The organism is Acidobacteriota bacterium (assembly GCA_039028635.1).
GTDB lineage: Bacteria > Acidobacteriota > Thermoanaerobaculia > Multivoradales > JBCCEF01 > JBCCEF01.
Genome location: JBCCHV010000024.1, coordinates 1 through 55432, shown reverse-complemented (window position 1 = coordinate 55432; position 55432 = coordinate 1). Strand labels below are relative to the sequence as shown.

The 55432-nt window shown below is 67.2% G+C and carries 61 protein-coding genes (1 of these 61 cut by a window edge); 26 read left to right on the top strand and 35 right to left on the bottom strand.

Features of this window, described 5'->3' with window-relative positions; all coding sequences use genetic code 11:
• Together AAF604_11655 and AAF604_11650 are read right to left on the bottom strand one after the other, a co-directional pair.
• Positions 1 to 78, bottom strand: partial view of a matrixin family metalloprotease gene (locus AAF604_11655; protein ID MEM7050309.1) — the beginning only. It extends 879 nt beyond the left edge of the window; 78 of the gene's 957 nt are visible here — the first part of the coding sequence; the start codon lies at positions 76 to 78; the stop codon falls past the left edge of the window.
• Entirely contained in the window at positions 78 to 671 is a 594-nt protein-coding gene (locus AAF604_11650; GenBank protein MEM7050308.1) for a hypothetical protein, read from the bottom strand. The genes AAF604_11655 and AAF604_11650 overlap by 1 nt, the downstream gene beginning before the upstream one ends.
• A 172-nt stretch (positions 672 to 843) precedes the next feature.
• On the opposite strand from AAF604_11650, the gene AAF604_11645 reads away from it, so the two are divergent.
• Positions 844 to 1275 (top strand): thioesterase family protein, encoded by a 432-nt coding sequence (locus AAF604_11645; GenBank protein ID MEM7050307.1) that lies wholly within the window; start codon positions 844 to 846, stop codon positions 1273 to 1275.
• A gap of 19 nt (positions 1276 to 1294) precedes the next feature.
• Here the strand turns inward: AAF604_11645 and AAF604_11640 are convergent, their stop codons facing one another.
• The 3 genes from AAF604_11640 to AAF604_11630 all read right to left on the bottom strand — a co-directional run bounded on the left by AAF604_11640 (position 1295) and on the right by AAF604_11630 (position 3352).
• Positions 1295 to 1672 carry a hypothetical protein gene (locus tag AAF604_11640; protein ID MEM7050306.1) on the bottom strand — a complete coding sequence of 126 codons (378 nt, stop codon included), beginning with the start codon at positions 1670 to 1672 and terminating at the stop codon, positions 1295 to 1297.
• A 69-nt stretch (positions 1673 to 1741) separates the two neighbouring features.
• A complete protein-coding gene (locus AAF604_11635) occupies positions 1742 to 2719 on the bottom strand; it encodes a malate dehydrogenase (protein MEM7050305.1) in 978 nt (325 codons plus the stop codon).
• An 87-nt stretch (positions 2720 to 2806) separates the two neighbouring features.
• A complete protein-coding gene (locus AAF604_11630; GenBank protein MEM7050304.1) occupies positions 2807 to 3352 on the bottom strand; it encodes a hypothetical protein in 546 nt (181 codons plus the stop codon).
• Positions 3353 to 3664: 312 nt separating this feature from the next.
• Between AAF604_11630 and AAF604_11625 the strand changes: the two genes are divergently transcribed.
• The gene (locus tag AAF604_11625) at positions 3665 to 4591 is read left to right on the top strand and encodes a 2-dehydropantoate 2-reductase (GenBank protein ID MEM7050303.1); all 927 of its coding nucleotides are present in this window, start codon (positions 3665 to 3667) and stop codon (positions 4589 to 4591) included.
• 196 nt (positions 4592 to 4787) lie between these two features.
• On the opposite strand, the gene AAF604_11620 is transcribed toward AAF604_11625, so the two are convergent.
• The 12 genes from AAF604_11620 to AAF604_11565 all read right to left on the bottom strand — a co-directional run bounded on the left by AAF604_11620 (position 4788) and on the right by AAF604_11565 (position 16121).
• Positions 4788 to 5906 (bottom strand): MbnH family di-heme enzyme, encoded by a 1119-nt coding sequence (locus tag AAF604_11620; GenBank protein MEM7050302.1) that lies wholly within the window; start codon positions 5904 to 5906, stop codon positions 4788 to 4790.
• 131 nt (positions 5907 to 6037) lie between these two features.
• Positions 6038 to 6670 (bottom strand): tetratricopeptide repeat protein, encoded by a 633-nt coding sequence (locus tag AAF604_11615; protein MEM7050301.1) that lies wholly within the window; start codon positions 6668 to 6670, stop codon positions 6038 to 6040.
• Between the two features lie 67 nt (positions 6671 to 6737).
• Entirely contained in the window at positions 6738 to 7436 is a 699-nt protein-coding gene (locus AAF604_11610) for an SDR family oxidoreductase (GenBank protein ID MEM7050300.1), read from the bottom strand.
• A gap of 24 nt (positions 7437 to 7460) precedes the next feature.
• The gene (locus tag AAF604_11605) at positions 7461 to 8657 is read right to left on the bottom strand and encodes a flavoprotein (GenBank protein MEM7050299.1); all 1197 of its coding nucleotides are present in this window, start codon (positions 8655 to 8657) and stop codon (positions 7461 to 7463) included.
• A gap of 18 nt (positions 8658 to 8675) precedes the next feature.
• Positions 8676 to 9488 (bottom strand): ATP-binding cassette domain-containing protein, encoded by an 813-nt coding sequence (locus AAF604_11600; GenBank protein MEM7050298.1) that lies wholly within the window; start codon positions 9486 to 9488, stop codon positions 8676 to 8678.
• Positions 9481 to 10332, bottom strand: a complete 852-nt coding sequence (locus AAF604_11595) for an ABC transporter permease subunit (protein MEM7050297.1) — start codon at positions 10330 to 10332, stop codon at positions 9481 to 9483. Before AAF604_11595 ends, AAF604_11600 begins: the two co-directional genes overlap by 8 nt.
• Positions 10329 to 11228, bottom strand: coding sequence for a phosphate ABC transporter permease subunit PstC (pstC, locus tag AAF604_11590; GenBank protein MEM7050296.1), 900 nt, complete (start codon positions 11226 to 11228; stop codon positions 10329 to 10331). The genes AAF604_11595 and pstC overlap by 4 nt, the downstream gene beginning before the upstream one ends.
• Complete coding sequence (locus tag AAF604_11585; protein MEM7050295.1) at positions 11228 to 12067, bottom strand: phosphate ABC transporter substrate-binding protein; 840 nt, start codon at positions 12065 to 12067, stop codon at positions 11228 to 11230. Before AAF604_11585 ends, pstC begins: the two co-directional genes overlap by 1 nt.
• Before the next feature lie 2 nt (positions 12068 to 12069).
• Positions 12070 to 13299: a methyltransferase domain-containing protein gene (locus AAF604_11580; protein ID MEM7050294.1), complete on the bottom strand. Its 1230-nt coding sequence runs from the start codon at positions 13297 to 13299 to the stop codon at positions 12070 to 12072.
• A 45-nt stretch (positions 13300 to 13344) separates the two neighbouring features.
• A complete protein-coding gene (locus AAF604_11575) occupies positions 13345 to 14358 on the bottom strand; it encodes a metallophosphoesterase family protein (protein ID MEM7050293.1) in 1014 nt (337 codons plus the stop codon).
• Positions 14359 to 14374: 16 nt separating this feature from the next.
• On the bottom strand, positions 14375 to 15265 hold the full coding sequence (locus AAF604_11570; protein MEM7050292.1) for a radical SAM protein: 891 nt from the start codon (positions 15263 to 15265) through the stop codon (positions 14375 to 14377).
• 91 nt (positions 15266 to 15356) lie between these two features.
• A complete protein-coding gene (locus AAF604_11565; protein MEM7050291.1) occupies positions 15357 to 16121 on the bottom strand; it encodes a DUF2064 domain-containing protein in 765 nt (254 codons plus the stop codon).
• A gap of 85 nt (positions 16122 to 16206) precedes the next feature.
• Between AAF604_11565 and AAF604_11560 the strand changes: the two genes are divergently transcribed.
• The 3 genes from AAF604_11560 (at position 16207) to AAF604_11550 (ending at position 18181) form a co-directional block, all read left to right on the top strand.
• Positions 16207 to 16614 carry a hypothetical protein gene (locus AAF604_11560; protein ID MEM7050290.1) on the top strand — a complete coding sequence of 136 codons (408 nt, stop codon included), beginning with the start codon at positions 16207 to 16209 and terminating at the stop codon, positions 16612 to 16614.
• Between the two features lie 187 nt (positions 16615 to 16801).
• Positions 16802 to 17365, top strand: coding sequence for an RNA polymerase sigma factor (locus tag AAF604_11555; GenBank protein ID MEM7050289.1), 564 nt, complete (start codon positions 16802 to 16804; stop codon positions 17363 to 17365).
• 27 nt (positions 17366 to 17392) lie between these two features.
• Positions 17393 to 18181, top strand: coding sequence for a hypothetical protein (locus AAF604_11550; GenBank protein MEM7050288.1), 789 nt, complete (start codon positions 17393 to 17395; stop codon positions 18179 to 18181).
• A gap of 260 nt (positions 18182 to 18441) precedes the next feature.
• On the opposite strand, the gene AAF604_11545 is transcribed toward AAF604_11550, so the two are convergent.
• From AAF604_11545 to AAF604_11535, 3 genes are all read right to left on the bottom strand, one after another.
• Positions 18442 to 18891, bottom strand: coding sequence for a hypothetical protein (locus AAF604_11545; GenBank protein MEM7050287.1), 450 nt, complete (start codon positions 18889 to 18891; stop codon positions 18442 to 18444).
• Between the two features lie 156 nt (positions 18892 to 19047).
• A complete protein-coding gene (locus AAF604_11540; GenBank protein ID MEM7050286.1) occupies positions 19048 to 19242 on the bottom strand; it encodes a hypothetical protein in 195 nt (64 codons plus the stop codon).
• Between the two features lie 315 nt (positions 19243 to 19557).
• Positions 19558 to 19875 carry a hypothetical protein gene (locus AAF604_11535; protein MEM7050285.1) on the bottom strand — a complete coding sequence of 106 codons (318 nt, stop codon included), beginning with the start codon at positions 19873 to 19875 and terminating at the stop codon, positions 19558 to 19560.
• Positions 19876 to 20229: 354 nt separating this feature from the next.
• Between AAF604_11535 and AAF604_11530 the strand changes: the two genes are divergently transcribed.
• The 8 genes from AAF604_11530 (at position 20230) to AAF604_11495 (ending at position 28161) form a co-directional block, all read left to right on the top strand.
• Positions 20230 to 21399 carry a CHAT domain-containing protein gene (locus AAF604_11530; GenBank protein MEM7050284.1) on the top strand — a complete coding sequence of 390 codons (1170 nt, stop codon included), beginning with the start codon at positions 20230 to 20232 and terminating at the stop codon, positions 21397 to 21399.
• 199 nt (positions 21400 to 21598) lie between these two features.
• Positions 21599 to 21766: a hypothetical protein gene (locus tag AAF604_11525; GenBank protein MEM7050283.1), complete on the top strand. Its 168-nt coding sequence runs from the start codon at positions 21599 to 21601 to the stop codon at positions 21764 to 21766.
• Positions 21767 to 21903: 137 nt separating this feature from the next.
• Complete coding sequence (locus AAF604_11520) at positions 21904 to 23121, top strand: hypothetical protein (protein ID MEM7050282.1); 1218 nt, start codon at positions 21904 to 21906, stop codon at positions 23119 to 23121.
• Positions 23122 to 23425: 304 nt separating this feature from the next.
• Positions 23426 to 24490, top strand: a complete 1065-nt coding sequence (locus tag AAF604_11515) for a 3-oxoacyl-[acyl-carrier-protein] synthase III C-terminal domain-containing protein (protein ID MEM7050281.1) — start codon at positions 23426 to 23428, stop codon at positions 24488 to 24490.
• Entirely contained in the window at positions 24487 to 25029 is a 543-nt protein-coding gene (locus tag AAF604_11510; GenBank protein MEM7050280.1) for an isoprenylcysteine carboxylmethyltransferase family protein, read from the top strand. Before AAF604_11515 ends, AAF604_11510 begins: the two co-directional genes overlap by 4 nt.
• Positions 25026 to 25280: an acyl carrier protein gene (locus AAF604_11505; protein MEM7050279.1), complete on the top strand. Its 255-nt coding sequence runs from the start codon at positions 25026 to 25028 to the stop codon at positions 25278 to 25280. The genes AAF604_11510 and AAF604_11505 overlap by 4 nt, the downstream gene beginning before the upstream one ends.
• Complete coding sequence (locus AAF604_11500) at positions 25277 to 27052, top strand: fatty acyl-AMP ligase (GenBank protein MEM7050278.1); 1776 nt, start codon at positions 25277 to 25279, stop codon at positions 27050 to 27052. The genes AAF604_11505 and AAF604_11500 overlap by 4 nt, the downstream gene beginning before the upstream one ends.
• On the top strand, positions 27049 to 28161 hold the full coding sequence (locus AAF604_11495; GenBank protein MEM7050277.1) for an NAD(P)/FAD-dependent oxidoreductase: 1113 nt from the start codon (positions 27049 to 27051) through the stop codon (positions 28159 to 28161). Before AAF604_11500 ends, AAF604_11495 begins: the two co-directional genes overlap by 4 nt.
• 3 nt (positions 28162 to 28164) lie before the next feature.
• On the opposite strand, the gene AAF604_11490 is transcribed toward AAF604_11495, so the two are convergent.
• Both AAF604_11490 and AAF604_11485 read right to left on the bottom strand, forming a co-directional pair.
• Complete coding sequence (locus AAF604_11490) at positions 28165 to 28533, bottom strand: DUF2007 domain-containing protein (GenBank protein ID MEM7050276.1); 369 nt, start codon at positions 28531 to 28533, stop codon at positions 28165 to 28167.
• Positions 28534 to 28572: 39 nt separating this feature from the next.
• Complete coding sequence (locus tag AAF604_11485; protein ID MEM7050275.1) at positions 28573 to 29775, bottom strand: citrate synthase family protein; 1203 nt, start codon at positions 29773 to 29775, stop codon at positions 28573 to 28575.
• Positions 29776 to 29912: 137 nt separating this feature from the next.
• On the opposite strand from AAF604_11485, the gene AAF604_11480 reads away from it, so the two are divergent.
• Positions 29913 to 31067 carry a citrate synthase gene (locus AAF604_11480; protein MEM7050274.1) on the top strand — a complete coding sequence of 385 codons (1155 nt, stop codon included), beginning with the start codon at positions 29913 to 29915 and terminating at the stop codon, positions 31065 to 31067.
• Between the two features lie 5 nt (positions 31068 to 31072).
• On the opposite strand, the gene AAF604_11475 is transcribed toward AAF604_11480, so the two are convergent.
• Positions 31073 to 31612 (bottom strand): hypothetical protein, encoded by a 540-nt coding sequence (locus tag AAF604_11475; protein ID MEM7050273.1) that lies wholly within the window; start codon positions 31610 to 31612, stop codon positions 31073 to 31075.
• Positions 31613 to 31784: 172 nt separating this feature from the next.
• Between AAF604_11475 and thrA the strand changes: the two genes are divergently transcribed.
• From thrA to thrC, 4 genes are read left to right on the top strand one after another with little or no spacing between them, the layout of a single operon-like run.
• On the top strand, positions 31785 to 34256 hold the full coding sequence (thrA, locus tag AAF604_11470) for a bifunctional aspartate kinase/homoserine dehydrogenase I (GenBank protein MEM7050272.1): 2472 nt from the start codon (positions 31785 to 31787) through the stop codon (positions 34254 to 34256).
• Positions 34253 to 35326: an aspartate-semialdehyde dehydrogenase gene (asd, locus tag AAF604_11465; protein ID MEM7050271.1), complete on the top strand. Its 1074-nt coding sequence runs from the start codon at positions 34253 to 34255 to the stop codon at positions 35324 to 35326. Before thrA ends, asd begins: the two co-directional genes overlap by 4 nt.
• Positions 35327 to 35345: 19 nt before the next feature.
• Complete coding sequence (locus AAF604_11460) at positions 35346 to 36272, top strand: homoserine kinase (protein MEM7050270.1); 927 nt, start codon at positions 35346 to 35348, stop codon at positions 36270 to 36272.
• Positions 36273 to 36303: 31 nt separating this feature from the next.
• A complete protein-coding gene (thrC, locus tag AAF604_11455; GenBank protein ID MEM7050269.1) occupies positions 36304 to 37623 on the top strand; it encodes a threonine synthase in 1320 nt (439 codons plus the stop codon).
• On the opposite strand, the gene AAF604_11450 is transcribed toward thrC, so the two are convergent.
• A complete protein-coding gene (locus tag AAF604_11450; protein ID MEM7050268.1) occupies positions 37620 to 38693 on the bottom strand; it encodes a hypothetical protein in 1074 nt (357 codons plus the stop codon). The two genes, thrC and AAF604_11450, sit on opposite strands and share 4 nt — an antisense overlap.
• Positions 38694 to 38972: 279 nt before the next feature.
• Between AAF604_11450 and AAF604_11445 the strand changes: the two genes are divergently transcribed.
• Together AAF604_11445 and AAF604_11440 are read left to right on the top strand one after the other, a co-directional pair.
• Positions 38973 to 39209, top strand: a complete 237-nt coding sequence (locus tag AAF604_11445; GenBank protein ID MEM7050267.1) for a hypothetical protein — start codon at positions 38973 to 38975, stop codon at positions 39207 to 39209.
• Positions 39209 to 39598: a type II toxin-antitoxin system VapC family toxin gene (locus AAF604_11440; GenBank protein MEM7050266.1), complete on the top strand. Its 390-nt coding sequence runs from the start codon at positions 39209 to 39211 to the stop codon at positions 39596 to 39598. Before AAF604_11445 ends, AAF604_11440 begins: the two co-directional genes overlap by 1 nt.
• 54 nt (positions 39599 to 39652) lie before the next feature.
• Here AAF604_11440 and AAF604_11435 read toward each other — a convergent pair whose 3' ends face one another.
• Positions 39653 to 39949, bottom strand: coding sequence for a hypothetical protein (locus AAF604_11435; protein ID MEM7050265.1), 297 nt, complete (start codon positions 39947 to 39949; stop codon positions 39653 to 39655).
• A 131-nt stretch (positions 39950 to 40080) separates the two neighbouring features.
• Between AAF604_11435 and AAF604_11430 the strand changes: the two genes are divergently transcribed.
• The gene (locus AAF604_11430; GenBank protein MEM7050264.1) at positions 40081 to 40701 is read left to right on the top strand and encodes a hypothetical protein; all 621 of its coding nucleotides are present in this window, start codon (positions 40081 to 40083) and stop codon (positions 40699 to 40701) included.
• A 23-nt stretch (positions 40702 to 40724) separates the two neighbouring features.
• Here AAF604_11430 and AAF604_11425 read toward each other — a convergent pair whose 3' ends face one another.
• From AAF604_11425 to AAF604_11385, 9 genes are all read right to left on the bottom strand, one after another.
• Positions 40725 to 42623 (bottom strand): hypothetical protein, encoded by a 1899-nt coding sequence (locus AAF604_11425; GenBank protein MEM7050263.1) that lies wholly within the window; start codon positions 42621 to 42623, stop codon positions 40725 to 40727.
• Positions 42624 to 42629: 6 nt separating this feature from the next.
• Complete coding sequence (locus tag AAF604_11420; GenBank protein ID MEM7050262.1) at positions 42630 to 43508, bottom strand: hypothetical protein; 879 nt, start codon at positions 43506 to 43508, stop codon at positions 42630 to 42632.
• Positions 43505 to 44686: a poly-gamma-glutamate system protein gene (gene pgsW / locus AAF604_11415; protein ID MEM7050261.1), complete on the bottom strand. Its 1182-nt coding sequence runs from the start codon at positions 44684 to 44686 to the stop codon at positions 43505 to 43507. Before pgsW ends, AAF604_11420 begins: the two co-directional genes overlap by 4 nt.
• Position 44687: 1 nt before the next feature.
• Positions 44688 to 45140, bottom strand: a complete 453-nt coding sequence (pgsC, locus tag AAF604_11410) for a poly-gamma-glutamate biosynthesis protein PgsC (protein MEM7050260.1) — start codon at positions 45138 to 45140, stop codon at positions 44688 to 44690.
• The gene (gene pgsB, locus AAF604_11405) at positions 45133 to 46323 is read right to left on the bottom strand and encodes a poly-gamma-glutamate synthase PgsB (protein ID MEM7050259.1); all 1191 of its coding nucleotides are present in this window, start codon (positions 46321 to 46323) and stop codon (positions 45133 to 45135) included. The genes pgsC and pgsB overlap by 8 nt, the downstream gene beginning before the upstream one ends.
• A gap of 156 nt (positions 46324 to 46479) precedes the next feature.
• Positions 46480 to 47604 (bottom strand): hypothetical protein, encoded by a 1125-nt coding sequence (locus AAF604_11400; GenBank protein ID MEM7050258.1) that lies wholly within the window; start codon positions 47602 to 47604, stop codon positions 46480 to 46482.
• Positions 47605 to 47682: 78 nt separating this feature from the next.
• On the bottom strand, positions 47683 to 48825 hold the full coding sequence (locus AAF604_11395; GenBank protein ID MEM7050257.1) for a hypothetical protein: 1143 nt from the start codon (positions 48823 to 48825) through the stop codon (positions 47683 to 47685).
• Between the two features lie 110 nt (positions 48826 to 48935).
• Positions 48936 to 50018 carry an alpha/beta hydrolase gene (locus AAF604_11390; GenBank protein ID MEM7050256.1) on the bottom strand — a complete coding sequence of 361 codons (1083 nt, stop codon included), beginning with the start codon at positions 50016 to 50018 and terminating at the stop codon, positions 48936 to 48938.
• Positions 50015 to 51205 (bottom strand): mechanosensitive ion channel family protein, encoded by a 1191-nt coding sequence (locus tag AAF604_11385; protein MEM7050255.1) that lies wholly within the window; start codon positions 51203 to 51205, stop codon positions 50015 to 50017. The genes AAF604_11390 and AAF604_11385 overlap by 4 nt, the downstream gene beginning before the upstream one ends.
• A gap of 104 nt (positions 51206 to 51309) precedes the next feature.
• On the opposite strand from AAF604_11385, the gene AAF604_11380 reads away from it, so the two are divergent.
• The 5 genes from AAF604_11380 to AAF604_11360 all read left to right on the top strand — a co-directional run bounded on the left by AAF604_11380 (position 51310) and on the right by AAF604_11360 (position 54896).
• Positions 51310 to 51879, top strand: a complete 570-nt coding sequence (locus AAF604_11380; GenBank protein ID MEM7050254.1) for a YceI family protein — start codon at positions 51310 to 51312, stop codon at positions 51877 to 51879.
• A 44-nt stretch (positions 51880 to 51923) separates the two neighbouring features.
• Positions 51924 to 54086, top strand: a complete 2163-nt coding sequence (locus AAF604_11375) for an MMPL family transporter (GenBank protein ID MEM7050253.1) — start codon at positions 51924 to 51926, stop codon at positions 54084 to 54086.
• Positions 54083 to 54235: a hypothetical protein gene (locus tag AAF604_11370; GenBank protein ID MEM7050252.1), complete on the top strand. Its 153-nt coding sequence runs from the start codon at positions 54083 to 54085 to the stop codon at positions 54233 to 54235. Before AAF604_11375 ends, AAF604_11370 begins: the two co-directional genes overlap by 4 nt.
• Before the next feature lie 77 nt (positions 54236 to 54312).
• Positions 54313 to 54588 carry a type II toxin-antitoxin system RelE/ParE family toxin gene (locus tag AAF604_11365; protein ID MEM7050251.1) on the top strand — a complete coding sequence of 92 codons (276 nt, stop codon included), beginning with the start codon at positions 54313 to 54315 and terminating at the stop codon, positions 54586 to 54588.
• 11 nt (positions 54589 to 54599) lie between these two features.
• On the top strand, positions 54600 to 54896 hold the full coding sequence (locus tag AAF604_11360) for a HigA family addiction module antitoxin (GenBank protein ID MEM7050250.1): 297 nt from the start codon (positions 54600 to 54602) through the stop codon (positions 54894 to 54896).
• A 200-nt stretch (positions 54897 to 55096) separates the two neighbouring features.
• Here AAF604_11360 and AAF604_11355 read toward each other — a convergent pair.
• Positions 55097 to 55432, bottom strand: a 336-nt coding sequence (locus AAF604_11355) for an OST-HTH/LOTUS domain-containing protein (protein ID MEM7050249.1), incomplete at its 5' end; no start/stop codon positions are given.

The following is a 55432-nucleotide window of genomic DNA, read 5'->3' as shown; positions in this document are numbered from 1 at the left end:
CATGCGAAAAGCGAAGGCCGGGAGAGCGACCGCCAAGCTGACGGCGACCGCGAGGGTGATTCGAGCGAGCCGCATCATCACTTCACCTCCTGGGCCTTGACCTGATCCTGTATGGCCTGCTTGAGCTCATCGAGGCCGACCCCTTCGGGCCCGAAGGGCACCTCCGTCTTGCCCTGGGCGTCGGGATAGAGGCCGTGGTCCTTGGCCTGGCTGACGGCCTTCATCTCGCCCTGCTCCTCGACGAGCTCGAAGGCGCCCTGGGAATGATCGCGCACGGTTTCGACCGCCGGCGCTCCGGGCAGATCCTCACGGTTGACGAACAGCACGTAGGAGCTCTGCGGCTCGAGATTCGCACCGCCGACGATCACCGTCGAAAGATCACCGATCGTGCCCCCGAGGAGGGTCACCGTGAGCTCGTCACCACTCTTCTTCGACGCGTCCCCCTTGAGGACCTCCGAAACCGCCAGACGAACGTCCGTCAGCATCAGAGTCCCGCCCTGGTTCCAGTAGGACTCGGCGCCCAGGACCTCGGCCACCACGATCGATTCGTTGTCGGCCACGAGCTTGTCGAGGCCGGCCCGTACGAAGGTCGAACCGTGGGCCGACGAAACCCATCCCAGGGCCACGGCGAGCAAGACAATCCCCTTCAACCATTGCTGGCTGCGCTGCATCGATGTCTCCTTTCCAGGAGTCGTTTGGGGCCTTCACCGGCCAAGCGAGTCGCCGGGTGAAGACCAGATTCGTCCTCTGCGGGCATCCTATGCCGATGATAAATATTATTCAAATATATGCATATAAACTCCTGAGACAGGGCATAATAGACCCTCGCTATACTCCTCGGCCATGGCCGAACCCATCTCAGAATTCAAGGTCTTCCGGCGCGTCGAGTTCGCCGACACGGACACCGGCGGCATCGTCCACTTCTCGCGCTTCTTCGTCTATATGGAAACCGCCGAGCACGAGCTACTGCGTTCCCTCGGCACTCTCGTCCACAGCCGCCACGAAGGCCACACCATCGGCTGGCCGCGGGTCGAGGCCCAGTGCCGTTACCTCAGCCCCCTGCGCTACGGCGACGAGGTCGAGATCCGCCTGCGGGTGGCGCGCAAGGGCCACAGCTCGATGACCTACGAAGCGGACTTCTGGCTCGGCGAGCGCCACGTCGCCCGGGGTCGCATTTCCTCCGTCTGCTGCATTCTCGACGACCCGGCAGGACTCAAGCCGATTCCGATCCCGGCGGCGATCGCCGACCGGCTGGTGGAAGCGACCGGCGGCTGAGGCGCCGCCGGTCTTCTAATCAGGCCTGTCCGGCCTTCAAGAGGCCCGCGAAGGCGCCCCAGTGGCGCCACATCTGGAAAGCCCAGAGCACTAGCACGACCACCCCCGGCGCCATGCTGGCGGGATCGAAGAGGAGGTGGAAGAGCATGATGTTGACCACCACCGGACCGAGCAGGGTGAGCCCCAGCGGGCGGCGGTTGACCAACAGCAGGATGCCGCCGATGATCTCGATCAGCTTGACCACCTTCATGTAGCCGGAGCCGATCAGAAGTCCGATGAACGAGGCGGCGTCCGGCTGCAGCTCCGGCACCGGCAGGAACTTGAAGAATCCGTTCAGTCCGAAGACGATGAAGATCGCCGCCAGGGCGAAGCGGGTCAACAGGTCGAGCCAACGCATGGGAGCTCCTTTCCGAGAGGCCTCGGGGGCCAAGTCCTCGAACAGCGGTGAACGGCTTTCTACCCGGGCTTACAGGAGATCGCGAACGGCGTCGCGCTCTTCGCGCAGCTCGGCGTCCGTGGCCTCCATCCGCTGGCGGCTGAAGTCATCGATCTCGAGATCCTGAACGATGCTCCAGTCACCGTCCCGACAAACGCAGGGGAAGGAATAGATCACCCCAGGGGCAATGCCGTAGCTGCCGTCCGACGGCACCGCCATGCTCACCCAATCGCCTTCGTCCAATCCCAGGGACCAGCTGCGCATGTGATCGATGGCCGCCGAGGCCGCCGAGGCCGCCGAGGATGCGCCGCGCGCCTGGATGATGGCGGCACCGCGCTTCTGCACCGTCGGAATGAAAGTGTCGCGGTACCAGTCCTGGTCGACCTGCGAGGCGGCGGCATCGCCCGCGATGGTGGCGTGGGCGATGTCCGGATACTGAGTCGAGGAGTGGTTGCCCCAGATGATCATCCGCCGGATATCGGTGGCGTGGGCACCGGTCTTCTCGGCGAGCTGGCTGATCGCCCGGTTGTGGTCGAGGCGGGTCATGGCGGTGAACTGGCGGGGATCGAGATCGGGGGCGTTGGCCGCCGCGATCAGGGCGTTGGTGTTGGCGGGATTGCCCACCACCAGAACCTTGACGCCGCGCGAAGCGTGATCGTTGATCGCCTTGCCCTGAGGTCCGAAGATCTTGCCGTTGGCCCCCAAGAGATCGTTGCGCTCCATGCCGGGTCCACGCGGCCGAGCGCCCACCAGGAGGGCGAAGTCGGCGTCCCGGAAACCGGCTTCGAGCTCGGAGGTCGCGACGATGCCGTGGAGCAGCGGGAAGGCGCAGTCGTTGAGCTCCATGACGACCCCACCGAGGGCGTCCATCGCCGGCGGAATCTCGATCAGTTGCAGGATCACGGGCTGATCCGGGCCCAGCATGTCGCCGGCGGCGATGCGAAAGGCCAGGGCGTATCCGATATTGCCGGCCGCGCCGGTGATGGCCACGCGAACGGGGTTCTTCATGGGTCGGTCCTCGTCAGAAAAGCGGATGGGTCGGTCGGTTCGTCGAGAAGCTGCCGGAGTGCCCGGCGCGGCGAGCTTAACAGCCCCTCAGGCCGTACCACGATCCTTCCGAAAGGCGCGCCAAATCATGTACAGGCCGAGGGCCAGCAGAAGCACCGCCCAGAAAACGATGGGCGACGGCAGAATCCTCTCGAGCCAGTCGTAGCGACTGGCGAAGGCGGTCAATCCGAGGCCAGCGAGCACCGCTCCCCAGACCAGCAGCGGCGGCTTGCGCAAGCCACCGGCGAGCCAGGTGGTGAGCAAGGCGAAGCCGACGATCAGAGGAATCCCCGGCAGCCAGTCCAGAAGCGGCCGCCAGCTCAGATAGCCGTAGGTCAGCGAAAAGAAGAGGGCACCGGTGCCGATGCCGGCCGCGGCCTTGCCCAGGGAGCTCGGACGCCGAGTGCCGACGAAGAAGTCGACCGCCGAGGCGAGGCCCCCGAGAATGGCGAAGACGGGCCAGAATTGACGCAGCGGAGGCACCCCGACACCGGCCGCGTCGAGCAACAGCCAGAGCGCCACGGCCACCACCACCACACCGACCACCAGATAGCGCCGGCGTGCCCCGGACGCCGACGGAGTCACATCACTCATCGCCCCAATCTCCTCTCAGCGGTTGTGTTTCGGCTGCGCCCGACCATACCAGCCCACGGCCCGATTCGATCTCGGCCCTTGGTCGACCGGGGTACCGTCGATTACGGTTAACCCGGCCTTCTCACGAGGTTTCCTCGCGACAGGCCGTAGGTTCTTGAAGATTCAGGGCGTCCGTCGCGGCCACGACGCCGCCGTACTCGACGTGCTGAGGAGTGCAGGCGACGGAAAACGCAGCAGATTTCGGGACATAGGGACGCGCAGCGGAAAGCTGGTGAGAAGGGCGGGTTAGACGACAATGGAGATTCGAACCGCATGAGATTCGCAATCGTCGGTGCCGGAGCCGTCGGGCTCTACTTCGGTGGCCGCCTCGCCGCAGGCGGCCACGAGGTGACCTTCCTGGCCCGCGGCAAGACCCTCGCCGCCCTCCGCCGAGAGGGCCTCGAGCTCACCAGCCCGAAGGGCGATCTACACCTCGCCGACGTACGCGCCGAAGAGCGCCCCGAGGCCATCGGCGAGGTCGACGCGGTGCTGCTGGCGGTCAAGGCCTGGCAAGTGCCGGAGGTCGCTCCCAGCCTGCGACCGCTGGTCGGCCCGAACACCACCTTGCTGCCACTGCAAAACGGTGTCGAGGCCCCGGACCAGCTTCTCAAGCACTTTCCCGGTCGAGTGCTCGGTGGCCTGTGCAAGATCATCAGCGAGGCCACCGCCCCGGCGGTGGTGCGCCACCTCGGCGCCGAGCCGACCATCGCCCTCGGCGAGCTCGACGGCGCCGCCTCACCGCGGGTCGCAGACCTCGCCAGCGCCCTCGACGGAGCCGGCATCGTCGCCGAAACCCCCGACGACATCCGCAAGGCGATGTGGAAGAAATTCCTCTTCATCGCACCGGTCAGCGGCATCGGAGCCATCACCCGGGTGCCGCTCGGTGTCTTCCGCCAAATGGCCGAAACTCGCCAGCTGGTGCGCCGGTCGATGGAGGAAGTGGTGGCGGTGGCGCGCGCCCTGGGGATCGCCCTCTCCGACCACACCCTCGAAGCCACCCTCGCCTTTCTCGACGGCCTGCCGCCGGCAGGCACCGCTTCGATGCAGCGCGACCTGATGGCCGGCAGGCCTTCGGAGCTCGAATCGCAAACCGGCGCGGTGGTGCGATTGGCGGCTCAGGCCGGCGTCGAGGTGCCGGTCAACGACTTCCTCTACCGCTGCCTGCTGCCGAGCGAACGGGCCGCCCGACGCGAGTCCTGAGATTCGATTCCAGACAAAAAAAGAGGCCGCTGCGAATGGGGTTGCGCCACGCAGCGGCCTTTCTGAATTGCCGTCTGGCTCGTCCGCCGTCTCGAGACGGACTCACCGGACACCCCGGCTTGGATCGCCGCCCGCCCGCCACGGAAGGGGACCCCGCGCGGAAGGCCGTTTGGGGGCTACCCGACGGGGGGCCCGTTCAACGCGATCCGACTGGGAGTGTCGACAGCGCCGAAAACGTTTCATCACCCGGTGAAAAAAGTTTTCGCGCCGGCGCTCTCGGCCACGGATCGGCGAATCGTGGGTTGCTCAGGAAAGCCTCGTCGGTGAGCGACTCGAGGAATGCCACCAGCTCTTCGCGCTGCCCCGGAGCGAGCTCGAAGCCGGTCACCTGATCGCTTTGATTGCGGTGTCCTTGGCCACCCCGGGCATAGTGGTCGACCACCGCTGCCAGGCTCGGCAGGGCACCGTTGTGCATGTAGGGCGCGGTGACCGCGATGTTGCGCAGCGTGGGAGCGCGAAAGCGCCCGCCGTCCTCGGGACGGCCGGTGGTCCGGCGCAGTCCGGGGTTGGTGATCCGGTCCTCCCCATAGAGCCCATTGTTGTGAAAGATGGGCGGCGGCGCCGGCGCCCCACGAAAGGCCACCGGCCCCGAAAAGGTGAAGCCGGCGTGGCAGCGCGAGCACTTGAGGTCGTCCGAAAAGAATAGGTCCATGCCGCGCCGCGCCGCCGGCGAGAGGGCCGCCGAGTCGCCGCCGTAGACCAGGCGATCGTAGGGCGAATCGCCGGAATAGAGGATGCGCTCGAAGGCGGCGAGGGCGTGCACCACGTGATCGAGGCTCATCGGCCCCGGCTGGCGCGGAAAAGCCCGCGGCAGCAGGCGCCGATAAACCGGATCGCGATCGAGACGCGCCAACACTTCCTCTTCGTGGCCCGCCACCCCGAGCTCAATCGGAGCCTGATTGAGGATCGGTACCCGGGCCTGCTCTTCGAGGCTTCGCAGGTTGGGATCATCCCAGCCGAAGCTGACGTTGTAGGCGACGTTGGCGAGACTCATCGCGCCCCGCGGATGGGCCTGCCGGGTGGCGCCGATGGCGCGCCCCAAGCCATCCGTGAAGGCGAGCTCCTGGCGATGGCAGTCGGCGCATGAAGCCGAGCCGTTGAAGGACAGACGGCGGTCGTAGAAGAGGTGTCGGCCGAGCTCGATCTTGGCCGCCGTCAGGGGATTCCCGGCCGGCACCCGCGGCGGCGGGAAGGGCGCCGGCAGGACCTCGGCGAGCAGCGGCGCCGCGCTCTGGACGGAGGCCGGCGCGGCCACCGGTCCTCGAGGACCGGCACAGCCCGCCAGGAGAAATACGACCAGCAGAGCCCCGCGAGAAAGGGGCGAACAGCGGGGTCGGAAGCCGCCGCTGCCGCAGAGCGGCGGCGACTCCCGACGCAGGATCTGCGCTACCAGCGGCGGGTCGAGAGTTGCGACAGAGAGGCCGTCTGCGAGGCGATCTTGGCGCGCTCCGCAACCCAGGAGGCGAAGCCTTCTTCACCGGGGTTGCTCTCGAGCCAGGTCTGCATCGCCGCCAACAGCTCGTCGGCACGCGCCCGGTCGAGGGTGAAGAGGCTCAGGTAGGCCTCCTTGGCATCTTCCAGGCGACCCAGGCCGAGGTAGGCCTCGCCGCGATACTCGATCGCTTCGGCGTAGGTCGGAGCGAGCTCGAGGGCCTGGTTGTAGGCCCGCAGCGAGTCTTCGTAGTCACCCACCTTGCGCAGGGCGTAACCCAGGCTGCTGTAGGCCTGGTGAAAGCGCGCGTTCTTCGAGGTCGCTTCGGAGAAGCGCTCGGCGGCCTTGCGGTAGGTCTTCTCGATCTTGGCCGCCACCTTGTCGCGCTCGGCTCCGGAGAGACCCTGGGCCTTCTCTTCGAGGGACCAGGCCTTGTCGCGCAGCTCGAGACCACGGTTGTAGAGCTCCTTGGCTTCTTCCGCCGGCGACTTGGTCGGTGCGGTCGGTGCCGATGAGCCGCCGGCCGCCCACAGGGCCATCGGCAGCAGAGAGACCAGCAGGGCGATCAATAGCGTCTTGCGGAACATCCGTTTCTCCTTCCCAGAGCGATCAAAGGGCAGTCGCGATGCGCTCCGAATTATAGCCCGACGGCGATCACACGGAGCGCGTCAGGCCGCCGTCGACGCGCAGGCTCTGACCGGTGATGTAGGCGGAGTCGGAAGTCAGCAGGAAGGCCGCCGTCTTGGCGACCTCGCGCACCGAGCCGGGACGGCCGACGGGAATCTCGCGCAGCGTCTCTTCGTCGACCTCGTAGCTGTCGATGTAGCCCGGCAGCAGATTGTTCATGCGCACCCCGGCCGAGGCATAGCGGTCGGCATAGAGCTTGGCGAAGGCACCGACAGAGGCGCGCAGGGCCGACGACAGGGGAAAGTCGAGGGATGGCTCGACCGCTCCGAAGGTCGAGATGTTGACGATCGAGCCACCGCGCTCGACCAGAGCGGGAGTCACCGCCCGCGCCATGCGCACCACGTTGAGCACCACCAGATCGAGCGCGTCGTGCCACTCGACGTCGGCGAACTCGAGGAGCTCGCCGCGCGGCGGATGGCCGGTGTTGTTGACCACGCCGTCGAGCTGACCGTAGCGCTCGAGAGTGGCATCCACCAGACGCTCGACGTCGGCTTGCTCAGTCACCGAACCGCGCAAGGCAAGGGCACCGCACTCTTCGGCGACCGCATCGACCTCGCCGGAGCGCGCCATCAGGGCGAGGGACCAGCCGCGCCGGCTGAGCTCGCGCGCACAGGCGGCGCCCATGCCGCGACCGGCGGCGGTGACGATGGCAACGGGTTGGCTCATGGTTGGCGATCTCCTGGCAAGGCCTCAGGCGGCCCTGTCGCGCGCCCACAGGGCGAAGACCTCGTCGACCTGCTCCCAGCCGAGGCGCATCAGAAACGTCGGGTTGCGGCCGTAGGACTTGCTGCCCAGCAGAAAGAAGCCAGGCTCCGGATTGAGCAGCGAGTCGCCGCCGTGACCGGTTTGGTCCAGGCAATCTCCGCCGGCCGAGCCGAGCAGCGCCGCCGCCAGCTTCATCGGGCCGGCAGTGGCATAGCACTCGTGAACCTGGAGCTGCCGGTAGAGACGATGATCGCCGACGTAGCCGGTTAGCGAAAGAATGCGGTCGACCACCACCGTTTCGACCCTGTCGTCGCGGCGCCGCAAGGTCACCCGCCAGCGATCTGCCTCGGCCTCGAGGGCCTCGACGACGACGCCGAAGCGGGTCTCGACGGCCGGCGAGGCAGCGCGCGACAGGGCTCCGGCCGTGGCGGCGAGGGCGGCGCGCTCGGGCAGCGGATCGTCCTCCGGCGGAGGCGGCAGGGGGTCTTCTCGCCGCAGCGCCCACAGCACCCGGGTCCCGGGCTCCCGCTCCGCCAGCTCGGCGAGATCGCGCACCGCCGTCTGCGCCGAGTAGCCGGCACCGACCAGCAGGGTGGTGAGACCAGCCCAGGAGCTGTCGATGCGAGGGATCTGGCGCTCGATGGCGCCCTCGGCGGCGGCCTCGCCGGGAGCCGCAATGCCGCCGTCGCCGAGCTGATTGGGGCAGTCGTAGGTGCCGGTGCAATCGAGCACCCGGTCGGCACGGTCGATGCGCTCGCCGCCGCTGGCGTCACGAATCAACAAGCGGAAGGGGCGCTCGGCGCGGCGCCCGGTGCCGATCTCGTCGCTCTTGACCAGGCCGTCGCGACTGACCGCCACCACCCGCTCCCCCAGCCGAAGGTGAGGGGCGATGCTCGGCTGGGCGGCGAGCGGCTCGAAAAGGCGCTCCACCAGCTCCTCCCCAGTGGGGCAAGTGTCGTCCGCCGGCAGCTCGAGGCCAACGGCGGCGAGAAGGCGGCGAGCGCGCGGTGACACGTTGAGGCTCCAGGGCGAGAACAGCCGTACGTGGCCCCACGAGCGCACCGCCGCCGCCACGCCGTCGCCGGCCTCGTAGAGCGCGAAGGGATAGCCACCCTCGGCAGCGGCGAGGGCGGCCTCGAGGCCCACCGGGCCGGCTCCCAGAATCGCTAACTTCGGCTTCATCGCAAATACTCCTTTTCTCTAGGGTAACCCGCGCAACGCATTCTGCGCCCCTTCGTCGGGAATCTCTTGAAGAGTCTTGCCCACCGGTCGCAGCCCAGGAGCCTGCGGCGCCGCAGACACAACGTCGAGGGAGCCCGCCGGCCTCGTCTCCCCCGCCCCCTCGACCAAAGCCATCTCGACCACCCGATCGGCGATGCGCTCGGCCTGTCCGGGATCGTGGGTCACCACCACCACCGCCCGGCCCGCCTTGAGGCTCGCCAAGCGCTCTTCGATCTTGCGGGTCGAGGCTGGATCTAGAGCGCTGGTGGGTTCGTCCATCAGCAGCACGTCCGGATCGAGGGACAAAACCCGAGCCAGGCAGAGACGTTGCTGTTGACCGACCGAGAGCTGATCGGCGGGCTCGGCCAGTCGATCCGCCACCTCGTCCCACAGGGCGGCCTCGCGCAGCGCTTGGTGCGCCCTCTCGCGCCGCTCGCCGGCGGTCAGGCGGCGGGTGTGACGCAACCCGAAGGTGACGTTGTGCTCGATCGAGCCGGGGAAGATCACCGGCTGCTGGAACAGCATGCCGATGCGGCCGCGCAAAGCGTCCGGATCGACCCGGCGCTGGTAGATGGGCTCGCCGTCGAGAAAGACCTGGCCCTCGACGCGCAGCCCCGGGCTCAGCTCCACCAGCCGGTTGAGACAGCGCAGCAGAGTCGTCTTGCCGGCTCCGGACGGCCCCATCAGGCAGACCACCCGGTGGCGCGGCGCCTCCAGATCCACCGCACGCAGCAAGACCCGCGACGACGTCCGCACGGTCAGCCCCCGCGCCACCAAGAGGGGCTCAGCCACGGTAGGCCTCCTCGCGCAATCTCAGCCGGGCCGGCAGAGCGATCGAGGCGAGCCCCGCCACCAGCAGGACGAGGACCAGGGCGGCGCCCCACAACCGGGCCCCGGCTCCGGGATCGAGGGAGTCCTGAGCCAGCACGAAGATGTGGTAGGGCAGCGCCAGCACGGGGTTGTCGCGAATGCCGTCGGGCACCGTCGCACCGGAGAAGATCGCCGCCGTGAACAGGATCGGCGCGGTCTCGCCGGCGGCGCGGGCGAGACCGAGCAGGGCACCGGAGACCAGACCACCGAAGCTCTGCGGCAGGATCACCGCCCGCACCACGCGATCGCGCGACAGCCCGAGGCCGTAGGCCGCCTCGAGATAGCGCCCGGGAATCGCCCGCACGCGCTCGGCGAAGGCGACGGTGAGGGTGGGCAAGATCATCATGGCGAGCACGATGCCGCCAGCCAGCCAGGACTTGCCCCAGTCGAGGGCGCGCGAGAAGAAGGCTATGCCGGCGAGGCCGAAGAGGATCGACGGGATGCCGTTGGCGACGTACAGGGCGAGGTCGAGGCGGCGAGCCGAGGCAGCTTTCAGATAGACCGTCGAGAGCAGGCCGAGGGCCACCGCCAGCGGCACCGCGAAGGCCGCCGCGGTGGCGATCAAGAGCCCGGTGCCCAGGATCTGATAGCGCAGGCCGCCGGCGGCACCGGCCCGGCTCGACGCCTCGCTGAGCAGCTCCCAAGACAGCACCGGTCCCCCGCGCAGCAACAGCACCGCGAGCAGGGCGACGAACAGGCCGAGGGCGAGCAGCGCACTGGCACCGGCGTAACAGCTCAAGGCGCGATCCCGCCAGCGGCCGCTCATCGCCGCCGCCAGCGATTCGGCAGAGCCGCCACCAGATGACCGGCCAGGGTCACCGTGAGGGTGATGCCGAGCAGCACCAGGCCAAGGCCGACGATGGCGGCCCAGTGCAGGGAATCACCGTAGGCGAGAAAGGTCTCCGAGCCGCCGAGCTTGCTGGTCAGGGTTTGGCCGGGCTCGATCAGCGGCGCCGGCGACCAGAGACGCTCCGGCCACTGGTTGTCCTGCCGACCGACCACCAGGAAGACCGCGATGGTCTCGCCGAGGGCGCGACCGAGGGCGAGCAGCACCGCCGCCACCAGACCCGGCCAAGCCTGCGGTAGCGCAATCCGAAGCACCGTTTGGCCATGGGTCAAACCGAGGGCGCGAGCCGCCCGGCGCTGCCCGGCGGAGACCCCGGCGAGGGCGTCATCGGCAAAGGTCATGACCGTCGGCAGAATCATCACGGCGAGCAGAAGCCCGGCGGTCAGCAGGCTGTCCCCGGAGAGGGGATCGAAGGGCTCGAGGGCGCGGTAGACCAGGTCGCGCAGCAGCAGCACGCCGAGCAGGCCATAGACCACCGACGGCACCGCCGCCAGCAGCTCGACGGTGGTCTTGAACAACCATCGGGCCCGCGGGCCGAGATACTCGGCGCTGAACAGTGCGGCACCGATGCCGATCGGGGCCGCCAACGACAGGGCAACGGTGGCGACGGCCACGGTGCCGTAGATCATCGGCAGCGCGCCGAACTCCTGGACGCGAAAGAACCAGCGCTCCCCGAACAGGTAGGACAGCAGGCCCTGATGGCGCCACAGCGGCAAACTCTCGGCCACCAGCAGCAGCACCTGGGCGGCAAAGAAGGCCGCCGCCAGCAAGCCGCAGGCCCAGCTCCACAGGGCGATGCCGCCGAGACGCTGCATCAGCGAGCGAGGTCACCCAGACTGAGATAGCCGCTCTCCTCGACCAGCCCTTGACCTCGGGGGCTGAGCAGGAAGTCGACCATCAGGCGCGCCTCGCCCCGCGGATCGCCGTTGGTGATCACCAGGAGCGGCCGCGACAAGGGGTAGGAACCGGCCTCCAGATGATCGCGGCTGGGCTCCACGGCGGTGCCGTCGTCGGCGATCAGGGGAACGGCGAAGAGGGACCGCTGATCGGTCCAGGCGACGGAGATCTGGGTGATCGCGCCGCGGGTCGAGCGCACCTTGTTGCGCCCCTCCTCGTTCGAGCCCACCTCCGGCAGGCTGACCAAGGGTGCCCGATCGGCATCGCCGTAGAGCCAGTCGGCGAAGACCTCCCAGGTGCCGCGACCGGGCTCCTTGTTGAAGAAAGCCACCCGGCGATCGGGGCCGCCGATCTCGCGCCAGTTGCGGATCGTGCCCTCATAGAGACCGCGCACCTGCTGCCGCGTCAGGGTGCGAAGGCCGCCTTCCCAAACATCGCGCGACACCGCCAGAGCGACAGCGTCGTAGCCGATCGGCACGGGCTGAAAGCGGGTGCCGGGAAAGCGCTCACGGTCCTTCGCCGACAGCGGCCGCGACGACATGCCGATCTCGACCCGTCCATCGCCGAGGGCGGCGATGCCGCCGGAGCTGCCACCCTGAGTGTCGACCAAGATCTTCAGGCCCTGTTCCGCCTGCAGGATCTCGGCGGCCCGCACCACCACCGGGTTGACGGTGGTCGAGCCGTTGATCCGCAGGGCGCTCGCCGGCAGCGCCAACAGGGCAATGCCGACGATGAGAAGGAATCCGCGTCGCAGCATGCTCAGCAGCAGTCTCCACCGGGCTCGCAGCCGCCCGCGGCCTCGATGGTGGCGTCGTAATCCATGCCTTTGGTCTCGCGCGGGTGCCGGTGCACGGTGCGGCTGCAATCGAAGGGCTCCGCCGCTTCGAGGGGAATCTCGAGGCGCGGCTCGATGGCCTCGAACATGCCGCGATAGGGCTCGCGCTGGTAAAGGCGATAGGTCTTCTCGCACACCGCGTAGCGCTCGCCGCGCACCATGCGATGGCCATCGTCGTCGGTCACCTCGAGGAAGGGGCCCTTGTAGATCACCGCCTGGTTGCGCTCCCAGCAAGGGCCTTCCTTGCCCTTGAAAGCCTCCAGGGTCAAAGAGCGGAACTCGATGCCCTGCACCGTTTGCCAGGCCTCGACCTGCCGCTCGAGGATGCGGACACCATGGAACCCGGCCTCCTGAAAGGCCTCGAGGAAGCCACTCTCGGTGAGGGCACCGGAGATGCAGCCGCTCCACAGCTCGGGATCCCTCTGCAACGACTCGGGCACCGGCTCGTCGCTCACGATGTCCGAGATCACCGCTCGGCCGCCATTGCGCAGCACCCGGTAGATTTCGCCGAAGAGCTGCCGTTTGTCGGCGCCGGCGACCAGGTTGAGAACACAGTTCGAGACCACCACATCCACCGAGTCGCTGGCCACCATCGGCTCTTCCTGACGCAGCCGGTCGAGGGTCTCCTGGGCCGCCAACAGATGGGCCGCATCGCTCACCGGCCGAGCCGCGAGCTCGCGATCGAGGCGGTCGAGATCGAGGCCGAGGTCTTGAATCCGGCCGCGTCGGAAGTCGACATTGCCGTACCCCAGCCGTTCCGCCACCACCGGCGCCGCCTGCCGCGCCACGGAAAGCATTTCGGGGGTCATATCGACTCCGATCACGCGGCCCTCGGGACCGACCACCTGCGAGGCGATGAAACAGATCTTGCCGGTGCCGCTGCCGAGATCGAGCACCGTCTCACCGGCGGCCAGGTAGCGACTCGGATCGCCGCAGCCGTAGTCGCGCTCGAGCACTTCCTGGGGAATCACCTCGAGGTAGCGCGGGTCGTAGTCGATCGGACAGCAGAGGGACGCTTCCTGGGCCTGAGCCCCAGCGGCATAGCGTTGGCGCACCGCCGCCTCGGCTTGGCCGGCCGACGCCGTGGGGTCCGGTGAGCTGGCGTCCACGGCCCCGTGGTCGAGAGCGTTTTCGACGGTTGGTTCGATAGTCATGGGAAATCCCTCCGCGGATCTCTTCGGTAGATGTTGAGACTTGGGTCAGTGTTTCGAGGACGCCCGCTCCCGCGGCGGCAGAATCTCCAGGCAGGTCGTCCACCATCCCGTCAGGATGGTCTCGACGAACTCCTCCGGCAGCTCTTCGCGGCGCATCTCCTGCGCCAGGGCCTGGTGGTCGTAGACGAGCGGCACCAGCTCGACCTCGAGGTCGCCGGAGCGCTCCTCCAGCATGGCGAACCAGACTCGCGAATCGCCATCGTTGGCGGGTCGACCGATCACGCCGACATTGATCGCATCGCGGCCCGACGGCAGCCGGCGATGCCAGTGCAGGCCGGTGTGGGTGCAGAGCAAACCGTCGCAGGCGTTCTGGTCGAGCAGGACTTCGAGAAACGCTGCCGGCGCCGACGAGGCGAACAGGAACTCGTTGATGCGCCGCGGCGAGCCGTGCACCAGCAGCAGCTCGCGGCAGCCGACCCGAACCCGCCGCTGGAGCGGCAGCTCACCCATCCAGGCCTTGAACTCGGCCGAGCAGTTCTGGTCCGTGTAGCCGTAGGAAATGCGCGCAAAGTGGTTGTCGCGCGGATCCGTGTAGCCGCAGTTGCAGTCCTCGCGGCCACTGGCCAGAGACTCTTCGTAATTGCCCTGGATGGTGCGCACGGCACCTTGCTCGAGCAGCGGCCAGACCTTTTCCGGGCTCGGCCCGAAGCCGCCCAGATCGCCCAGGCAGTAGATCGCTTCGGCACCGCGCCGGGTGGCCTCCTCGAGGACCGCCGCCAGGGCCTGATGATTGTTGTAGACGCCGCCGAAGACGGCGATTCGGCTCCACGGCCCTTCGACCGAAATCGCCGTCGGCTGAGCGGCGCGATAACCGTGCACCGCTTCTTGGCGCTGTTCCGGCGACAGGCGGTGACCGGCTTGCTCGACGGCATCGCGAAACTCGCCGAGGGGCACCAGCTTCTCGCCCCAGGTCGCCAGGCCCCGGTGACGGGTCAGCTTGGCGCGCTCGGCGGCGCGCTGCCGGCGCCGTTCCTGGTCTTCGGGAATGCGATTCGCCATCGTCTCGGCCTCGTCCTCAGGTCCGGCAGCTGACGCCGAAAACGTGGCAGGTCCAGCACGCCGGGTGCTCGAGGGGGAAAGTGTCGAGGGTATCCGCCAAGCGTTCCCCCATCTTGCCCTCAGGCTCGTTCACCAGAATCGGGCAGACCCACACGCCGTGGTCCGTCACCATGCGACAGGCGCTGCACTGCAGGTGCTCCCAACTTCCGTCCGGGGCGTCGATGCCGCGCAGCTTCTGCCAGCTCTCGTAGGCGCCGCCGCGCTCCGCTTCGGAGCCGATCTGAAACACCGGCAGCACCTTGAGGCGAGGCTTGTCGGCTCCCAACCCGCGCAGCAGCTCGAAAAAGCGCGCCTTGCCCGCCTCGGTGCCCGAGTCGCCGTAGACCTCGGTGACCGTCAGGACCGGATTGAGGCCGACGTCGAGCAGCCGGCGCACCGCCGCGAGAACGCGATCGAAGGTGCCCACGCCGCGAATCGCGTCGTTGGTCGCGGCGTCGTAGCCATCGAGGGAAACGCGCACGTCGAGGGAGTATTCGGAGCCGTCCTGTAGGCCCTTCAGCCGCTGGCAGCGGCCCTCGTCGAGGAGCAGGCCGTTGGTCAGCACGCTGGCCGGCCCCACCGCCAGGGCGGCTTCCAGGATGGCCTCCATCTGCGGGTTCAGGAACGGCTCGCCGCCGGTGAAGTAGAACTCCTTGACCCCCAGCAGCGCCGCCTCGTCGAGGTAGCCCTGCACCTTCTCGAGGGACATCATCTGGTGGGTCTTGTTGGTCGGCGAGCAAGAGATGAAGCAGTGACTACAGGCCAGGTTGCAGACCGTGCCGGAAACTTGGAACCAAAGCGTGTCGAGCGCCGTCAGGTGGACTTCCGGCGCCGGCAGGCCGTCTTGTGGATAAGCAGACTCGGTCATTCGTCGATCCCTCGAGCACAGACCTCCGGAGCAGTCGGAGGACTACGCGAAAGCGCGGCCCACGACGGGGCGACGCGCAGCCATCAAAGCGTCAGATCGTGGCGGAGGCGGACGCCGGGATCGGCGGGGCGCGGGCCAGTGAGAAAGCGACCGGGGCTTGCAGCGGTCTGCCGAGACGACGCGGACAAGCAGGGCGAATCCACCGGGCCAGCAGGCGGCGCAGAGTGACCGCCAGAGGCGCGAGGTCGGCGACGAAGTGGCGCGATCCGAGCCAGCGCTGAAGGTCCGCCGGACCGTCGACGTCGTGCAGCGGATCGAGCTCGACCACCTCGCGGCCGAGGGCCTCGAGGGCCTGGCGCAGACTTCGCGAGGTGTCGCGGCGACACCAGCGAACCTCTTCCGCAAGACCGGGAACGGGGGTGGCGGTGGCGATCAAGTAGACACCACCATCGCGGCTCGGCCCCAGCACCACCCGGTCCGGACGGGAGGCCAGCAAGGCCAGGGCCCGCCGCAGATGGCCGGCCCCGAATGCCGGCGAGTCGGCACCGACGGCGACCACCGGTCCCGAGCTGGTCTCGAGGGCGGCAGCGAAAGCCGCCGCAAAGCGACTGCCGAAGTCGTGACCGACCTGCGACCGATGGCGAACGTCACCGCCGAGGGCGAGCGGCGCCGGTGTCGAAACCTCCAGACAACAGCCCAACTGGCGCCCGATGTCGAGGGTCGCCGCCAGCCAGGCCCGCCGCAGCTCGACCTCGCGGGCGCGCAACGGCGCCGGCAGGAGAGGCCGTCGATCGACCTCGCGATCGGCGCCGAGGGTGAAGACGAGAAGCGTGGGCTGGGAGCGGCGCGAGTGCATGTTCAATGGTCCATACGCCGCCAGCCGCTGAACGGATTACCGGTGACCGGAGGGCATCGGACACGAGCCAATATACCGCGCCTCAGTGAGTTATCATGCCTCCACATTGCGACGCTTCTATCTTTGGGCCCTGCCGCTGCTGATTCTGGCCATCGCCTTTTTCCAGAGCGTGGTGGAAAACCCGACGGCCCAAGTTCCAGCCACCACCGTGGTCGGTGCCTGGGTTCTCGAGGCGATCGCCCTCACCGCCCTCTTCGCGCTGCTCGCCGAGCGCGGCGGCAACCTGCTCCTCACCGGCCTCTACGCCGGATGGATCGGATGGCTCTTTCGCGGTCCGGTGGCCGTGCTGGCTGCGGCCGCCGCCGGCGCTCCACCGCGCCCGCTCCTCTGGCCTCTGGCCCAGCGCAGCCTGTTGCTCTACACCATCGCGGGCCTCTTGCTCGCGGCCGCGGCCTGGGCATCGGGATTGCGCAAACGTTCCGACCAGCCTTGAGGCAGGCCCTCATTTAGCTATTTGAATGTTTCGAGCGGAGTTATACTCCGCCCTGCATCGGGCGTCCCGCAGCAGGGTCGCCATGCATTCCGTCGGGGCACCCCGGCTCCAGAAGCAACTCGCACCAACCACGGGACTTCGATCCCTGATCGGGCAACCGAGAACTGACCCGCCATCGACCGCTGCCGTGATCGACCCTCCCGCCACCGACGAAGAGCTCTTCGAGGTCTACGCCCCGCTGCTTTTGCGGTACTTCCGGCGCAATCTCGGCAAACGCGGAACCTTTGAAGATACTGAAGACCTCACCCAACTCACGCTAAACAGCATCATAAGAAGTAGGGACACATTCGAGGGTCGATCCAGCTTCACGACCTGGGTCTACTCGATCGCGGCCAACAAGCTCAAAGAGTTTCTGCGATCCGGGAACACCCTCAAACGTAGGCACGACGAGGTCTCCTTGGATCTCGTCTTCGACGAAGCGGAAGGGGTCGAAGATCCCCACGAAGACCCCGAAAGGGCGCTGCAAAGTCGCGAGAAGATCGAACAGGTAGAGCGCTGTCTCGATCAGCTCTCCAGAAGGCAGCGGGAAGTGGTGCTGCTCCGTAGCTGGGGGCAGAGCTACAGCGAGATCGCCAAGGCCCTCGGCATCTCCCGCGACGCGGTCAAGAGCCATCTCTCGACCGGCCGACAGCGACTGCGCCGTTGTCTCGATGCCGCGGAATCGGAGCCAACGGACCAGGACACGGACTGAAGCCCAGGACTTGTGACAGGTGCCGCCATGGAAGAGAAAGACCAAGAGCTCGACCAGATTCTCGAAGAGCTGAGAGAGCATCAAATTCGCCGGCACGTGAGCGAAGCGGATCTCCATTGCTTCTCCGAGGGCGACCTGTCGCGCCTCGATGAGCTTCGGATCGCCGCCCACCTCGAAAGGTGCGAGAGCTGTCGCGAGCTGCTCGCAGAGATCACCGCACCGCCTTCGCCGGAAGAAGCCGCGGCACTGGCGAGAATCCGTTCTCGCGTCCTCGGTCCTCCCCAAAGGGCGTCCGCCAACAGAGGCGAAGCTGCCGCCGACTCCGTCCAACCAGCACCCGCGGCCGCCGCCGCGGCGGCCCACGGATCCACCAAGTGGCTCTACGCCGGCCTCGCCGCCTGCATCGCTCTGGTCACCCTGGTGACTTTGCTCTCCCGACCGCAGCCGGCGGAGGTCGCTCAAGTGAGAGTGTCTGCTGATAGACCTTCGGTCGGAGCAGTCTCCGAGCCAACCGACCGGCTTCGTGGCCCTGAGAACGAGATCACCTGCTTACAGCACAGTTCTGCTGCCGTCGGAGCTGTGGGGGTCCAGCCGAACCGAATCGCGGGCAGCGGCGCCCAGACCCTCGAGATTCAAGTGCTCGATGCTCGGGACCAGATTCTTGCGCAAGGTTCGATCGCATGGGATGGTCATAGCGAGTTCTTCGTCACGCTGCCACCAACGGACTTAGCGCCCGCCAGCTACGCTGTCCAAGTGACCGCCCAAGACGGTTCGAACCGCGACTTCCAGGACTTCGAGATCTGCCCCGAACCATAGATTCGAACCATTCTGCTCCTCGTCTCTTCCGACAAGGGAGAGAAATCCGGCAAACCGTAGAGCTGAGTTGCGTTCTCTACCTCTTGCTACTGGTGCCGGTGCTTTTCGCCGTCGCCTGCGGTCCAGGCCTGCCCTTTCTCGCCGGCGACGAGACCTTTGAGACGTCGATCTATCTAGCGGCCGGCGAAACAGCTCGCCTCGAGGTAGAGCAGCATGGAGTTGATGTCGAGTTGATCCCTGTCACTCCGAAGTCAGGGGAGCTACCAGCGGTCGATTCCTTTCTTCCGCAGCACGACCGCGGGCTTGAAATGGTTCACTTCGTAGCCATGGAATCGGGCGAGTACAGAGTCCGCCTCCACGCCTTCGCCAGCGAACCAGGAGGCCACTATCGACACCGGTGGTCGACTCCGAGAACGGCAACGTTCGCAGACCAGACCCTTGAGCGAGCCGAACGCCACCTTACAGCAGCGGAGAAACTCCGGCAGGCGAATAACCTGCGAGAAGCTTGCGGCGACTTCGGTTCGACCGTCGAGGAGCTCGAGAAGATCGGCGCTCGCCGCAACGACGGAACCTTGTCGCCTGATCTGCTGTCGCAGCTTACTGGCACTGCCGACGACCGACTCTTGGCTTCTGCGCCAGCTGTGAGTCAAGTCTTCGGATCGGCTTTCAATCCCGGCACACCTCTTTCCGTAGTCCGAGCGACGCTCCAACGCGAAGCCTACTCCCGCCGCTACCTCGGTGAGTGCGCCTGGTACCAAGGGGCAAGCTCACAGGCAGTTTCATACTTTTCCCAGGCCGCCGAGCTCTTTGGCACCATCGGGTCTCTCTGGGCACAAGCGACGGCTGAGAACCAGCGCGGTGAAGTTCTACGCATGATCGGCCGCTTCCGTGAGGCCGAGGAGATACACCGCGCGAATCTTCCTCGCCGTCGCCTCGCCGAAGACGAGTTGGGAGAGGCCATCACCAACAACAACCTCGGCATCGTTCTCAATGCGATCGGCGCCCTGCGCGAAGCCGGAGATCAGTTCCTCGCTGCCCTCACTGCCTTCGAAGGGCTCCAAGACCGTCGATCGGAAGACATCGCCAAAGTCCTCAACAATCTGGGCGACAACCTCGCGCTTCGAGGCGACACTCGGGGTGGGATCCAGCGCTTCGAGCAGGCGCTCGCTGAAGAACCCTCGGCGGCCCTCCAGGGAACACTCCTCAATCGCCTAGCGCAATTCGAAGCAGCCCGTGGGGAGCTACAGAAAGCCGCAGCCCTCTTTGGCCGAGCCCTCGAGAAGCGGCAACAATCCAAAGATCGTCGAGGTGAAGCAACGACTCTCCAAGATCTCGGCCAACTCGCCATCGCTGCTGGACGGATCGAGGAAGGGAGATCAAGACTCGAAGAGGCAAGAAGCTTGTCCGATCAGCTCGGAGACAAAGGCAATCTCGCCCTCGTCCTTAACAAGCTCGGCCATCTGGAGTTGCGCGATCAAGATTCGACCTCCGCAGAAGAGCTGTTCAGCCAAGCGATCGAAGTTCTCGAATCGTCCGCCTTGCAGCGGGGGCTCGCCGAGGCCTATGAGGGCCTTGCGCGCTCGGTCCGCTATCGAGATCCCGAGAAGGCCGCAGAGATTGCCGATAAGGCCGTCGATGAATATGGCGAGCTTCGCCTCCTCGGCCTGGATCTCGAAGCACGCCAGCAGCTCCATCGCCGAAGCCTGTCAGCCTTCGAGCTCGCGATCGATACCCGAATGGAGCTCGAACGCCTGAGCCCCGAGGAAGGGCATCAAGAGCAGGCATTCGCTCTTCACGGTCGAGCTCGCGGTCTGACCATGCTGGAAAGCCTGCTGATGGGCTCGGACGATGGCCGTAAATTTCTGACGGTCAATCAGCGGAGAGAGCTCGAGGAGCTGGAAAGCAAGCGCTCGGACATTGATCGAAGAATCACCGAGGGTTTGTGGAGCCGGTCTCCTGGTTCCGAAGCCGGCGAATCCACTCTCGAAGAACTCCAGGCACGTCTTGAGCTCGTCGAGTCGGAGCTACGGAGGGCTCAGCAGAGGCTCTTGACTCCTAGCGACGAGGCGCTGATCGAGAAGCTGCGTGATCAGCGAGTCAGTCTGGCGCAGGTTCGAGACGCGTTACCGAGCGAAAAGACACTTGTCGTCACCCTCGCCCTTGGAACAGAACGTAGCTTTCTCTGGGCTCTCACCCGCGACCGCTTCGAGAGCTTCGAGCTACCGCCCAGGCAGCAGCTCAGTACCGTCATCAAGAAGGCCTATGAAGAGATTCAGGAGAAGCAGTACCGCAAACCTGGCACCGCCTCGACACCGGCTCTCGACGAGCTCTCGAAGACTCTCCTGGCCGACCTCGTTGAACGGGAAGGAGACTGGCTCGCCAATGTCGAGCGATGGCTGATCATTCCCGACGGGGTCTCCCACTACGTTCCCTGGGCTGCACTCCCGTGGACAACAGAGAACTCGCCAGGCTCGTTGATTCACAACTTCCAACTGACGACTTTCCCATCAGCGCCGTCCTGGTACCAGTTGCAAAGCCAATCGAAACGCCGTTCCAAGACCCCATCCCTAGCGGTTGTCGGCGACCCTGTTTTGGACAGTCGACTCTTCGAGAGCAACGAAGGCGCGCACGATCCCATTGCGAGCAAATTCCCGCGCCTCCGCTACGCTCGGCTCGAGGGCGAGAACATCGCCGAACTCGTCGAGGAATCCAAAACCTTCTTCCGCTTCGAGGCAAACCGCCAGAGAATTCTCGAAGGTCTGCTCGCCAACTTCGGAGTCATCCAGTTCTCGACCCATGCCGTGCTTCATCGCGATCCGCAGCGCCACGGACTGTGGCTCTCGCGCTTTGACGAAGGTGGACGAGAGGTCAATGGATTCTTGACCGACCGCGACATTCGCCAGCTCGACCTCCGAGCCGACCTAGTGGTTCTCAGTGGCTGTGAGACCGCACTCGGCGAGGAGACAGCAGTCGAAGGATTCCTCGGGATGACCCAGGCCTTCTTCCAGGCCGGTACTGCCCGTTTGGTCGTGAGCCTCTGGGCCGTCGATGACGCCGCTACCAGTGTCCTCATGGAGGACCTCCACAAAGCCTACTGGGATCATGACCTCTCCGCCAGCGCAGCGCTTCGCGACGCCCAGCTCGGCCTTCTCGAGAGTGACAGATTCAACGCGCCCTTCTACTGGGCCGGGTTCGTTCAGCAGGGCCGGCTCGACTGAATCTCGGCAGGCGTTTCTAGAACCGCTACCCAGAAGAAGGGCGCGGCTCGCTGTCTGATCCAATTTTTAAGATTATTAGATTTTAATTTATTACAAATTGAAACTTTTTTGCCGCTTGGGCTAACGAGATTTCCCTCTTCCCTGGTCTATATGGGTGAGGCCCAACGAGTAGGAAACAAAAACCCAAGAGGTAGAGACCATGACCTTTAGCCAGACCAGTGACAGCGGAATGCCCGACATTGGTTTCGACGACCGCGAGGCGAGCTGGAAGGGACCCCATTTCCCGATCGGCCAGGCCGACAGCGGCTCGTCCGGGTCGACCGACCCGTCCGGTAACAACGGCAGCGGCGGCGGCGGCAACCCGTAAAGCCGACCCGAGCTCCGGTCCTCGAGCTCGCTCCTCGAGGATCGGAGTCCCGCTTCGCCCCCTTTCATCAGGGGGCGAAGCCCTTTCCCCCTCCCGACTTCTTCTCCTCCCGAGCTCTGCCGATGCTCGCGCCCTCGATGCCCCGGACAACGCTTCCCTCACCGCCGAACCTGGCTCGAGACGGCTGGGGCGTCATCTTCGCCCAGGGCGGCGATCCCGCAGTGGCCGAAGCCCTCCGTCCGCTGCTCGAGCATCGTCGCCAGCAAGCCGGCGCCGACCGCTACCGCGAGCTGCGCGGCGGCGACGGCTATCGAGCGGGTGAAACCAAGCTCGACTTCCTCGCCCGCCACGGCGTCGCGCCGGGCCCGCCGCAACCGGATCGCATGCCGGCGAACCTCCTGCTGGTGGGAAACGCCGAGGCCATCGCCTTCGACTTCCAGTTCCAGCTCGCCTTGCAGCACCGCGTGGGACGACTCGATTTCGACGATCCCGAGAGCTATCACCGCTACGGCCAGAGGGTGATCGCAGCGGAGACCGAAGGTTCGACGAGCTGCCCCCATGGCCTGCTGGTGGCGCCGCGCAACCCGGAAGACGGTGTCACCGAACGGATTGTCGATCTATTGGTGAACCCGCTGGCGCAATCGCTCCTCGACGACACCTTCGAGCTCCTGATCGCCGAAACGGCGACCAAGGAGCGCCTCCTCCGCGCCCTCGAGAACCGGCCGGAGCTGCTCTTTCTGGCAGGTCACGGCCTGCGGTTGAGTGCCGACGATCCGCGCCAACGGCAACGCCAGGGGGCCCTTCTGTGCCAGGACTGGCCCGGACCGCGACGGGCTCGAGGTGAGGTGCCGGACGAGCAGATCTTCGCCGCCGAGGACGTCCCCGAGGACGCTCCTCGGATGGTCTTCCACTTCGGCTGCTACAGCGCCGGCACCCCTTGCCGCGACGGCTTCGACCATCTCGCCGGCGGCGACTCTCCGCCGCTGGCGTCGCGCCCCTTCGTGGCGGCTCTGCCGCGGCGCTTTCTGGAGCTCGGCTCCCTCGCCGTCGTCGGGCACGTCGAGCGAACCTGGGGCTGGTCGTTCCTTTGGCCCGGCGCCGGCAGCCAGCGGGGCGTCTTCGAGCTCCTCCTCGACGAGCTCTTGGCCGGCGCCACCATCGGCCAGGCGATGGCCGCCTTCGCGCGTCGCCACGGCGAGCTCGCCAGCGAGCTCCTTTTGCTGCTCGAAGAACGCGAGCGCGGCCTGCCGGTCGACCAGGATCGCCTGGTCGGATTGTGGACCGCCACCGCCGATGCTCGCCGCTTCATCATCCTCGGAGATCCGGCGGCCAGACTATTTTCGCCAAGGGTCTGAACATTTCGCGGGAGATGGCATCAACACTCAGTAGGAACTTCTGACGTCACCGTCCAGGTTAGATCAGGACGCGGCGTCGGGAGCACCACTACGGTGCCAGCGATGACGTCGCGTTCGGATGAGCGCTCCGCGCCGGCGTTGTCGCCACCGGGGTTACGCAAGTTCCTCCGTGGCCGGCCTACACTCGGGGCCGGCCCGCTTTTTTATTGGGGGGAGCTTGCCGCGGCGAAAGATCCCGACACCGTGAAGCGGCGGCAAGAAGGTCGGGCTAAGATCGGCCCGTGCCCTACTCCGAGGATCCGCAATGAGGATCGCCGCCGTCGGCAAGGCCCTGCCGCCCCACTACTACGATCAAGAGACCCTGATCGCGGCGCTGCGCGAGCATTGGGCCCAGCGCCACTTCAATCTCGGCCGACTCGAGCAGCTCCACCGCAATGTCCTGGTCGGAGGCAGGCACCTCGCCCTGCCGATTGACGAGTACTCCAAGCTTGAGCGCTGGGGGCAGGCCAACGATGCCTGGATTCGAGTCGCCCAGGAGGTCGGCGAAGGCGCCATTCGTCAAGCCCTGGAGCGGGCCGGACTGACGGTGTCGGATGTCGGAGCCTTGATCACCGTGTCCGTCACCGGTATCGCCACGCCTTCCCTCGACGCCCGGCTGGTCAATCGTCTCGGTCTACCGACGAACCTCCGGAGGATCCCCATCTTCGGCCTCGGCTGCGTCGCCGGCGCCGCCGGCATCGCCCGCGCCGCCGATTACGTGAAGGCCTATCCCGAGCAGGTGGCGGTGCTGCTCTCGGTCGAGCTCTGCTCGCTCACCCTGCAACGGGAAGATCTGTCGATTCCCAACCTCATCGCCTCGGGGTTGTTCGGAGACGGCGCCGCCGCCGTGGTCGTGCGAGGCGCCGACCGTGGACCGACCTCGAACGGTAGCGAGGGCCCGGAGATCGTCGCCACCCGCTCGGTGTTCTACCGCGACACGGAACGGGCGATGGGCTGGGACATCTCGGAGCGCGGCTTCGCCATCGTTCTGTCGCCACAGGTGCCGCAACTCGCCCGCGAGCACCTCGCCGACGACGTCGATCGCTTTCTCGCCGATCACGGCTTGCGCCGAAGCGACATCCAGTCCTGGGTTTGTCATCCCGGCGGACCGAAGGTTCTGGCCGCCATTCAGGCCGGCCTCGATCTCGATGAAGAGGATCTCGCCGTCACCTGGCGCAGCCTGCGGGAAGTCGGCAATCTGTCCTCCACCTCGGTGCTCTTGGTGCTCGAGGAGACTCTCGCCAACCACCGGCCAGCGGCCGGCAGTTATGGCGTGCTGTTGGCCATGGGACCGGGGTTCTGCTCCGAGCTGGTGTTGCTGCGGTGGTGATCGACAGCCGAGGCTGGTTCACCTTGGTGGTCCTCGCGGTCGCTCTCGAGAGGCTTTTCGAGCTGCGCCTGTCGCGTCGCCACGAAAGCGCCCTGCGGGCTCGCGGCGGCTTCGAGGTCGGACAGTCCCACTACCCCTGGATGGTGGCCCTCCACAGCTCCTTCCTGGCCGCCGGCCCCCTCGAGGTCTGGCTCCTCGATCGGCCTTTTCGGCCGACTCTCGCCCTCGTCGCGGGTCTGGCCGTCGCCGCCGCCATGGGCCTGCGCTACTGGACCGTGCGCACCCTCGGCGAACGCTGGACGACCCGCGTCCTGGTGGTGCCCGGCGAACCGCTGGTCGCGGGCGGCCCGTTCCGCTACCTGCGCCATCCCAACTACCTGGCGGTGGTGATCGAGATCGCCGCCCTGCCGCTGATCCACGGCGCCTGGCTGACGGCCCTCGGCTGGAGCCTCGCCAACCTGTTCCTCCTGCGAACCCGTATCCGAGTCGAGGAGCAAGCCCTGGCGGAGACTCGCCTGCCCGAGGGAGCTGCCCGATGACCACCCCCAACGCCGAGGCCATCCTCGCCGACATCACCAAAGTCGCCCAGGAACACCTGCAGTGGAAGGGCGCCCTCCAACCGGAAATGCGGCTGGTAGAAGACCTCGGCCTCGACTCGCTGCGCCTTCTCACCCTGGCGGTGGAGATCGAGAACCGCTTCCGCATCCTCCTCGACGACGGCGACGAGGCGGGCATCGAGACGGTGTCCGACCTGATCGCCATCGTGCAGCGTAAGCTGGCTTCGCCATGAGCACCCTCGGCCAGCTTCTGCGCCGCGCCGCCGACCACCCGGATTCCGGCCTGCGTTTCCTCGACCGCCGCGAGCGCGCCAACTTCGTCTCCTGGCAGGAGATTCACTACCGTGCCCTCGGCGTCGCCGGCCGGCTGGAGAGCGCCGGCATCGCCGCCGGCGACCGGGTAGCGATGATCTTCCCGACCGGCGAAGCCTTTTTCTACGGCTTCTTCGGCATCCTCGCCTGTGGCGCCGTGCCGGTACCGCTCTATCCGCCGGTGCGGCTCGGCCGCCTGCAGGAGTACCACCTGCGCACCGCCGGGCTGATCTCCGCCAGCGGGGCGCGCCTGGTGCTCGCCGATCCCCGGGTGCGGCGCATACTCGGCGAGACCATCGAGCGGGCTCGGCCTGCCCTCGGCTGCCGCACTCTCGACGACCTGCCGACGGCGCCGCCGCGGGATGAGATCGCCACCGATCGCGCCGAGGATCTCGCCCTGGTGCAGTTTTCCTCCGGCACCACCGTCGACCCCAAACCGGTCGCCCTCAGCCACCGCGCCATCCGAGCCCAAACCGAGGCCCTCAACTCCTTCTGGCCGGAGGGCCACCACACCGGCGTCAGCTGGCTGCCGCTCTACCACGACATGGGTTTGATCGGCTGTGTCTTCCCGGCCCTCGAGCGACCGGCCACCCTCACCCTGCTACCGCCGGAGGCCTTCGTGGTGCGACCGGTCCTGTGGCTGCGCGCCATTTCCCGCTATCGCGCCACCATCTCCCCGGCGCCCAACTTCGCCTACGGCCTGTGCCTGGAGAAGATCACCGACGAGGAGATGGACGGGGTCGATCTGTCGTGCTGGCAGGTGGCCCTCAACGGCGCCGAGGCGGTCGCCCCCAGCGTCCTGCGCGCCTTCCGCGAGCGCTTCGCCCGCTGGGGCTTCCAGGGCACCGCCTTGACCCCCGTCTACGGACTCTCGGAAGCCGCCCTGGCGGTGACCTTTTCGCCCCTCGATCAGCCCTTCTCGAGCACCACCTTCGATCGCGATCACCTCGCCCAGGAGGGCCGTGCCGAGGCCGCCGACGCCGGCCTCGAGCTGCCCTCCCTGGGTCGCCCCCTGCCGGGATTCGAGCTTCGCATCCTGCCGGTGACGGCCCAAGACCCCGCCACCCGCGCCGTCCCGGACGGTGAGATCGGCAAGCTGTGGGTGCGCGGTCCCTCCCTGATGAGCGGCTACCTCGGCCGCCCCGAGGCCACAGCCCGGGCCCTGGTCGACGGCTGGCTCGACACCGGCGATCTCGGCTTCGTCCGCGACGGCGAGCTCTACCTGACGGGCCGCGCCAAGGACCTCATCGTGCTGCGCGGTCGCAACTATGCGCCGGAGGAGATCGAGCAATCCCTGCAGGACCTGCCAGGCCTGCGCACCGGCTGCGCCATCGCCGTCGGTTGGCTGCCCGAAGGGCAAGAGCGCGAGATCCTCGCGCTGCTGGTGGAGACGGCCCGCGAAGCAACGAAGGAAGAGATCGAGGGTCTGCCGCAGCGCTGCTCCGAGCGGGTGCTCGGAGCCACCGGCCTCAAGGCCGATCGGGTGGTGATTCTCGAACCCGGCACTCTTCCCCGCACCACCTCTGGAAAGCTGCGCCGCCAGGAGGCCCTGCAGCGCTATCTCGCCGACGAGCTCACCGCCCCGAACCCGGTCACCGGCCTGAGCATGATCGGGGCCCTGGCCCGCTCCAGCGTCGCCTACGCGCGCTCCCGGGTGAGCCGACCCCGCGCCGCGGAAGGTGGCAAAGGATGACCGACCTGGTGATCGTCGGCGGCGGACCGGCCGGCCTGGGGGCTGCCATCGCGTGTCGCCTGCAGGGCCTCTCGGTCAGCCTCCTGGAGCAGCGTCGGCCACCCCTCGACAAGCCCTGCGGCGAAGGCTTGATGCCGGACGGCGTCGCTTGCCTCGAGCGCTTCGGTGTCCGCGTCACCGGCCGGCCCTTCCGCGGCATCCGCTACTGCCAATCGGACGGCACCATCGCCGAGGGTGACTTCCCGGCCGGCCACGGGCTCGGGGTGCGGCGACCGGCGCTCCACCAGGCGATGGTGCAGCGGGCCGAAGCCCTCGGCGTCGAGCTGCTGTGGGGTTCCAAGGTCGAAACGATCGAAGCCCGCGGCGAGCAAGGGGTGGAGGTGGTGAGCGGCGATCGCAGGCGGCTTGGTCGCTACCTGGTGGCGGCGGACGGACTGCGCTCCCCCCTGCGCCGCTGGGCCGGCCTCGCCGGCAAGGCGGCGCAGGACCGCCGCTTCGGCGTTCGGCAGCACTTCCGCTGCGCCCCCTGGAGTGAACGGGTCGAGGTCCACTGGGCCGAAAACGCCGAGGCCTATATCACCCCGGTTGCCGCCGACGAGGTCGGAGTGGCGATTCTCTGGCGCCGTGGCAAGGCCACCTGGGAGCAGCTCTTGGCGCGCTTCCCGACCCTCGCGGAACGGCTCGCCGGCTGCGCCACCACCTCCCGGGCGCGGGGCTGCGGGCCGCTACGCCAGCGGGTGCGAGGCGTCCGCCGGGACCGCACCTTGTTGCTCGGCGACGCCGCCGGCTATGTCGACGCCATCACCGGCGAAGGCATGTCCCTGGCCCTGCACCAGGCCGAGGCCCTGGCCGACGCCGTCGCCAGCGGCCGGCCGCAGCGCTACGAGCGCGCTTGCCGGCGCCTGCGGCGTTTGCCGGACGCCATGACGGAGCTGTTGCTCGCTCTCGAGAAGCGGCCCGCTTTGCGGCGCCGGGCGCTCCGCGCCCTGGCCCGCGAGCGGAGCGTCTTCGACCGCCTGCTGGCGATTCATTGCCGGGCTTTGCCGCCGAGCCAACTCGGGCTGGTGCCGGCGACGCGGCTGGTCTGGCGGTTCGCCACGGGTCGCTGAGCTCTACTCGGAACCCGGCTCCGGCTCGGGATCAGGGTCCGGGGGCACCTGGGCGGCGAGGACCTCGCGCGCGCGATCGAGCTGATCTTCCGGCACCAGCACCGCCGCCGACAATCCGTGCTTCGAAAAAAAGCCACCATGGCCGGCGATCGGGAGCATGTGGAGCGACTCTTCGCCCTGCACGAAGTGGGCGATCCCTTCGGCCTGGAGCAACGATTTGACGACGCTCAGCTCAACCGTGTCGGGGGTCCGCAGGAGAACCACCGGATCGCTACCGCCACCCTGCGGCGATTCGGCGACCAAGGGCACCCCGCAGTCGGCGCATTGGTCGATCTCGTCACGAAACTCGGCACCGCAATTTGGGCAGAACATGACCAGATGTTGTCACGAGGTCGAGTTTCGGGCCGCCCTTCAAGCCTCACCCTGGCGCGGACCCGAGTAGCGGGCACGCGGCCGAATCAAGCGACCGGTACCGTACTGCTCGATCGCCTGACCGATCCAGCCCAGGCTGCGGCCGAGGGCGAAGAGGGCCACCGGTCCTCCCGGCGGCAACTCGAGCACCCGGGCCAGGGCGACCAGGGCGACATCGACGGTGGGCTCTTCGCCGATCAGGGCGCGGGCCGCGGTGATCAGTCGGTCGATCGGCTCGAGGGTCGCTGCGCCACCGCGCACGGCGCCGGCGAGCTCGAGCAGTAGCTTCGCCCGCGGATCGCCGGCCGGATACAGCGGGTGCCCGAAGCCGGGGATCTCTTCGCCCCGGCGCAGGCGATCAGCGAGCACTCGCCGGACTTCGCCGGCGCCCTCGATCTCGCGCATCAAGGCCTCGACCTGCGACGAGCAGCCGCCGTGGCGGCGCCCGCGCAGCGCCCCGAGGCCGGCGCCGACCACGTCGTAGAGGGTGGACTCGGCGGAGGCGACGCAGCGAGCCGTGAAGGACGAAACGTTGAGTTCGTGGTCGGCGCACAGGATGAGGGCGCCGCGCAACGCCGCCGCGGCGCCGGGCCGAGCGTCCTGATCGAGGCTCGCCACCAGACCGGCCGGTGAGGTGGCGCGCCCGCTCACCACCGAAATCAACAGCCGCACGATGCGCGCCCCGGTCAGGGCGAGGGCGCTCGGTCGCAGGTCCCAGGCGGCGAAGTCGTCCACCGCGGCCAGCGGCAGGGCCACCTGGCAGCGCTCGACCGGCTCGAGCCGGTCGGCCGCCGCCGGCAGCTCGACCTGCGGTGCCCGATCGGCGGCGAAGAGGTGGGTCGAGTCCTCGGAATCTCCGGTCCACAGCAGCGCCGCAACCTCCTCCACGCTCCATCGGCGAGCCAGCAGCAGCGCATCGTGCCCGCGGTAGAACAGGCGGCCCCCCTCGATCAGGGTGATCGCCGATTCGAGCACTGGCGTGCCCCAATCGAGAGCCGTCGGAACACTGCCCTCGGGATCCCGCCGCAGGGCCTTGCGGGACAACAGTCGCTCGACCTCGGCGCGGCCGTAGCGGCGCGCTCGCGGATCGCCGGGCACCGCCTCGGAGCGCAGCATGCCTCGACTGACGTAGGCATAGAGAGTCGAACGGCTGACTCCCAAAGCCGTCGCCGCCTGACGCGCCGTCAAGAACTCCTGATCCATCGATTTCTCCTCCCGATACCGAGTTTCGCCCATATTGATTCATAAATCAAGATTGACAATATTGCCGATCTCAAGGAAATTGAACCGGCTCGGCCCGGTCATTCCCGGCCCGAGCGCTCCCCGAAAGGAGTTGTGACATGAGCTCTTACAGTCCCGGCCTCGAAGGCATCGTCGCCGCCGAAACCACCCTCAGCCGCGTCGACGGCGAAGCCGGCCAGCTCACCCTGAGCGGCTACCCGGTCGAAGAGCTGGCTCCGCGGGCCCGCTTCGAAGAAACGATCTTCCTGCTCTGGAACGACCGCTTACCAACCCCGGACGAGCTCGAAGCCTTCTGCGCCGACCTCGCCTCCCGGCGCCACCTCGAGCCGGCGACCCTCGAGCTGCTGAGCGCCGCCGCCGAGCGCCGGCTCGCGCCGATGGATGCCCTCACCGTCGGCACCGCCAGCCTCGCCCTCACCGCAGCCGCCGACGCTCGCACGCTGATCGCCACCCTGCCGCTGCTGGTCGGCGCCTATCACCGGTTGTTGCACGATCGGCCTCCGGTCGAGCCGCGCCAAGACCTGGGGCACGCCGCCAGCTACCTGCACCAGCTCACCGGCGAGGTGCCCTCGGCCGCCCGGGTGCGCGGCCTCGAGACCTACCTCAACACGGTTTGCGACCACGGCTTCAACGCCTCCACCTTCACCGCCCGGGTGATCGTCTCCACCGGTTCCGACCCCGTCGATGCCGCCGTCGGAGCCCTCGGCGCCCTCAAGGGTCCGCTCCACGGCGGTGCCCCTGGACCGGCCCTCGACATGGTCAAGGCGATCGGCCGAGTGGACCGTGCCGAAGCCTGGATCCAAGACGCTCTGGACCGCGGCGAACGACTGATGGGATTCGGCCACCGGGTCTACCGGGTCCGCGACCCACGGGCCGAGGTGCTGGCTCAGGCCGCCGAGGAGTTCTTCGCCGACGACGGAGATCGCGCGCTCTATGAGCTCGCCCGGGGCGTCGAAGCGATCGCCCTCGAACAGCTCCGGCAACGCAAGCCGCACCGCCGCATCGCCACCAACGTCGAGTTCTACACCGCCCTCTTGCTCGATGGCCTCGGGCTGACGACGGACCTCTTCACCCCCACCTTCGCCATCGGTCGCATCGCCGGCTGGATGGCCCATGTGCGCGAGCAGCAGGAGAGCGGCCGGCTGATCCGGCCGCGATCGGAGTACGTCGGCGAGCAAGGCAGGCGATGGGTGCCGCTCGCCGCTCGGGCGAAGCCCGACCTTCTCGCCGAATCGGTTGGCGCAGGGTCGTAGGCGGGCTAGCGTTTCTCGCGCTCGAGGAAGGTGAGCTGCACGAAGGCTCCGAAGAGCGCCAGCAGAACGATGATCAGCAGCGACCAGGGGGGCTGCCCTCCCCAGGCGTCGACCACCAGATTGGCACCGACCACCGCCGAGAGCAGGACGAGGGCCATCTCGAACAGGCTTCCGGCGAGGATCGACACCACCAATCCGGCGGCCACGAAGACCATCCAGGGGGCCAGATCGGGCGCCACCTCGAGGGCCTGCCAGAGCAACAGCCCGCCTTGACCGCCAAGCAGAAAACCGGCCACGGCCACCGCCAGCCGCTGCACGAAGAAGGCCAGCAGGACGCCCAAGACACCGGCGAGAACGGCCAGGGTGACGTGCAGCCAGAACGACTCGAGGCGAAGGTATTGGATGGCGAGGGCGAGGCCGAAGGCGAAGCCGGTCACGCCGACGGCGAGCCAGAAAACCTTGCGACCGGCGAGCAGCAGGAGACCACCCAAGAGGGTCGCCGCCACGGGGCTCGCCGGCTCGCCGAGAAAAGGCAGCGGAGCCATGGCTCATTATGTGCCCGGAAGGGTGATCGAGCCAACGTCTCGATCACCACCATCGTGGCGCTCGCCAAGGTCGAAAACGCCCGCCTGTAGTAGGATCCCGCCTTCCCAACGGCGCCGAGGAAGGGTCCCGGCGCGACTCCTTCCCGCCGATGCGGGTGGACCGGAGGTCGAGGTGAAAGTCCTGAAGTTCGGTGGCTCGTCGCTGGCCACCCCGGAACGTATCGTCACCGTCGCGGGCATTCTCGCCACTGCCCTCGAGTCCGGCCCCGTGGCCTGCGTGCTCTCCGCCTTCGGCGGCGTCACCGACGACTTGGCGGCGGCGGCTCGCGCCGCCGAACAACGCGACGAGTCCTACCGCGAGATCGTCGAGCGCCTCGCCGAGCGTCATCGGGCGGCGGCGGAAAGCCTCGCCGGAGAGGACGAGCGCAGCGCCCTCGGCGACGCCATCGGCCGCGCCTTCGAGGATCTCGACGACCTGCTGCGCGGCGTCTGGCTGGTGCGAGAAGCGAGCCCGCGCACCTGCGACAGCATCTTGAGCTACGGCGAACGCTTGTCGACGGGGATCGTCGCGGCGGCGCTGCGCCGGGTTGGCATCGAGGCGGAGCGCTGCGACGCACGGCGCCTGGTGGTGACCGACGACCGCTTCGGCAATGCCCGGGTCGATCTCGACGCCACCTACGACCGACTGCGCGAGTTCTTCTCCGGAGCGACCTCCCTGCAGGTCGTCACCGGCTTTCTCGGCGCCACGCCGGCGGGCGAAACCACCACCCTCGGGCGCGGTGGCTCCGACTACACGGCGGCCCTCATCGGCGCCGCCCTGAAGGCCAAGGCCGTGGAGCTGTGGACCGACGTCGACGGCGTCCTGAGCGCCGATCCACGCTGGGTCGAGGCCGCCTCGCCGATCTCTCAGATGGGCTACGAAGAGCTCATGGAGCTGTCTCACTTCGGCGCCAAAGTGGTCTACCCACCGACGGTCCACCCGGCGCGCAGTGCCGGCGTCCCGCTGTGGATCAAGAACACTCTCAATCCCGCCTTCCCGGGCACCCGGGTCGAGGCCGGTGCCGGCACCGAGGGCGGGCCCGTGCGCGGCGTCTCATCGGTCCACCGAGTGGCCTTGATGCGGCTCGAGGGCGACGGCATGGTCGGCGTCCCGGGGATCGCCATGCGGCTCTTCGGAGCCCTCGCCCGGGAAGGTATCAGCGTCATCCTGATCAGCCAGGCCTCGAGTGAGCACTCGATCTGCTTCGCCGTCGAGCCCGCCGCCGTCGCCTCGGCCCGCCGCGCCATCGACGACGAGTTCAGTCTCGAGCGCGAGGCCGGCCTGATCGAGGAGCTGGTGGTCGAAGAAGACCTCTCGATCGTCGCCGTCGTCGGTTCCGGCATGAGCGAGCAGACCGGCATCGCCGGACGGCTCTTCGCCAGCCTCGGCGCTCACCGCATCAACGTACGAGCCATCGCCCAGGGCTCGTCGGAGCGCAACATCTCGCTGGTGGTCGACGGCGAGGACGAAGAGCGCGCCGTCCAGACTGTTCACGAAGCTTTCTTCGCCGGACCCCGGCAGGCGGTCGAGATCTTCCTCGCCGGCACCGGAAGGGTCGGCGCCGCCTTTCTCCAGCAGCTCGCCAGCGAGCGCGAGCGCCTGGCCGCCGCAGGCCTCGATCTGCGCCTCGCCGCCGTCGCCAACAGCCAGACGATGGTCGCCAGCCCGCAGGGACTCGATCCGGCGGATGCCGCCGAGCGACTCGCCACCGGCGGAGAGCCTTGCGGCGTCGCCGGCCTGGTGGACTTCGCCCTCGGAGACGCCCGCTCGCGGCGCATCTTCGTCGACTGCACCGCCAGCGACGACGTCGCCGGCTTCTACGATCGCCTGCTCGAAGAAGATGTCGCCGTGGTGACCGCCAACAAGCGACGCCTGGCGGGACCGCTCGCGACCTTTCGCCCTCTGATTCCGAACCTCGGCGCTGGGCGATCCGGGGGGCGCCTCTACTTCGAGACCACCGTCGGCGCCGGGCTACCGGTGGTGCGCAGCCTCGCCGACCTCGTCGCCACCGGCGATCGTCTGATTTCGGTCGAGGGCCTGTTCTCGGGAACCCTGAGCTTCCTCCTCGATCGTCTCGAGAGCGGCATGGCATTCAGCGAGGCGGTGCGGTCGGCCCACGATCTCGGGCTCACGGAGCCGGACCCTCGGGACGACCTCGGCGGTCAAGACGTCGCCCGCAAGCTGCTGATTCTGGCCCGGGTCGCAGGCCTCGAGCTCGAGCCCGAGGACGTACGGGTCGAGCCTCTGATCACCGCCGAGGATGCTCGACCCGACCTCGATCTCGAGGATTTCTGGCAGCACCTGCCGAGCCTTGATGAAGCCTTCGAAGCGCAACGCCGCGACGCCGACACCGAGGGCTTCCGGCTGCGCTACCGCGCCAGCCTGGTCGAGGGCCGCGCCCGCGTCGCCCTCGACCCGGTGCCCAACGACCATCCGCTGGCCAGCGCTCGCAGCACCGAGAATCTGGTGGTCCTGACCACCGAGCGCTACCAGAGTCCGCCGCTCACCATCCGCGGCCCCGGCGCCGGACCCGAGGTGACCGCCGCCGGCGTCTTCGCCGACGTGCTGCGAGCGGTGGCGGAAAGCCCCCCGGGGACCTCATGAGCGCCAAGATCCCGGTCGCCGTGCTGGGAGCCACCGGCAGCGTCGGCCAACGCTTCCTCGCCCTCCTCGCCGATCATCCTTGGTTCGAGGTCCGAGTCCTCACCGCCTCACAGCGTTCGAGCGGCAAGCCCTATGCAGAAGCGGTGCGCTGGCTGCAGACGACGGCCCTTCCGGAGGCCTATCGCGAGCTCGTGCTGCAACCCACCGAACCCGCCTCCGTGGCCGGCTGTCCGCTGGTCTTCTCGGCCCTCGGCTCGTCGGTGGCCGGCCCCCTCGAACCGGCCCTCGCCGCTGCCGGCCACCTGGTGGTGTCGAACGCCGGCGCCCATCGCATGGACCCTGACGTTCCGCTGGTGGTGCCCGAGGTCAACCCGGACCACATCGATCTCGCCCGTCACCAAGACGCCTTCCGCAACCGCGGCGGCGCCCTGCTGACCAACCCCAACTGCTCCACCATCGGCCTGGTGCTGGCGCTCAAACCGTTGGCCGACGCCTTCGGCATCGACCGGCTGCACGTCACCACCTTGCAGGCGGTCTCCGGCGCCGGCCTACCCGGAGTACCGGGGGTGCAAACGCTCGACAACATCATCCCCTTCATTCCCAACGAAGAGGAAAAGGTCGAGGCCGAGACGCGCAAGATCCTCGGCCGCCTCGACGGCAGCGCCATCATTCCGGCCGAGGTGCGGGTCAGCGCCCACTGCAACCGCGTGCCGGTGATCGATGGACACACCGCCTGCGTCTCGGTGGCTCTCGAGCGGCAGGCCTCGGAGGACGATCTGCGGCGAGCTTGGAGCGATTTCCGGGCGGCACCGCAGGAGCTGAGCTTGCCGACGGCACCGGCGCGACCGGTGCACTGGCTCGATGGCCTGGACGTTCCCCAGCCGCGCCTGCACCGCGATCTCGATGGCGGCATGGCGGCCAGCGTCGGGCGACTGCGCCCCTGCCCACTGCTCGACTACAAGTTCGTCACCCTGTCCCACAACACCCTGCGCGGTGCCGCCGGCGGCGCCCTCCTGCTCGCCGAGCTGGCGGTCGAGCGTGGGCTCCACGCCGAGGCACGACGAGCCTGACCCGCCGAGGACCGACGCCATGAAAACGGTTCGGGCTTTCGCCCCGGCGAGTGTGTCGAACGTCTGCTGCGGCTTCGACCTCTTCGGCTTCGCCGTCCGCGGTCCGGGAGACCTCGTCGAAGCCCGGCGAAGCGACCAGCCCGGGATCGTGATTCGCGAAATCACCGGCGATGATGACCGCCTGCCGCGCCAGGCCGAGAGCAACACCGCCGGCGTCGCCGCGGCTCGACTGCTCGCCCGCCACGGTGCCGAAGCGGTCGGCGTCGAGCTCGCCATCCACAAGCAGATGCCGCTGGCCAGCGGTCTCGGATCGAGCGCCGCCTCGGCGGTGGCGGCGGTGGTCGCCGTCAACGCACTCCTCGACCTCGGCAGTGCGCGGGAGATTCTTCTCGCCTGCGCCGTCGAAGGCGAGCGCATGGCCTGCGGCACCGCCCATGCCGACAATGCCGCCCCCAGCCTCTACGGCGGCTTCGTCATGGTCCGCGGGCTGCGGGTCGATCGCTTGCCGGTACCGCCGGGCCTCGCCTGCGCCTTGGTTCGGCCAGATGTCGAGGTCGAAACCCGCTCCGCTCGCCAGGCTATTGGCGACAGCGTGCCGCTGACCCGGGCGGTGACGCAATGGGGCAACACCGCGGCTCTGGTCGCCGGCCTGTGCCAGAACGATCTTCGACTGCTGGCGAGCGCCCTGGTGGACGTCGTCGCCGAGCCGCTGCGCACCGACGCCGTTCCGGGCTTCGACCAGGCCAAAGACGCAGCCCTCGCCGCCGGCGCCCTCGGCGCCGGCCTCTCCGGCAGTGGACCCTCGATTTTCGCCCTCGTCGAGAGCACAGAGCGCGCCCAGGAGGTAGCGCGGGCGATGAGCCAGGCCCTGCAATCGGCGGCCGGTCTCTCGGCCGATACCTGGGTGACGCTGGTCGAAGCGCCGGGCGCCCGCGTCGTCCGATGAGCCCAGCACGGGTCGAGGAGAGGGGGCGACCGTGAGATTCGTCAGCACCCGTGGAGAGGCACCGCCGGCTGGACTCGCCCAGGTCCTGGTCAAAGGACTGGCGCCGGACGGCGGCCTTTACCTGCCGGAGAGTTGGCCGACCTATGACAACGTCTTTCTCGCTTCTCTGCGCGAGCAGTCTCCCCTCGGCATCGCCGACCGGATCGCCGCGCCCTTTCTGAGCGACCTGCCGGCCGCCGACCGGCGATCGTTGATCGCCGACGCCCTCGACTTCCCCATCCCTTTGCGCCGCCTCGAGACGGTGGGCGATTCGACCCTCTCCGTCCTCGAGCTTTTCCACGGCCCGACCCTCGCCTTCAAGGACGTCGGAGCCCGCTTCCTCGCCCGCCTTCTGGCCTACCTGCTGCGCGACGAAGAGAGACCGCTGACCGTGCTGGTCGCGACCTCCGGCGACACCGGCAGCGCCGTCGCGCAAGCCTTCCTGGGGGTGCCCCGGACGCGCGTCGTCATCCTTTTTCCGGAAGGCAAGGTCAGCCCGCTGCAGGAGCGCCAGTTCACCACCCTGGGCGATAACATCGAGGCGCTCGCCGTCGACGGCACCTTCGACGACTGCCAGCGAATGGTCAAGGAAGTCTTCGCCGATCAGGAGCTTCGTCAGGAGCTCCTCCTGACCTCCGCCAACTCGATCAGCTTTGGGCGTCTGCTGCCCCAAGCCTTCTACTACTTCCTGGCGGCATCCCAGCTGCCGGCAGACGCTCCGCCGCCCCTGTTCTCGGTCCCGAGCGGCAACTTCGGCAACCTCACCGCCGGCCTGGTGGCGCAACGCCTCGGCCTCGAGACCGCCGGCTTCGTCGCCGCCACCAACCGCAACGACGTCGTGCCCGAGTACCTCGAGAATGGCGTCTTCAGCCCGCGACCTTCGGTTCGCACCCTGTCGAACGCCATGGACGTCGGCAACCCGAGCAACTTCGATCGCATCCAGGCGCTCTACGACGGCGACCTCGCCGCCCTAAGGCGCGACCTCCGCGGCGCCCGCTTCGACGACGACCAAACCCGCCGGGCGGTGGCCGACGTCGACCGCCGCACCGGCTACCTCCTCGACCCCCACACCGCCGTCGGCTACCTCGCCCTGCGACAAGAGCTCGAGCGGCGCGCGGAAGCCGACGAAAGCCCGGCCAGCGGCATCGTCCTCGCCACCGCCCACCCAGCCAAATTCCGCGACGGCCTCGAAGCGGTCATCGGAAGAGAAATCGAGCTGCCGGGGCGGCTGGCGGTGTGCTTGGAAAGGGAGCGGAAGGTACGGCCCATCAAAGGCGAAGCAGCACCCTTGATCGAGATCTTGCGGCACTAGTCGCTCATTCTGCTTGCCTGGAACAACTTCTTGGGGCAGATCGGCGGACCGGCTAGGCAGGTCTGAGCTGCCGAGCTCGCCCTGCTGCTCCAGGTCCCCCGAACGTTTTGCGGGCGCAAGAATCTGTTCTGAAGTCTCCTCAGAACAGCGGCAGTCCATCCCTGGTTCAGAAAGCCTCTCCGGACCGAAGCCTCGAAAGACTCGACGATCGCGGTGCAGTCGTAGAAGAACGGTCCAACGCAGGCTTCCAGAGGGCTTTCGTCTCGAGGAATGAATCGCACGTGGTGAGGAATTGGCCAGAATTGCCGGGGGTCCGTGCCCGAACTCTCCCACAGAGCATGAAAGGCGTAGAAATGGGTGTCCAAGAGCTGAGGTCCCTGGTCCTTGTGATCGTCACTCGGCTCCGCCAACAGCATCAGCTCGAGCTCCCCCTTCGGCTCAAAGATCAAGGGATCGCGGGAATCGTCCCCTCTCAGAGCTTTGAAGGTGACCGCAGGATCTCCTGTGGTTTCGGCGGTCACCTCGGCAACACCAGCCAGAACCCCAGGCGTCGTGCCCGTTTGATCGCCAAAGCTCTTCAGATCCCAAACTTGCACCAGGCTGTTGCCGAACCTTTTGCTCTCCCCCAAAGGCCCGCATGCGCTCAGCGAGCTGAACCCGCTCAGAGTCAGCATCGAATCGACGGCCGGTGACAAACCGGCTTGCGCGGCCGCAGAAATCTCATGGCCCCCATCCACAAAGAATGGGATCCCGTTGCGATCTGGGTCCTTGACGGCTGCAGCACTCAAGCGGACTTTCCAGCCCGCGATCGGCATCGAGCAAACGACATTGTCGTCTCGAGAATCACTCGTCGCTGGGCCGTCCGATGTCGCGCCCACCGCTTCGCAGGATCTTGTTCCGTCATCCTGCGGAACGAGGTCTTCCTGCAAGAAAACCAGGCTGGCCTCGTGTTCGGGAACTTTGAACTCGGACACTTGAGAAGTCTCCGGAACCATTGCCACGAGCTCACCGTCTCCCGGCTCGACCAAAGCCGCAAGACCAGCGATCCAAAGCTTGACCGTCACACTCATCTGACCCCTCCCATGAGAACTCGGCGGAAGAGAGGCTTCCGTCGTTGACTGCTATCGAAGAAGACGGACCCCGCCGGCGGATTCTGGCGATGCGCGTGAAACGGGCCGATGAGCTTCTCCCGGCAGAGTCGGAGAGGCGATCCCAAAGATCGGCATTTTCGCCTTCCCGAGCGATGTGGAGGGACATCTCGCGTTCTCGAGAACAGAAGCTCGAGACCACTATTCGTTGAGGGAGACGGAATGATTGCATTTTGCCAGCATAGAGCTCATAATGAATCCATGCCAGTTCAAGTCACTATCCGCCATGTCCCCGAAGCGGTGCGCGATGCCCTGGCCGTGCGCGCCGCCCGCGAGCGCAAGTCGATGCAGGAGTTTTTGGTCGGTGAGCTCGAACGCATTGCGGCTCGCCCATCGGCGGCCGATTGGGTCGCCCAGGCGCGGGCCGACAAGACCTACAGCGCCGTCACTCTGTCGACCGACGAAATCCTGGGCCACCGCGACGCCGATCGACGCTGATGGTGATCGTCGACGCGTCGGTGCTAGTGGCAGCGTTGGTCGATTCCGGAGAGAGCGGCCGCTGGGCTGAGGAGATCGTCCTTGGCGAAGAGCTGATCACGCCCCATCTGGCGCCCGTCGAAGCAGCCAACGTCCTGCGGCGGCTCGAGTCGAGCGGCCGCGTGACATCAGCCGATGCCGACCGCGCTCGCCGCCATCTGCTGCGCCTGGATCTCAACCTCTTTCCCTTCGAACCGTTTGCGGATCGCATCTGGGAGCTGCGTCACAACCTGACCAGCTACGACGCCTGGTACGTCGCCCTCGCCGAGGGTCTCGATCTCGCCCTGGCGACCCTCGATCGAGCCCTCGCCGAGGCCTCCGGGCCGAGGTGCTCGTTCGTCCTGCCCTGAGATCCGCTGTCAACCGGCGAAGAATCGCCATCTCGGACGGCTCCCCGAGCTGACCTACTGCGGTCCCCTCAGTTGAGCGACCTGGGCCCTGCCGCCACTCAGAATGTCGAGCAAGAACGCCCCCACCTGGCGAGTCGCGAAGCTGCCCACGAAGCGTTCCGAACCCGGCCCGGTCGCCAGCAGCGGAACCGGCACTCCGGTGTGGTCGTCGGTCGGCCACAGGGCCCGCAGGGTGGAGTTGGTTCGATCCCCCGCGCTCAGGGCCAGGCCGCCGGTCTCGTGGTCGGAGGTGAAGACCAGAAGAGTTTCCTCATCGGTTTCCGTGAAGTCGAGGACCACGTCGAGAATCACCTCGATCGCTACCATGCCGCGCAAGAGGCGGTGAAGCAGGTTTCAGGCCACCACGACAGCGAATAAACCTTCCGTACCCCGGTACGAACTCTCACCTTCGCACACTGTTTTGCAACTCCTCGAGGAGGCACATGAGCCAACGCCGATTCGTCATTGTCGTCTTCGCCTTTCTGCTGTCAGGGGCTATCTCCTGTAGCACCCCTCCGCTCGAGATCGTTGATTCCGAGGCCAAGCTCAATGAGCCCCTGTTTCGGGATTTCGAGCCCACTGCCGAGCACCCCTTCGGCCGCCCCAACCCTCGAGCGCCGGAGGAGCTGGCCCAGTTCGAGTTTCTGATCGGGGAGTTCGATGCGCAGGTCCGACGACGCCTACCGGACGGTAGCTGGTTCGAGGAGATGATCCTCTGGCAGGCTTCCTACATTCTCAACGGCCATGCGATTCAGGATCGCACCTGGAGCGATACCGCCGCCACCACCAGCATCCGCTTCTTCGACACCAATCAAGGCAAGTGGCGAGTGAGCTACCAGGCAAAGCCCGGCAACATCTTCGGCTTTGTCTGGGAAGGAGTGAAGAGCGACGACCAGATGGTGCTGACCAGCACCTACCCCAACGGCGACGGCGACGCCATTTTCAGCCGGCTGACCTTCCATGACATCACGCCGACCGGCTTCGAGTGGACCTCTGAGGAGACCAATCAGCGGACCGGCGAAACCCTCGTCGACTGGACGATCTCGGCCCGTCGTCGCCTCTGAGGGCGGCAGCGAGCGAGTCGACCTCAACCGCCGAAGCGAGCGCTCAGGCGGACTCCGGCCTCGAACTGCGAGTAGTCCTTCTCGACCCCGATGTCGAGGCGCACCGGGGCTTCGGAGCTGCGGTCGCGAAGCTGGCCGAAGACGATCAGGTCGTAGCGCTGGTTGAGCTCGAGCTGCCAAGAAGCAAAGAAGCGCAGCAGCTCGTCGTCGCGGCCGGCATGGAGGGGAGCGAGTCGCGAGCCCTTGTCGGTGGTGTAGTCACGCTGCCCGAGCTCACCCTGCAGGAAGAGCGTTTGGCGACGGGCGGTGGCGAATCGGTAGCGCGCCGCCAGCATCAGATCGAGCTGACGGTAGGAGGGATCGGTGTCGTCGGAAGTCCGCCGGGTTTCGCCCGGCTCGTCGAACCCCTGAGCGCTCGACTCGGTGAGCTCGACGGCGTAGGAGAATCGCCAGCGGCGATCGAAATCGTGGTCGATACGAGCGCCAGCGAAGAGGTTGTCGCTGTCGAACTCTTGGAAGGCGGCGGAGTGCTCGAAGCGAGAATAGCCGAGATGGAAACGGCCCCGGAAGCTGGCGCCGATGGGCTGCGTCAAGGCTGCGCGAGCTTCGGACTTTTCGAACTCGAAGGCCTGGAAGGGATCGACCTGCTGGCCGGCGCCGGTGAGGTCCGAATCCCGCAGATGGCGGACGTAGAAGTCCGGCGTGTAGGTCAGCGCCAAGGTGAGCTCTCGCTGCCCGGGAAGCTCCTGATCCCAGGAAATGCCCAGACGGCTCCAATCCTTGATGCCGTTGCGCTGGTAGGCACGGTGCTCGAGATCGAAGCCCACGCCGGCCGGCCGGCCGGCGAGACCCGAGAAGGAACGGTCCAGGTAGACGTCGGCGCGATGGATGACGTCATCGAGGCTGTCGACCCGGAAGCGATCGGGATCACGGCCGGCGTCGAAGCGCGCGATGAACTTGTCTGAGTAGCGCAGGATGTTGTCGTCGTAGTAGCTCGCCAGCCGCGCCCGGACCCGCCATTCCGATGCGACCTCGGTCGCCACTTCCGTCACTGAGGTCGTGCGCTCGGCGATTTGCGCTCGAACCAGGGCCCCCTGGGCCACCGGCGCGAGAATCTCGAGCTCCTGACGCCCCTCCCCGACGGCGAGCACCACCTCGTTCGCTCTGCCCACGGTGACGTAGGCATCGCCCACCAGGCTGCTGCTGCGAGACGGCTCGCTGCGCAGGCGATAGCGCCGGTAAGACTCACCGTCGCGCCGGACCGTCAGATCATGGCTCACCACCTCACCGGAACCCAGCGGCCGCACCAACAGGCGGACCCAGGCTGGCCCAGCGAGATTCAGCACCAACGGTTGATCGGCCGTCAGCCTTCGATAGATGGCCCGCTCGTCGCCGACCGCCAGCTCGACCTCGCGCCCGCCGCGGATGATCGCCGGCTGCCAGGAGCGACGAGTCGGCCGTTTCTCGGAGAAGCTGGCGCGAATTCCGACCACTGGCTCGGTGGAGTAAGTGACCGCGACTTCCACCGTGTGGCAGCCGCGTCCGAGGTCGAAGGGTGCGCGGCGCAAGGCGCCCGCCTCGGCGCTGCCGTCGAAGCTGCCGGAGTCGACCCGGGTGACGCGATGATCGAAGCGCACCGACTGCCGCTGACCGTCGATCTCGATCGCCAGGGAGTAGCGCGCCGCCGCGGCACCCGACTCGAGAACCGCCCGGCTGAGAATCTGCAGCTTGCCCGCACCACAGAAGGAGAAGCTCGCCGGCTGCTGGCGTCCGACCCGAAGGTAGGCCCGCGGCTCGCCGTCGGATCGAAAGGTGGAGCGCAGGAAGGTTTCGTCCGGCTCGAGGTCGGTTGCCGCCTGGAGGCCCGTCGCTCCCATCAAAGCCACCAACGGCACCAGCAGCCAACAGAAGTAGCTCTTCATGGCCGGTTACTCCGCGGTCAGGGAGAGGTCTTCGCGCGGCAGCATGAAGCGCGCCAGAAGACTTCGCTTGTTGGGATCGAGGGGATCGATCTCGAATCGGTGGCGCCCCTCCGGAACCGGTACCGCGATCTCCGCCGCCCGCCCCGGCACCAGCTCGTCGTTGGCGCGATAGGTGGTCACTTCGGAGCGCCGGCTACTGACCTGGAAGGTGTTGACCACCTGACCGTTACGCCGCACCTGCAGGCGATAGTGGATGCGGCCGCGCATCTCCGGAGTGTTCTCGAGGCGGGTGAAGATCCGCAGCTCGGTGGGTCCGATCACCTCGAGAGAAAACGGCTTGCCGGCCGCGTTACGGTGATAGGGCACGATGGTCTCGCGCACCACCAGCTCGACCAGCTCCGGGGCGCCTCGCGGGGTCACCGGCACCCAGCTCCGACGGCGCTCCTTGCTCGGCTTGAAGAGGTGGCGGAAAAAGACCTGGGGACTGCCCGTCGCCGGCCTGACCTCGATGTTGTGATAGCCGCGTCCAAGGCGTAGGAAGTAGTCCTGCAAGCGTCCCGGCACGCCGAGGGTTCCATCGCGAAACATGGCCGTGCGGGAACGTTCGACCTTGTCGTAGCGCACCTCCTGCTCGGCCCCACCGTCGACTCGCACGAGGAGCGAATAGCCCTGCGCCTCGCTGCTGGTGGGGCGAAATCTCGGCCGGCTCAGCAAGCGCAGCTCGCCGGGCCCCTTGACCGTGATCAAGGTCGACTTGCTCGGCGACAGCAGAACGTAATCGCGATCTTGACCGGAAACGAAAATCGGTACCGGCGACTGGGCTTCGACGGCGACCACAAAGCCACATCCGAGAAGCACCAGCAGCGCCCACATCAGGCTCTTCACGAAGCCTCCTCCTCGAGAGAAACCACCGCTGCCTGGACCTCACCTTCCCGTGATCCCTCGGGCGATTCGCGATCGGGCTCCTGATTGCCCAAGCGATGAACCCGCCGGTCGAACGCGAAGAGAGCGATCAGCAAGGCGGCGAGGCCAGTGCCCACCACCACCGCCCGCACCACGCTGTAGCGAGTGCGCCCGAAGACCTCACCAACGCCCGGCGGGATCGGATCTCCCTGCGCCGCGACCAGCCCGTAGCGATCGCGCAGGGCCCGCACGTTGAGCAGGTGAATCACCGGCACGCCCTCTTCGTTGAGCCGCAGGAGGACACCGCGGAATGGGAAATTGCGCATCGGCACGGTGGCGGACGGGCCACTCGGAATCAGATCGGCGTTGAGGGAGTGGCCCAAGCTCGCCACGCCTCCACCGACGTTGACGAAGACCCCGATCTCCTGCGGGGTACAGCCTTGGCGATACAGGCCGACGCGCCGCTGCACGTTGGATTCGAGCTGCTCGGCGGCAATCAGCGGCACCGCATGGCGCGTCGCCGCCGCCTGCAGCAGCTCCCGGCCCCGGGGGGAAAGGCCACGGCCGGTGTCGTTGCCGCCGCCGAGGGAGGCCGCCAGAGAAGGCGTCGACAAGACGCCCGCCGAGACCAGCTCCGCTTCCATGTCGAGCCAGGTGAAGAACGGATCGGTGGCGCCATAGTTCGACGCTCCCACGGACGAGATCGACGCCACCTTCATGCCGAGCGCATCGAGGGCTGCCAGCACCGAGAGGTTGAGGGCTGGGAAAGACCCGGTCATCGCCACCGCGGCGCAAGCTCCGTCCTCCACCTCGAGCTGACGCAGCATTTCGACGATGGCGGCGGCGAAATTGGGGTCGGTGCTCGCCAGCTTGGCGTCGAGGTAGCCGCGGTCGGTGGTGATCTGGGTGTACTCCTGACCGATCAGCGCGGTTTCGGCCGGGTCGTTGATGCGGTCGACGAAAACACCGCGCTCGAGGCGATAGTCCTTGAGGTGGCGCGCCGCTTCGGCCGAAATCTCGGCGGCGCGCAGCATCTCGTCGTACCAAGGGCTACGCACCTCCCGCTTGCCGCTTTCGACATAGATCATGCCCAGCACCGCCACCGCCGTGAGCGGCAGCAGGATGCGGTTCGAGCGCAGATTCAGCCAGTGAAAGTCCATCTCAGCTCGGCAGGAGGGCGCCGCCGAAAACGACGATCAGCGTCAAACGAACCAGGATCGAGGTCACGGTGATCGCCCCCAGGGTGCGCGCGATGCCCTGCTTCAGAAACCAGTTGGCGATCAAGCCCGGAATCACCCAACCGACGGCCGCCAGCTCGACGGTGGCCAAGCCGATCTCGAAGGACAGGAAGTTGCGGGACGCGATCGACAGCAGGCAGCCCACCAGCACACAGAGCACCAGCTGACGACGACCGAAGACGAAGGTGTAGCGGGCGATCAGCTTGATCACCGCCCAAGTGAGCATGGCGACCACGAAGACGCCGGCGAGGCGCTCCGGAGAACCGAGCTGCAGAGCGATGTAGCCCGGCACGACCAGCCCTCCAGCGGCCAAGCCGAATCCTTCGTAGGCCAACAGGCTCAGCACCAAACCCAAGGTGATGGCGACTTCAACCATGCGGTGTTCGGCTCCTTTCCTCGAACAGGGCCACGGTGGCCGCCCCCTGTCCTCCCATATTGCCGATGGCGACGATGCTGCTTTCCGATTCAGTGACCGCGAAGATCGCCTCGAGCACCCGCTCCGGCATCGCCTTGCCGAGATCGACGGTGCGCTCGCCGGCGAAGCCATAGCCGCGCAGCAGACGCACCACGGCATCCGTCGGCTCCCCCATCACCAGGGCGCGATCGCACTCTTCGCCGAGCTCGTCGGCCACCAGGTGGGCGAGCTGCTCGGAGCGGTCCTTGCGATCCGGCCGGCTATTGAGCAGCACGAAGCGCTGGCCGCGCAGATGCCCGCCATCGCGCAGCATGCTCCAGATGCGAGCGCTCGAATCGGGATCGTTGGCGGCGAAGGCATTGAACAGCGTCGCCACCTTGCCTCCCTGCTCGACCCGCGAACGCGTCAGCACACCGGCATCGGGAACCGCCCGCCACATGCCCGCGAGAGCGGTCTCGTCGTCGACCCCGAGGTGGCGACATACGGCGAGGGCCAGGGCGACGTTGTCGCGATGCTCGATATAGCCGAAGCCATCGAGTGCCTCCGCCGCGACTTGCTCGGCCGTGACCAGCTCACAGACGGTGCCTTTGGCGGCGGCCAGCTCGGCGATCAATCGAGGATTGTCGGCCTCCGAAGTGAACACCGTGCCGTTCGCCGGAATAGTGTTGCCCATCGAGGCGGCGATCTCGGGCAGGGTTCGCCCCATGACGTCGGTGTGATCGAGGCGCACGTTGGTGAGCACCGACACGGTGGCGTGCACCATCTGCTCTTCGGTGAGGCGCTGATAGTCCGGTTGCAGAGCCATGCACTCGATCACCAGCGCCTCGGCACCGCGGTCGACGGCGAAGCGCATGATGCCGAGCTGCTCGAGAATGCTGGCGGCGGCCTTGCGATGCACCGGCACATCGCTGCCGTCCTCGAGGATCAGCCTCGGGAAGGTCCCGGTGACCTTGGTGACGGTGCGGATGCCCCCGGCGCGCAGCCCGGCTCCGATCAAGCGCGTGACGCTCGATTTACCACGTGTTCCGTTGACGTGAATGCGATGGGGAATCGCGGCGATCGATCGCTGGTGGCGTCGGAACTCGACCACCGCCAGGGCCAGCAGCAAACCCACCACCCCCGAAAGCACGGCAAAGCTGGACAAACCCAGACTCCAAGGCAGAAAAACAAGGCCTCCCGCGGCACGCCAAGAGGCGAATCCAACCGAGCTCGACCATCCCCCAATGGCCGAAGCATCGATCTTCTCGTATTTTAACGCGGGCCCGGCGCCGAAAGCGCAACCTCGTGCGAGGAAGAGCGCTCAGGGTACCTCGAAGACCAGCCGAATCTCGGCTTCACGGCTGGCGCCTTCGAGCGGTTCCTCGAAGCGCCGGCCGACCCGGTTGCCGGACGGATCTTCGAGGGCGGCGGAGACCACCAACGTGTACGTACCCGGCTGCCAAGGCGTTGAGGGCTGGAAGGACCAGGAGCGCTCACCGGCGGCGGCGCGGGCGTTCCCGGCCAGCGCCGTTCCCTGCCCATCGACCACCGTCAGCACGCGCTCGAGGAGCGCACGGTCGGCCGGCTCGGCCAGCTCGATGGTGAGCGGCGAGGCGTGGCTCGCCGGCGGGCGGAGGCGCCAGGCGGCAGGATCCGGGGATTGATGATCCGGTGGTCCGGCACGGAACTCATGCGCCCACTCAGAGCGCAGCGGCAGACCGGCGGCATCGCGCGCCTCGCCGTCGATCTCCAAACGATAGCGGCGGCCCGCCTCGAGCACCGGCCCGAGGGCGACATTGGGACCGACGCCGCGCTTGACCCGCCCCGGATGCACCAGCAGGGTCAGCCGGGTGCGCTGCGGATCCCACAAACCTCCTTCGACGAAGACGAAGGCATCGGGAATCGGGGCCCCACCTTCGACATCGATCAGGCGCACATGGGGCAGCACCCGGCGGGCGCTCATCGGCGCCGAGAAGTGGACATAGAAGCGCAGCAGGTTGGCGGGAAGCGCTGCGGCCGAGGGATAGACCGCCAGGACCTCCGTCGAGGCACCGCGAGCGAGGTCTGGCAGGAGGTGCCGCGCCTCGCCACTCGCCGTACCGGTGGCTCCGCTCGCGCGATCGAAGGCAGCGCCGTCGAAGCGCGCCCACAGAGTCATGCCCGGCGCCGGAGGAAACCGGGGGCGGAATTCGAGCCCCGTCGCCGTGACCCGCCAGGTGCCGAGGAGCGGCGGCAGATCGCCGGCAACGGCGTCGGCGTCGGCGAGAGCCACCACCGAAAGGATGGTCGACCAATCGGCACGCTCGAGATCGGCTGCCGACAGAGTTTCCAAAGACTCCGCCGGCAGGCCGCGAACCGTCACCGAGACCAGATCCGGCTCACCGGGCGGAGCCGAGAATTCCACTTCCTGGGCGACCAGCGCGGACCCCAGAAGGGAGGCACCCACTCCCAACCCGACCAGCAGCCCGACAACCCGGAGCGGCCATCCACCTCGATGGCCTGACGCTGTAATGGCGCCAATCCCTTAGAAGCGCGCCAGCCGCATCGAGACCAGCTCCAGAGTGCCGCTCGGGCTGCGCTGCAGCGCGACCAAGCGCTGCTCGTCGAGCAGGTCCATCTGGAGAATGCCGGTGGGCGAGCGAATCTCGTAGGGAACGCCGGCGGTGTAGCCCTCGACCTCGGTCGTGATCGAGCCCTCGAAGCTCGCGATGTCGGCGGGATCGACCACCATGAAGGGCAGCGAGCTGTTGGCGATCAGCAGGCGGTCCTTGCCGTCCTTCTGGTAAACGACCATGTCGAGGGGATAGTTGCCAGAGCCGAACTCGGCGACGGTGCGACCCTTGACGTGGCCCCCCTTGGCCAGATCGCTGCTCTCGAAGGTCACCAGCGGGGTGCACAGATAGGCCGCCAGCAGGTGCTCTTTGCCCTCGAAGTCGTAGGGCACGAAGGCTCGGATGGGAGCGTGCGTTTCCCACTCACCATGGGCACCGTGGTAGATCTCGACGGTGGTCTTGGTGATGCCCTCGGCGAAGGGATAGGGCACCTTCCAGACGGTCGACGCGAACTCTTCGTTCGACAGTCCCGCCACCCACAGCGTGCCCTTGGCGAAGGCCATGTCGGTCACCGTGTCGACGCGCAGCGGCGTGCCGGTTTTCCAGCGGTGGGTCTTTTCCACATCCACCGGATCCGGCAATGGGCTGCTCGCCCAGCGCGCCTCGGAAAGATCGACGGCATCGATCTCGCCCTCGGCGTCGACCCGCAGCAAAACGTTGGCATCGCCGAGATCGTTGGGAAGCTGCCAGCGCGACGCCCACTTGGCCCGCTCCCGCGACACCGCCAGATAGATCGCCCGCGACACCGGATGCACCGCCAGGTCGTGGATCAGCACCTCGCTGGTGCGGGTGCCGAGGAGCGCCGCGATCTTGGTTTCGATGTCGCCCAGGGCGAAGCGCTCAGCGGGCGTGGCGGCCTCGTCGTCGTCGAGATCGAGGGCGACCACGGCGCCGGCCTTGGCGTCGCCGACGAACAGCACGCCGTCCGGCCCGAAGGCGAGGGCACTCATCGACTGGATCTCCGGCGGACCCTCTCGGAAAGACTGGGCGAGGGACGGAACGGCGAGCAGCGCCAGAACCAGCGCGGTGCAGGCCAAGCGGTGGAAAGAATGCATGGAATCGCCTCCTTGTGCAGATCGCGGTGGGTATACGCCACGACTGGATACGAACGCTTCGCGAAGAGAGTTGTCAACGAACTGTAAAACCACCCCGACATGAGCCCATCTCAAGGACAGGTGGCGAAGGCGGCCGTATCGGCCACCGTTCGTGCCGAAACGCCGAGCGGGTTGCGATAGATCTTGGTGACCCCGGCTTCGAGGTCCCGCACCGTCAGCTCGTACTCGACATTGGTGGTGGCGGCGGTGAAGACCCAGAAACGCTGGTTGTCGGCGCAGCCATCGAGCACCTTGACCAACAGCTCCCAGTTGTCGGCCCCGAAGAACCAGAATAGCCCCGAGTCCGCCGTCGTCGTCACCACACCGCCCTCGCCGGTACGGTCGCGATCGTCCCGCCAGGAGACGCTGAGAGCGAAGCGACCGTCGCGCAGACAGAGGGTCGTGGCATCGGGACGGCAGAGACCGACCGCCGCCGGATAGCGCTGCTCGACCAGGAAGCGGAAGCCGTTGCGCATCACGAAGGAGGGCCAGACGTTGTGGCCGAAGCCGGGCTGGATGTCTTCCTCGGACCGCACCTCCAGGCGCTGCCAGAGGGCTCGATTGTTGGCGTAGGCCCCGTCCGTGTAATTCGGATCGGTGGTGCCGTAGTACATGCGGTTGGGGGCGACGTAGGTGCGGTCGGCGAGGGCGTTCACCGGCGCCGTCGGCGACGACAAGGCGAACACCCCGCTGTACTGGTTGGTCACCGCATATGCCTGGTGGAAGGCGTAGGCCCCACCGGCGGAGTGTCCGGCAATGGCGATGCGGGCCGGGTCGACGGGTAGCTCCGCGGACACCGTGGCGACGCTCTCGGCAATCGTCTGCGGATCGTCGAAGGCGCCCCAACCGGTGCCGATGCGCGAGCGCGGCAGCACCAGGACACAACCGGCATCGTCGGCAGCGTTCTCCACCAGCCGCTGATAGGGCTCGGGCTCACCACCGGAGCCGTGCAGAAACACCACCAGCGGCAGTGACGACGCTGCCTCGAGACCGCGCGGCAGATAGACCAGAGCATAGGAACCGGTCGCCGGAATCTCGATCCGCTGCCAACCCACCTCGAGTGCCGAAAGGGGCGCTCCGGCGGTGGTCCAGCCCACGATGAGCAGCAGGCAGAGGATCCCACCGCCTGCCCATCGCGGAACGCAGCGAATCACGATTCGTTCGGCACCGAATGGGTGTAGAGGTGGACGTCGCGCTGCGGGAAAGGAATCTCGATGCCTTCCGCCATGAAGCGCTTGTAGACCCCTTCATAGAGCATGTCGAGGGCGCGACCGCGCAGCTCCGGATCGTTGACCCAGACCAGGAGCTCGAAGTCGAGGCTGGAGTTGCCCAGCGCCCGGAAGCGCACCCGCGGCTCGGGATCGGCGCACACGATGTCGTAGTCGCCGGCCACCGCCATCAGCGCTTGGCGCACCTGATCGACGTCGCTGCCGTAGGCCACCCCCACCTTCACCCGCAGGCGCTCCTTCTCCCACCGGCCACCGCTCTCGTTGATGATCTTGGCGTTGGCGATCACCGAGTTCGGAATCGTGATCTCGATGTCGTCGCGGGTCAGCATGCGGGTGGTGCGAATGCCCACCTGGGTGACGCGACCGCGCTCGCCGGAATCGAGGTTGACGTAATCGCCCACCTTGTAGGGAGCATCGGCGGCGATGAACAGGCCGGCGAAGAGGTTGGCCAGGGTGTCCTTGGCGGCGAAGCCGACGGCGATGCCGATGATGCCCGCCGACGCCAGCCAGGCGGTGACATCGATGTTCCAGGCCAGGAAGACGAAGTAGATCGCCGCGCCGACGATGAGGATCTTCGCGAGGTTGTCGAACAGCGGAAAGGTGCGGCTGTCGAGGGCCTTGAAGCGGTCTTTGCGGGACTGGAAGGAGGTCAGCAGCAGCGACACGAAGCGCATCGCGAAGGAAGCCCAGAGGAAGACCGCCAAGGTCTGGATGACCCCCAGGGTGACGCGCTCGATGGTCGGCGCCAGACCCATCAGCTGGGTGGCGATGGCGAGGCCGATCAGCAGCACGCTGAGGCGCACGGGCCGGTGCAGCAGCGAGATTAACTTGTCGTCGAGATCGGTCTTGGTGTGGCGCGCCCAGCGCGCCAGACCGCGCGAGATGACGCGGTCGACGATCCACGAGGCGATGAACGCGAACAGGACCACCGCCAGGGCCTGGAGGTACACATTGGTCAGCGGCGTCTGCGCGAGGAGATCACGCACTGCGCTGGCACCCGCCCGGCTGGCTTCGACGGCGGCGTCGCCGCCGGCAGCAGCGGTATCGCCAGCGGCAGCGGGATCTCCACCCTCGGGGGCGGCGGGATCAACGGTTGGCGTCTTCGGAGTCATAGATCGATCGCCCTCTTCACTGGGGTTGGTCGGGACCACCTTCGGCGGCGCCCAGATCTTAACGGCTCGGGCTAGAATCCCGGAGCAGTCTCGAGGTGAGCCCCATGAAGAGCAGACTTCCCATCCTCCTCGCTGTCGCGCTGATCGCCACCGCCGTCGGCGGACCGGTGATCGAAGCCGAACCCATCGTTCGCCGCCTCGACCCGGAGCAGACCAAGGTCGCCTTCACCCTCGGGGCGACCCTCCACCAGGTCGAAGGCACCTTCCGCCTGCTGCGCGGCGAGATCACCTTCGACCCGGCCAGCGGGGAAGCCTCCGGCGAGATCGTCCTCGACATCGCCAGCGGCGACACCGGCAACGCCAAGCGCGACCGCAAGATGCACCGCGACATCCTCGAGAGCGAGCGCTTCCCCACCGCCACCTTCGTCGCCGAGTCCTTCGCCGGCAACTATCCCGGCAGCGGCACTCTGCAGGGGCGACTGACCTTCCACGGTGACGAGCATTCCTTCGAGATCATCTTCGAGCACGTCGACGAAGGCCCCGGTGAAGGCAACGTTCGCGGTTCCTTTCGCATCCCCTTCGTCGCCTGGGGCCTGGAAGATCCCAGCACCTTCGTCCTGCGGGTCGAGAAGGAGGTCGAGGTCACCTTCGAGACCCTCGACCGAGCGCCCTGACCGACCTGCCGGCGGCACCCGCCGCCTCCAGATGGGCTCGCTGGGTGACGGTCGGACTTCTTCTCGGCGGTCTCGCCGGCACCCTGCGACTGCAGACCGACAACTCGCCGGAGCAGTTCTTTCTCGCCGGCTCGCCCCGACTGGCCGCCTACCAGGAGCTGCGCGCCGCCTTCGGTAGTGATCGCGGCCTGCGCCTGGTGGTTTCCGGCGATCGGCTGTGGACGCCGGAGGGTATGGCCTGGTTATTGGAGCTCGAAGAAGCCGCGCAGACACTGCCCGGAGTCGAAGGTGCCGCCGGCCTCGCCAGCCACTATCGCCCGCTGCTTTCGGCTTGGCCGCCGGAGCCCGACGAGCTCCGCCGACGCGCCCGCGCCAGTACCCTCGACCGCAACCTCGGCTGGATCGATCGAACCGGGCGCACCGCCACCGTTTGGGTCACCCTCTCGGAAGACGCCGAGCTGTCGCCCCTCGCGACCTTGCTGGAACGCGATCGACCGGCGGGGGTGGACGCCCATCTCGCCGGCTCGCCGATTCTCGACCGCGCCCTCGATCGCTCGTCACAGGAAATCCAGACACAGTCCTTTCCGTTGCTCCTGATCGCCGCCTGCCTGCTGCTGTTCGCCGTCTTCCGCGATCTCGCCGGCCTGATCGTGCCGCTGACCTTCGTCGCCGTTTGCGAGCTCACCCTCCTCGGCTTGATGGGCTTCACAGGCGTGCGCCTCAACCTGGTGCTGGCAGTGCTGCCGCCGCTGCTCTTCGTCATCTCGCTGGCCACCGCCATCCACGTGCTGATGCGCTATCGCGCTCACCGCCGAGAGCTGGAACACCCCGCGGCGGTGGCCGCGACCTACCGCGACAAGGGCTGGGCGGTCTTCTGGACCGGGCTCACCACCTTCGTCGGCTTCGCCTCGCTGGCGGTCAGCCCGGTGGCCCCGGTGCGCTCCCTCGGACTGTGGTCCGGCCTCGGCATTGCCGTCCTCACCCTGGCGGCCTTTCAGCTACTACCGAACCTGCTCGCCATCGGCGGCTCGAAGAAGGGGGCGGCCCCCCCGGGACAGCGAGCCTTCGAGTCGCGGACCTCGGCCTGGGCACGCGCTATGACGCCGCGGCTGCTCGCCCATCGCGGCAAGGTGTTGGCCCTCGCCACCGCCCTCGCCCTGGTGGCCCTCGCCGGTCTGCCTCGCTTGCGCACCGAGAGCAACGCCCTCACCTACCTTGCGCCACAGCACCCGGCCCGCACCGCCATCGAAGAGCTCGAAGCGGCCGGCATCGGCATCGCCAGCCTCGAGGTGGCGGTTCACCTGCCGAATGCCGAGTCGGCCAGCTCCGCTCCCCCGCTCGCCCGCCTGTCGACCTTGAGTGACCGCCTCCGCGGCTTCGATCCTGTCCTCGGAGTGGTCGGCGCCGGCGACCTGGTGGACGACTTCGTCGCCAACAGCGCCCTCGGCACCTCCCTCGGCCGCCAAGGCGCCTACACCCTCCTCGCCGCAGATCCGCGCGGTCGCCAGGCCCTCGCCCCGTGGTGGCAGAGCACCACGGCGAGACTCCTGGTGTTCGCCCCGATGGCCGGCTTCGACCGCCTCGAGCCTTTGCTGACGACGATCGAAGAAGCCGCCCAGAGCAGCTTTCCGCAAGCCCGTATCGAAGTCACCGGCCAGTACCCACTGCTGCTCGAGAGTCAGCGCGCGCTTCTCCGCACGCTGGCCCTTTCCTTCGCCCTGACCTTCATCGCCGTCGGCCTGGTCTTCCGCCTTCTCCTCGGCACCACGCGCCTCACCATCCTGGCGCTGCTGCCCAACCTCTGGCCGGTGATCGGCGCACTCGGTCTGATGGGCTGGTACGGCGTTCCGGTCGACGTCGCGACGGTGATGGTGGCGTCGGTGGTTCTCGGTCTGGCGGTGGACGACACGCTGCATACCCTGGGGCACTTCCGCCACCTCGCGCCTCGCCACGGCACCGCCGAAGCGGTCGCCCGCACCCTCGAGCTCACCGCCCCGTCCTATCTCCTGACGGGCCTGGTGCTGGCCGTCGGCTTCGCCGTCTGCGGGCTCTCGGACTTTGCGCCGACAGCCCGCTTCGGCGGCATCTCGGCCTTCGCCATCCTGCTGGCGGTGATCGGCGACCTCTTCCTGCTACCCGCCCTCCTCGGCTCGACGCCGGCCGGAGCGGTGCGCAAGATCCGCGGTAGACTCACCGCCGATCCATGAACGACCTCCCCGATCTCGAGAACCTGATAGCGATCGGTATCTTCATCCTCGCTTGGACCTGGCCCCTTCTGCGCCGCTGGTTCAAGCGGCGGCCCGAGCAGCACCAGGAAAACGACTTTCGCAACAACCAGCCGATCGACCCGCAGTAACGGGCAGGGCGAAGTGCTCCCCTGGGAGCGATTTGCGCACGACCGCAACCCGCAACGTGTCATGTTACAGTCGATGAATCGTAAGCTTCAAGCACCGAGGCCTCAAGAAGCTCTACGAATCAGGAGATGGCAGCAAAGTCCGGGCGGACCAGCGAAAACGGATCGCAGATGTCCTCTTTCACCTCGACAACGCCTTGGCCCCAACGGACCTCGACCTACCCGGATATCGGCTCCATCGCTTGAAGGGAGATCTCAAAGGAGCTTGGAGCATCTCCGTATCCGGCAACTGGCGAATCACCTTTCGCTTCGCCGACGGCGATGCTAGGGAAGTAAACCTGATCGCCTACCACTAGAAAGCCCCGAAATGACCATGAAGCAACCACCCCACCCCGGGCACTCAGTAAAGGACGCCTGTCTCGATCCACTGCAGCTGACGGTCACCGAAGGAGCACAGATGCTGGGAGTGACTCGGCATACCCTGTCTCGAGTCATCAATGGAAAGTCTGGGATTTCACCCGAGATGGCAATCCGCCTCGAGAAGGTTGGCTGGTCGAACGCGGCCCACTGGATGCGCCTCCAAACGGCCTACGACCTCGCCAAGGCTCGCGAGCACGAGGACGAGATTGTGGTTCACCCTCAACTACCCGCCATGGCACCCTAGCCCGGCCTTCTCAGGAGGTTTCCTCGCGAGAGGCCGTAGGTTCTTGAAGATGCAAGGCATCCGTCGCTGCCACGACGCCGCCGTACTCGACGTACTGCGAGGAGAGCAGGCGCTGGAAGACGCAGCAGATTCCAGGACATACGGACTCGCAGCGGAAAACTCGTGAAAAGGGCGGGCTAGGCTCGTCGAGCCGACCGTCCCTACTTGCGATTGGCGAAACCGGTGACGATGTAGGTCCCGGACCGGCGGTCCTTCTTCAGCTTGATCAGGTTCTGACGCTCGGCGTCTTCGAGCAGCTCCGAGAAGGAGCTGTAGTTGTAGTAGCCCTCGTTGAAGGAGGGCCGCTTGCGCTGCATGGTCTGCTTGACCATCGAGCCCCACAGGACGTCTTTGTTCTCGCGGATCAGGGCCTGAATGGCGCTGATCATGAGGGCGAAGGCCTCGGCGCTCTTCTCGGTGCCGCCGGCCACTGCCGGCGCCTTCTCGCGCTCCCGCCAGACGTCCTCGTAGTAGATGAACTCGTCGCAGTTGTCGAT

Coding starts and splice junctions, on each gene's coding strand:
- AAF604_11475 (MEM7050273.1), bottom strand. CDS start 31,612: ATGGCTCCGCTGCCTTTTCTCGGCGAGCCGGCGAGCCCCGTGGCGGCG.
- AAF604_11605 (MEM7050299.1), bottom strand. CDS start 8,657: ATGAAGCCGAAGTTAGCGATTCTGGGAGCCGGCCCGGTGGGCCTCGAG.
- AAF604_11570 (MEM7050292.1), bottom strand. CDS start 15,265: ATGACCGAGTCTGCTTATCCACAAGACGGCCTGCCGGCGCCGGAAGTC.
- AAF604_11625 (MEM7050303.1), top strand. CDS start 3,665: ATGAGATTCGCAATCGTCGGTGCCGGAGCCGTCGGGCTCTACTTCGGT.
- AAF604_11500 (MEM7050278.1), top strand. CDS start 25,277: ATGAGCACCCTCGGCCAGCTTCTGCGCCGCGCCGCCGACCACCCGGAT.
- AAF604_11395 (MEM7050257.1), bottom strand. CDS start 48,825: ATGCATTCTTTCCACCGCTTGGCCTGCACCGCGCTGGTTCTGGCGCTG.
- AAF604_11595 (MEM7050297.1), bottom strand. CDS start 10,332: ATGAGCGGCCGCTGGCGGGATCGCGCCTTGAGCTGTTACGCCGGTGCC.
- AAF604_11480 (MEM7050274.1), top strand. CDS start 29,913: ATGAGCTCTTACAGTCCCGGCCTCGAAGGCATCGTCGCCGCCGAAACC.
- AAF604_11575 (MEM7050293.1), bottom strand. CDS start 14,358: ATGGCGAATCGCATTCCCGAAGACCAGGAACGGCGCCGGCAGCGCGCC.
- pgsW (MEM7050261.1), bottom strand. CDS start 44,686: ATGGACTTTCACTGGCTGAATCTGCGCTCGAACCGCATCCTGCTGCCG.
- AAF604_11565 (MEM7050291.1), bottom strand. CDS start 16,121: ATGCACTCGCGCCGCTCCCAGCCCACGCTTCTCGTCTTCACCCTCGGC.
- AAF604_11640 (MEM7050306.1), bottom strand. CDS start 1,672: ATGCGTTGGCTCGACCTGTTGACCCGCTTCGCCCTGGCGGCGATCTTC.
- AAF604_11525 (MEM7050283.1), top strand. CDS start 21,599: ATGACCTTTAGCCAGACCAGTGACAGCGGAATGCCCGACATTGGTTTC.
- AAF604_11585 (MEM7050295.1), bottom strand. CDS start 12,067: ATGCTGCGACGCGGATTCCTTCTCATCGTCGGCATTGCCCTGTTGGCG.
- AAF604_11445 (MEM7050267.1), top strand. CDS start 38,973: ATGCCAGTTCAAGTCACTATCCGCCATGTCCCCGAAGCGGTGCGCGAT.
- AAF604_11430 (MEM7050264.1), top strand. CDS start 40,081: ATGAGCCAACGCCGATTCGTCATTGTCGTCTTCGCCTTTCTGCTGTCA.
- AAF604_11450 (MEM7050268.1), bottom strand. CDS start 38,693: ATGAGTGTGACGGTCAAGCTTTGGATCGCTGGTCTTGCGGCTTTGGTC.
- AAF604_11505 (MEM7050279.1), top strand. CDS start 25,026: ATGACCACCCCCAACGCCGAGGCCATCCTCGCCGACATCACCAAAGTC.
- AAF604_11630 (MEM7050304.1), bottom strand. CDS start 3,352: ATGAGTGATGTGACTCCGTCGGCGTCCGGGGCACGCCGGCGCTATCTG.
- AAF604_11635 (MEM7050305.1), bottom strand. CDS start 2,719: ATGAAGAACCCCGTTCGCGTGGCCATCACCGGCGCGGCCGGCAATATC.
- AAF604_11425 (MEM7050263.1), bottom strand. CDS start 42,623: ATGAAGAGCTACTTCTGTTGGCTGCTGGTGCCGTTGGTGGCTTTGATG.
- AAF604_11460 (MEM7050270.1), top strand. CDS start 35,346: ATGAAAACGGTTCGGGCTTTCGCCCCGGCGAGTGTGTCGAACGTCTGC.
- AAF604_11520 (MEM7050282.1), top strand. CDS start 21,904: ATGCCCCGGACAACGCTTCCCTCACCGCCGAACCTGGCTCGAGACGGC.
- pstC (MEM7050296.1), bottom strand. CDS start 11,228: ATGCAGCGTCTCGGCGGCATCGCCCTGTGGAGCTGGGCCTGCGGCTTG.
- AAF604_11440 (MEM7050266.1), top strand. CDS start 39,209: ATGGTGATCGTCGACGCGTCGGTGCTAGTGGCAGCGTTGGTCGATTCC.
- AAF604_11485 (MEM7050275.1), bottom strand. CDS start 29,775: ATGGATCAGGAGTTCTTGACGGCGCGTCAGGCGGCGACGGCTTTGGGA.
- pgsC (MEM7050260.1), bottom strand. CDS start 45,140: ATGGTTGAAGTCGCCATCACCTTGGGTTTGGTGCTGAGCCTGTTGGCC.
- AAF604_11645 (MEM7050307.1), top strand. CDS start 844: ATGGCCGAACCCATCTCAGAATTCAAGGTCTTCCGGCGCGTCGAGTTC.
- AAF604_11615 (MEM7050301.1), bottom strand. CDS start 6,670: ATGTTCCGCAAGACGCTATTGATCGCCCTGCTGGTCTCTCTGCTGCCG.
- AAF604_11380 (MEM7050254.1), top strand. CDS start 51,310: ATGAAGAGCAGACTTCCCATCCTCCTCGCTGTCGCGCTGATCGCCACC.
- AAF604_11385 (MEM7050255.1), bottom strand. CDS start 51,205: ATGACTCCGAAGACGCCAACCGTTGATCCCGCCGCCCCCGAGGGTGGA.
- asd (MEM7050271.1), top strand. CDS start 34,253: ATGAGCGCCAAGATCCCGGTCGCCGTGCTGGGAGCCACCGGCAGCGTC.
- AAF604_11515 (MEM7050281.1), top strand. CDS start 23,426: ATGAGGATCGCCGCCGTCGGCAAGGCCCTGCCGCCCCACTACTACGAT.
- AAF604_11610 (MEM7050300.1), bottom strand. CDS start 7,436: ATGAGCCAACCCGTTGCCATCGTCACCGCCGCCGGTCGCGGCATGGGC.
- AAF604_11580 (MEM7050294.1), bottom strand. CDS start 13,299: ATGACTATCGAACCAACCGTCGAAAACGCTCTCGACCACGGGGCCGTG.
- AAF604_11360 (MEM7050250.1), top strand. CDS start 54,600: ATGACCATGAAGCAACCACCCCACCCCGGGCACTCAGTAAAGGACGCC.
- AAF604_11535 (MEM7050285.1), bottom strand. CDS start 19,875: ATGGAGCTGCTGGCGTGCTTCGAGATCCAGGCCGAGGAGGCGAAGCTC.
- AAF604_11650 (MEM7050308.1), bottom strand. CDS start 671: ATGCAGCGCAGCCAGCAATGGTTGAAGGGGATTGTCTTGCTCGCCGTG.
- AAF604_11490 (MEM7050276.1), bottom strand. CDS start 28,533: ATGTTCTGCCCAAATTGCGGTGCCGAGTTTCGTGACGAGATCGACCAA.
- AAF604_11370 (MEM7050252.1), top strand. CDS start 54,083: ATGAACGACCTCCCCGATCTCGAGAACCTGATAGCGATCGGTATCTTC.
- AAF604_11495 (MEM7050277.1), top strand. CDS start 27,049: ATGACCGACCTGGTGATCGTCGGCGGCGGACCGGCCGGCCTGGGGGCT.
- AAF604_11550 (MEM7050288.1), top strand. CDS start 17,393: ATGGAAGAGAAAGACCAAGAGCTCGACCAGATTCTCGAAGAGCTGAGA.